We start from the raw sequence: 57,036 nt of genomic DNA, 5'->3' as shown, positions 1-57,036 counted from the left end.
AATGCCTACTTGGCGCTGTCGGGAGCCTACGACGCGGACATCGAGCGCGACGTGCCCTGCGCGCGCCTGACAGGTCTGCGGGTGGGCGGTCCGGCCTCCCTTGTGGCGACCGCGCACTCGTACCACGCGCTCGCGCGGGTCTTCGAGATCCTCAAACAGGAGGGCGTGCCCTGGGTCGTCCTTGGCCGAGGGACGGCCGTGCTTGCTTCCGACGATGGCTTTCCCGGGTGCGTCGTGCGGCTCGGCCGCGAGTTCGCCCGGATCTCGGTGGGCGAGGGGGACGGTCTGCTCAGCGCCGGCGCGGGCGCGTTGCTCTCAAAGGTGGCGAACGCCGCGTACCAGAACGGGCTCTCCGGTCTCGAGCCGCTGACCGGAATCCCGGGAACGCTCGGCGGCGCGGTCTCGATGAACGCGGGTAGCCGGCGCCAGTGGCTCGGCGAGCGCGTCCAGAGCCTTGTGTGCTTCCGCCCCGGAGAGGGGATGGTGCGCCGCCAGGGATCGGACATCGAGTGGGGGTACCGGCGCACCTCGCTGCCGTCCGACGAGCTCGTGCTCGAGGCCACGTTCTCGCTGGACCCGGTGGGGAAGCCGGAGGTGGGCGACCGCTCCGAGCGCGAGCTCACCAAACGTCGGCGGTCGCAGCCCGGTACCCGCGCGTGCACGTGCGAGGTGTTCCTCGACGCCGGCGACCAGGAGGCCGCACGGCTGTTGGCCACGAGCGGCGTGGCCGGCTGGGGCGTGGGAGGCGCCGTCGTTGCCCCGGGAGCTCCGAACTTCGTGGCGAACGACGGCCGGGCGACGGCTCGGGAGGTCCTCGAAGTGATCCATGGCATGCGGGACAAGGTGAAGGAGGCGCACGGTGTCCAGCTCAAACCGCAGATCAAGTTCCTCGGCTTCTCGGAGTAGCGGCCGCGCAGGCTCTCGCCCTCGTGCCACGGCACGGTCGGGCCCGTCGTCGCGCCCCGCAGGCGGTCGCGGCGCGAGCCACGCGCGGCCCCTCTCCTCGACCCGTGCGCCCCGGCCGCCGCGGACGGACTCAAACCGGCGCACGTTCGGAGGGGCGCCGGAGGCTCAGAAGGTCGGGCGCCTCTCGGTCTCCGGCCTCGGCCTCCACGACCACAAGAAAAAGCAGGGGCTGCCGTGGCTCGCCAAGGTGGCCATCGCGATCGCCGCTGTGCTCGCCCTCGGTGTGGCCGTGCTCGTCGGCGTCTCGAAGATGCCGGTGCTGACCGTCGGGACGGTCCAGGCGGACGGCACGGAGCACCTCACCTCGGACGAGATCGTGAGGCTCGCCGCCGTGCCGGACGACGCAACGCTCCTCAACGTGGACGTGGGCCAGATCCAGGAGAACCTGAGCAAGAACCCGTGGGTCAAGAACGTCACCGTGACGCGCGTGCTCCCCGACACCATCAAGTTGTCCGTGGAGGAGCGCACGGTCTTCGCCCTCGTCACGATGAAGACGGGCACTTCGGTGTGGTACCTCTCGGCCCAGGGGGTGTGGATTGAGCCGGCGAGCGTCTCCACGACCGGGGATCAGACCACGGCGGATGCCGCGTTGGCACTGGCGGCAAAGGAGGGCTGTCTCCTCATCCAAGAGGTGCCGTCGTCGGTGCAGCCCAAGGCCGGCACCAAGACGACGGACGAGGCCGTCCTCGCCGTCCTTTCCTACCAAGAGGGCTTCAGCGAGGGGTTCGCGTCCCAGGTCGTGTCCTACACGGCCCAGAGCACCGCGTCCATCTCCTGCTCCCTCAAGAACGGCATCGAGGTATCGCTCGGCTCGCCGAGCCAGATTGCCTCGAAGGAGGCCGTGGTCACGAAGCTCATGGCCGAGCACCCGAACCAGCTCACCTACATCAACGTGCGCAACCCGTCCAAGCCCTCCTACCGCAAGGTGAACAGCGACGCGGTGGGTGAGGGGACCGGCGTCGTGGCCCCGAACCCAGACGACGGCGCCGCCTCCGAATCGGGCACGGACGCCGATACCGGCACGGGCGACGGTGCGGGCTCTGGCACGGACGATGGCGCCGCATCCGACACGGGCGACGGCGGCACGGGCGCGGGAGGCTCGACCACCGAGTGAGGCTCACGTGGGGGTCGATGGAGGCATCGGGCACCCTCAAGGGCGTCCAAGAGAAACCATCAAGTGTGGGTTGAGACTTGAATGCGTTGCCTAAGAGCACCACGTACCTGCGGGTTCCATGGTCCCTTCACAGAGCCGGAAGAAGGCATGAGACGCTCCGGTGAAATGTGCGACCATAAGCCGCTTTGGAGGAAACGTTGATGTTAACTTGAGCTTGAGGGTTTTCCCGCTCACCCTCGAGCACAGGTTCCGAGGCGGAACGTAGCTCAAACACGGCAACCGGAGGATCGCACCCACGGCACGACGAGGTGCCAGGCGCCCCTTAGAGGAGGAACCAATGAAGGACACCGAGACCCCGAACAACTACCTTGCGGTGATCAAGGTCGTGGGCGTGGGCGGCGGCGGCACGAACGCCGTCAACCGCATGATCGAGGAGGGCATCCGCGGCGTCGAGTTCGTCGCCGTGAACACGGACGCGCAGGCGCTCGCCCTCTCGGACGCCGACATCAAGGTGCACATCGGCACCGACCTCACCAAGGGTCTCGGCGCCGGCGCCAACCCCGAGGTGGGCATGCAGGCCGCCGAGGACTCCCGTGACGAGATCAAGGCCGCGCTCGCCGGCGCGGACATGGTCTTCATCACGGCGGGCGAGGGCGGTGGCACCGGCACCGGCGCGGCGCCGGTCGTGGCCGACATCGCCAAGAACGACATCAAGGCCCTCACCGTGGCCGTCGTGACGCGCCCCTTCACCTTCGAGGGCCGCAAGCGCGGGCAGCAGGCCGTGAGCGGCGTGGACAACCTGGCCGAGAACGTCGACACCCTGATCGTGATCCCGAACGACCGCCTGCTCGACCTGGCCGAGAAGAAGACCACGATGCTCGAGGCCTTCCGCATGGCCGACGACGTGCTGTGCCAGGGCACCCAGGGCATCACGGACCTCATCACGGTTCCCGGCCTCATCAACCTCGACTTCGCCGACGTCTGCACCATCATGCGCGGCGCGGGCACGGCCATGATGGGCATCGGCATCGCCTCCGGCGACAACCGCGCGGCCGACGCGGCCCAGGAGGCCATCTCGAGCCGCCTGCTCGAGTCGGAGGCCGACGGCGCCACCCGCGTGCTGCTCTCCATCGCCGGCAACAAGGACCTCGGCATCCAGGAGATCAACGACGCGGCCGAGGTCGTCGCGCAGAACGTCGACCCCGAGGCCAACATCATCTTCGGCACCGTTGTGGACGAGTCGCTGGGCGACCAGGTGCGCGTGACCGTGATCGCCACCGGCTTCAACGACGGCCAGGTCCAGCCCCAGCTCTCGATGAACGGCTTTGGCACCGCCGCGGCGCCCAAGCGCACACAGCCGGCCGCGCAGCCCAAGTTGACCACCAACAACTTCGGCGACCGCGAGTTCGACATCCCGGACTTCCTGAAGCGCTCGCACTAATGACCGAGACCCGCGCGGGCGGGGGCCTTCCGGCTCCCGCCCTGTCACGCGAGGTGAGCGACGACGTGGCCCTGCTCGGCGACCCTCAGGTCCCGGGCGGGGTCACGTTCGCGTTCACCGAGAGAAGCGGGGGAGTGTCCCGTCCTCCCTATGGGTCGCTCAACTTGGGCGACCGCGTGGGTGACGACGCCTCGGCCGTCGCCGAGAACCGCCGGCGTGTGCTGAGGGCGATCGGCGCCGAGGCCTTCTCGGCCAATCTGGTGTGCCCCAACCAGGTGCACGGGGACCGCGTGGTGGCGGTCGCGAGCAGCGCGCCCGAGGCCGTTGCACGGGCGCAGGCGCAGGCCGCCGAGGGCGCTGACGCCGTGGTCTGCTCGGCGCCGGGCGTCCCGGTCCTGCTCGTGTACGCAGACTGCGTCCCCGTAGTTCTTGTGACCGACGGCGGCTTTGCCGTGGTGCACTCCGGATGGAAGGGCACCTATGCGAGAATCGCCGCGAAAGCGCTGAACCAGCTCTGTGCGATAACGGGTAATGACGTATCGGACGTCGACTGCTACCTGGGCCCGCACATCGCAGGACGGGACTACGAAGTCTCGGACGAGCTGATCGAGCGGTTCACGATGGAGTTCGGGTCGTGCGTCCAGGCCGGGGAGGGGAGGCTCTCGCTGGCCAGCGCCATTGAAGCGACCCTCGTTTCCTCGGGAGTGAGACCGTGGAGAATCCTCAACGCCGACCTGTCGACGGCCACCGACACTGGCCGCTTCTTTTCCTATCGAAAGGAGGGGCCGGTTTGCGGGCGTCACGGCGCCATCGGGTTTATGGCGCCGGCGCGCCCGTGAAGAGAGGGGCGCCGGGGGCCTCGGTCACCCGACGCGGGGCCTTCGCGTTGGCGGGCGTCGGCCTGATGGCGGCTCTTGGCCTGTCCGGCTGCTCGTCCAGCGAGGACGGCGGCGTCCTGACCGTCGCCGGCTCCACCACCGTGATGCCGATCGCCGAGATGGCCGCCGAGCAGTTCGAGGAAGAGACCGGCACCAAGGTGCTCGTCTCCGGTCTGGGCTCCTCCGCCGGCATCGAGGCGGTGCAGAACGGCACGGCGGACATCGCCACCTCGAGCCGCGGGCTCACTGAGGCCGAGGCCGCGACGGACCTCGTGACCACCGTCGTCGCGCTCGACGGGATCGCCGTGATCGTCAACGACGACAACCCGGTCTCCGGCCTCACCATGGACCAGCTCCGCTCCATCTATGCGGGCGAGACCACCAACTGGTCGGAAGTGGGGGGCGACGACCTCCAAATCCTCGTCGTGAACCGCGACGAGGCCTCGGGCACGCGCGAGGCCTTCAAGAAGATCGTGATGGACGGCACCCCCTTCGACCGCTCGGCCGCCGTGCTGCCCGGCACGGGCCAGGTGCGCGACGTCGTGAGCCGCACCGCCGGAGCCATCGGTTACATCTCCATCGGCTTCGTCGCGTCCGACTTCACCAGCTCCACCGTCAAGTCCCTCGCCATCGACGGCGTCGCGGCCACGGAGGAGAACGTCGAGAACGGCACCTATCCGGTCTCGCGCGACCTGTACTTCTTCACCAAGGGGGACCCCTCCGGGAAGGTGGAGGACTACATCGAGCTCGTGCTGTCCGACGAGATGTCCCAGACCATCCGCGACGCCGGGTACCTGCCCCTGAGCGACGCGAGCTACCAGGCCCGCGCGAAGGCCGCGGGCGCCGAGGAAGGGGGCGATGCGTCGTGAGCAAGCAGGAAGAGGCGCTGCAAAAGCCGCCGCATTTGGAAGACATCGACCCCAACGGCCCCAAGGCGCACAACCAGGGCCTGAAGCTCGTGAGCCGCTCCACCTACGTCAAAGAGAAGGCCCTCGAGGTCCTGTTCCTCGTCTGCGCGTGCGTGGCCGTGCTCGCCGTCCTGTTGATCTTCGCGTTCACCGTGTACAAGGCCGGCCCCGTGCTCACCAACATCGGTCTCGGTGACTTCTTCGGCCTTGAATGGGCGCCCTCCGACGGCGAGTACGGCATCACCGCGCTCCTCGTCGGCTCGATCATCGTGACCGCCGGCGCGCTCGTGCTGGGCGTGCCCCTCGCCATCGGCTGCGCCGTGTACCTCACCGAGATCGCCAACAAGCGCGTCTCGGGCATCGTGTCCTCCGCGGTGGACCTGCTCGCCGGCGTGCCGTCCGTGATCTACGGCTTCTTCGGCCTCGTGATCCTCCGGCCCCTCATCGCCGACCTCACCGGCGGGCTCGGTTTCGGCGCGCTCACCGCGTGGCTCGTGCTCGCCATCATGATCGTGCCCACCATCACGACGCTCACGATGGACGCCCTCAAGTCCATCCCCATGGGCATCCGCGAGGCCTCCTACTCTATGGGCGCCACCAAGTGGCAGACCATCTACAAGGTGGTGCTGCCGGCCGCCAAGCTCGGCATCGTCAACGCCGTGGTGCTCGGCATGGGTCGCGCCATCGGCGAGACGATGGCCGTCCTCATGGTCGTCGGCAACGCGCCGGTGATCCCGGACTCCGTCTCGAGCCCCATCTCGACGCTCACGAGCCAGATCGCCCTCGACATGGGCTACTCGAGCGGCCTGCACCGCGCCGCGCTCTTTGGCATGGGCGTCGTGCTCTTCATCATCTCCGCCGGCCTCGTGGGCGTCGTGCGACTCATCAGCCGTCCGCGCGAGGCCAAGGTGGACACCAAGGCCATCGCGGAGGACCGCGCCCGCAAGGAGGCCGAGACCAAGGCGACGCCGGTGGAGCTGGCCACGGAGGGGCCCGACCTCACCACCGCGCAGCTCGAGAGCGCCGTGGCCGAGCAGGAGACCTCGCGCAAGCGCATCAAGCGCCTGCTCGCGTCGGGCAACCAGGCGAAGGTCTCCAAGAACGCCACCAACAAGGGCATGGTGGGCGTGTTCACCGCCGCCGGCTGGGTCACCGCCGTCGTGCTCGTGCTCATCATCCTGTTCGTGGCCGTCAACGGCCTGCCGGTCATGAGCCTCGACTTCATCTTCGGCTGGCCGGAGGGCGTCAACGCCGAGGGCGGCATTTTCCCGACCATCGTCTCCACGCTCTACGTGACGGCGCTCGCGATGCTCATCTGCACGCCCGTCGCCGTGCTCGCTGCCGTGTACCTGGCCGAGTACGCCAAGCAGGGGCGCCTCGTGAACTTCATCCGCTACGCCACGGACACCCTGGCCTCGGTGCCGTCCATCGTCATGGGCCTCTTTGGCTTCGCGCTCTTCGTCGAGGCCTGCGGCTTCGGCCTGTCGATGCTCTCCGCCGCTCTGGCCCTCGCGCTGATGATGCTGCCGATCGTCATGCGCACCACCGAGGAGGCCATCCGCGCGGTGCCCCGTTACATCCGCTGGGGCGCCTACGGCCTCGGTGCCACCAAGTGGCAGGTCGTGAGCCGCGTCGTGCTCCCGTCCGCGTTCCCGCGCATCGCCACGGGCATCGTGCTCGCCATCGGCCGCGCCGTGGGCGAGACGGCCGTCGTGCTCTACACGATGGGCCAGGCCATCAACCTGCCCATCACCCCGCTCGACTCTGGCCGCCCGATGACCATCCACCTGTACCTGCTCGCCAACGACGGCATCAACATGCAGGCGGCCTACGGCACCGCGCTGCTCCTGATGCTCATGATCCTCGCGTTCAACCTGTTCGCCCGCTACCTGTCGCGCAAGAGCGCGGAGAAGTCCGGAGGTAAGTAAGCCATGACCGTCTACCGCGACGCGCCCAAGAACCAGGGCACTGGCATCCATGTGGACAACTTCGACTTCTGGTACGGCGACTTCCACGCGCTCACCGGCGTGTCCATGGACATCGCGCAGAACAAGATCACGGCCTTCATCGGCCCGTCCGGCTGCGGCAAGTCCACCTTCCTTCGGTGCGTGAACCGCATGAACGACCTCATCGAGGGCACGCGCACGGCCGGCACCATGGAGCTGGACGGCAACGACATCTACGGCGAGGGCGTCGACCCGGTGGACCTGCGCCGGCGCGTGGGCATGATCTTCCAGCAGCCCAACCCGTTCCCCAAGTCCATTTACGAGAACGTGGCCTTCGGGCCGCGCCTGCAGGGCGTCACCAGCAAGGACGACCTCGACGGCATCGTCGAGGAGTCCCTCAAGCGCGCGAACCTCTGGAAAGAGGTCTCCAACCAGCTCAACAAGAACGGCCTCGCGCTCTCCGGCGGCCAGCAGCAGCGCCTCTGCATCGCGCGCGTGCTCGCCGTGCAGCCGGACGTCCTGCTGATGGACGAGCCCTGCTCGGCCATCGACCCCACCTCCGTGCAGAAGGTCGAGGACCTCATGTACGAGCTCGCGCCCGAGATGACGATCATCATCGTCACGCACAACATGCAGCAGGCGGCGCGCATCTCGGACTACGTGGCGTTCTTCCTCCAGGAGCACGCCGGCGAGCCCGCGACCCTCATCGAGTACGGGGTCACGAGCGAGATCTTCAACTCTCCGAGCGACCAACGCACCGAGGACTACATCACGGGCCGCTTCGGCTGATATCTTCTTCTGTGGGCTTTGACGCGCGGCGCCCTCACTGGGCCCGCCCCCTTCTCGGTATCTGAAAGGACGTGTTCGATGAGGGAGCAGTTCGACCGACAGCTGGCCACGCTCCGCCAGGAGCTGGTCTCCATCTACGCGAGCATCGACCTGGAGCTGCACGACGCCGTGGACTCGCTCGTGGAGGGCGACAAGGCCAAGGCGCGCAGGGTCAAGAAGGCCACCCGCGAGATCGACCGGCGCTGCGCCGAGCTCGAGGATGGCGCGTACAACCTGATCGTGCTCCAGAACCCCGTGGCGAGCGACCTGCGCCTCCTGCAGTTCTTCATCTACGCCAACTTCAACCTGGCGCGCATGTCCAACCACGTGCGCAACATCGCCAAGACCACCAAGCGCTGCGCCGACCGCAACGTCCCCGGCCGGCTGCTCGACCTGCTCGACGCGCAGGCGCACCTCGTGTACCGCGTGCTCGGCGCCTCCGTCCAGTGCATCGTCGACAACGACCTCGCCGAGGCGGCGGAGCTGCCGGAGCTGGACAGGCCGGTGGACGAGCTTTACAAGAGCTTCTACCGCACGTTCAGCCGCCTCGACGCCGACGACGACATCGACGCCGCGAGCCGCGTGATCATGGCCGCCCGTATGCTCGAGCGCATCTCCGACAACGCCGTCGAGGTGGGCGAGCGGGTCGCGTTCCTGCTCACCGGAAGCCGCGAGGCGCTCTCGGTGCTCGCCGACATGGACGAGGAGGAGCTCGAGGACCTCTACGCGAGCCAGGCGCCCTCGTTCACCATCGACGCCGACGCGGTGGCCCGCGTGGCGAACCGCATCCCCGAGCTCGAGCTGGGCGACGGGGAGCTGGACGAGCAGGTGGGCGAGCACCTGCGGCAGGCGCTCGCCTTGGCCGCGAAGGTGCGCGCGCAGTACAAGGCCGAGAAGGCCGCGAAGAAGGGCTCCGCGAAGTCGGGCGACGACGTGGTGGAAGAGCCGGACGCGGAGACAGAAGGGGAGTGACCCGCTGTGGCGCAGGCCCCACAGGATCAACCGTGTCGCGATGACGCCTATGCGAGCTTTCTGACCACCCGCCGGAAGGCGATTCTCGCGCGCGTGCGCGCGGCTTGTGAGCGCGTCGGCCGTGACGAGAGCGACGTGAGCATCGTGGCGGTCTCGAAGACGGTGGACGTGGCCGCCGTGCGCGCCGCTATGGACGCGGGTTACCGGCGCTTCGGCGAGAACCGCCCCCAGGAGCTGGCTCGCAAGCTCGAGGCCCTCGCCGCCGACGGCGGCGAGGTGCCGCCGTTCGACCTGATCGGCAACCTCCAGCGCAACAAGGTGAACCTCGTGCTCGGGAAGGCGCAGCTGATTCAGTCCGTCTCGTCTCTGGCGCTTGCCGAGGCGGTCTCGAGCCGCGCCGAAGCGCGGGGGATCGTGCAGCCCGTGCTCTTCGAGGTCAACGTCTCCGGGGAGGCCACCAAGGGCGGCTTCGCCCCGCTGGAGCTGGAGCAGGCCGCCGAGCGGCTGGTCGAGCTGCCGGGCATCGAGCCGCGCGGGCTCATGACGATGGCCCCGGCCCATGCGCCCGACCTGGCCCGTCAAACCTTTAAGGGACTTCGGGAGCTTCGTGCTACCCTGATAGACCAGTGCGGTCTTCAAGTCCCCGAGCTGTCCTGCGGGATGAGCGACGACTTCACGATCGCCATCGAGGAGGGCTCCACCATCGTGCGGCTCGGGCGCGTGGTCTTTGACCAGGGCTACGAGCTTGCGGGGGACTGAGTCCCAGGTTATCGGAGAAGGGGCGCGCAGCGTCCCGGCGAGGGGTGCCAGATGGGCTTTTTGGACAACCTGCGCGACCGCCTGCGCGGCGACGAGCCGGTCGACGACTACTACGACGATTACGACGAGCGCTTCGACGACGGCTACGGGGCCTACGACGAGCCTCGGGCCACGAGCGGCGTGCTCGGCAACACGAGCCGTCCGGAGGCCGAGTCCGTGTCCGTGTACACGCGCTCGGGGCGGCCGGTGGAGGAGGGCGTGCGTTCGCCGTCGGCCGGCGGCTTCTCCACCTCGCAGCGCTTCGGCGACGAGAGCTGGGGGACCCAGGAGACGCACCGTCGCGCCGGCGAGGGGGCGCCGAGCGCCACGTCCGTGCTCGGCAACTCCAGGACCCCGACCCCGGGCGACATCGGGCTGACCCCGATGCCGCGCATGAGCTCCGGCAAGCTGCCGCCCTACGTGCTCAAGCCCACGAGCTACGACGATGTCCAGATGGTGATCCGCCGCGTGCGCACGCAGCAGCCGGTGGTGATCAGCTTCAAGAACACCCAGATCGAGACCGCCAAGCGCATCCTCGACTTCTGCTTCGGGCTCACCTGCGGCATCGACGGTGCCGTGGAGGAGGTCGCCGACCGGGTCTTCGTGGTGCTCCCCAAGGGCATCGAGCTCTCCGAGGCGGACATCGAGAAGCTCAAGCGGGAAGGTGTAATCGGTGGCTGACGCGCGCGTGTTCGACGGCACGGTTCTCATCGTGGGCGGCGGGGCCATGGGCGGCTCCATCGCCCGCGGGCTCGTCTCGTCCGGTGCCCTGGCCCCCAGCCAGGTGTTGGTGGCCGACCCGTCCCCGTCCGTTCGCGAGGACCTCGTGGCCGACGCCGGCGTCACCACGTTCCCCGACGCCTCGGAAGCGCTGGCGCTCGACCCCCAGGTGGTCCTGTTCGCGGTCAAACCGCAGGTGCTGGACTCCGTTGTGACGCCCGTGGCCGACCAGGTGGCCGATCGTCTCGTGGTCTCCATCGCCGCTGGCGTCCCGCTGGCGCACCTCCAGGAGGTTGTGGGCGCAAAGGCGCGGGTGATCCGGGTGATGCCCAACCTGCCGGTGGCGGTGCGCAAGGGCGCCTGCGCCATCGCGCCCGGCGAGAACGCCACCACGCAGGACGCGTCGCTCGTTCGGACCCTCCTCTCGAGCCTGGGGTCCGCCGCGGTCATGCGCGAGGACCAGCTGGACGTGGAGGGCGCCGTCGTCGGATGCGGCCCGGCGTTCTTCGCCCTCATGGTGGACGCGCTCACGCGCGCGGGCGTCGAGGCCGGGCTGCCCGCCGCCACCTGCCGCGACCTCGTGCGGGAGACCATGGGAGGGGTCGCGGAGATGCTCGCGGACGGCACGCACCCGCGCGCCTTCATGGAGCGCGTCACGAGCCCCGGCGGCACCACGGCGGCCGCGCTCCGCGCCATGGAGCCGTTGCTGCAGGAGGCCTGCTACGAGGCGGTGGACGCGGCGATGGCCAAGACCTATGAGCTTGCTGAGGGGTGCCGCTGAGCCCAAGCCGAGGTCGGGGCACCGTTGCTACACTGGTTTGCCATCAGACTGAATCCGTGATTGTCCGGCGGCGCCTCGGCGCCGCTTCTCTTGGAAAGGCCCTTCTATGTTCGCAGTGGCCCGCGCCGTGTCCACGCTGTTCGAGATCTACGAGTTCCTGATCATCGCGTGGTGCATCCTGTCCTGGATTCCCCGCAGGCCGGGCGGCTTCGTGGACGACCTCGCCACCGTGGTCAACGACCTCGTCGCCCCGTACATGAACCTGTTCCGGCGCTTCATCCCGCCGTTGGGCGGCATCGACTTCTCGCCGATTGTCGCGATCCTCGTGCTCGGCGTGCTGCAGAACGTCGTGGTCCAGCTGCTCTTCCGGCTGTGACGGGGGAGCGACCCGGCCGCCGTTGCCGGTGGCCACGCGTCCTTCGTGCCCGCACATTTCCCGCCTTTTGTCTCGCGCCGGCGCATCTGCGGTAGACTTCTGCCTACGAGCGTCTGAGCAACGCACCCCAACCGCACCCCATTCCGAGGAAGGGACGCACCTATGGCTATCACCCCGGCAGACATCGAGCAGCTCACCTTCACCCCCTCCAAGCACGGCTACGACACCGAGGAAGTCGACAACTTCCTCGAGGAGCTGGCCGGCGAGGTGGACGCGATGCTGCAGAAGATCGCCGACCTCAAGAGCCGCCTGACCGCCTCCGACCAGGCCCTGGACGCCGCTCGCGCCCAGATCGCCCAGCTCCAGGCGCAGCTGCAGAACGCCGGCTCGCAGGCGGAGATCGTGCCGAGCAACTCGAGCGCCGTGGTGGCCACCGAGCGCCAGATCAGCCAGGCCCTGATCGTCGCGCAGCAGAGCGCCGACCGCATCGTGGCCGAGGCCCGCGACAACGCCGACAAGATCCGCACCGAGGCGGATCAGAAGGCCCGCGAGGTCATTCGCCAGGCGCTGGCCGAGAAGCAGAACGAGCTGGACGAGATCGACCGCCTCAAGGCCTCCCGCGAGGAGTTCCGTACCGAGTACAAGAACCTCCTCCAGCACTTCATGGACGACGCCGAGGCCGTGTTCCCGGCCCAGATGCTCACGAGCACGACGGGCTCACAGCCCCGCTACGAGGTTCCGAAGGCCCAGGACGTCGTGGACGTGAACGCCACCGTGTACGTGCCCGCGACCGACATGGGCGTGGCCGGCATCGGCGTGGACGATCTGGACTAGCGCTGTCGCTGACCACAGTCCCTTCAAACGGCCGGGCGCGTCCCGGCCGTTTTTGTGCCGCTCGCCGGCAAATCAGGGGCCTTCAGCACAATTCAACGGATGTGCATAAACCCTTAACCAACAGACGCCCAGACTGAAGGCCACCGACGGGCGCCTCTCGAGGGCGCCCTCCCTGCGAGCAAAGGGGTTCCTATGGCCTGGGTTGCCATCAACAAGGACTACGCCGCCAATGACGAGACCACCTCCATCGTCACTCGGACGACGCCGTACACCGGCATGGAGGAGGACCTCTACATCAAGGGCGACGACCCCCTGACCGAGCTCACCAACCAGGGGCGCGCGTACCACACGCTCGACGAGCGCGTCAACGACCTGCGCCATGGCGGCTGCACGCGCGTCACGTTGCCCTACGGGGTGGGCTACGAGGACGCCATCGACATGATTCGGTTCTACGGAAGGATTTAGCGCTCGGCCGCGCCTCTCGCCACGAACGCCCCCCTGATGGAGCGCCCCTCGCGGGCGCTCCTTTCTTGTCGGCGGTTTTCAGCGCTGCGGTGTGGTTGGGATTTCAGAAAGGTTAGCGGTCGCGTATCGTCGCTGAGCGGTGCGGGGTCGGTATAATCAGCAGGACATATGCATCTTCAGTCCTGCCCCGAAGGGCAGGAGAGGGAGGTTGAGAGCGTGAAGGGCATCGTCCTCGCCGGCGGACATGGCAAGCGCATGTACCCCATCACCCGTGCCACGTCGAAGCAGCTGCTCCCGGTCTATGACAAGCCGCTGATCTACTACTCGATGTCCGTGCTCCTCGAGGCCGGCATCCGCGATATCCTCGTGATCGCGAAGCCGGAGCACCTGGACGGGTTCCGGGCGCTCCTCGGTGACGGCAGCCAGCTCGGCATCTCCATCGAGTACCGCCCGCAGCCGGTTCGCGGCGGCATCGCCGAGGCCTTCCTCATCGGCGACGACTTCATCGACGGCGAGCCCTGCGCGCTCGTGCTCGGCGACAACATCTTCTATGGGTCCGGGTTCACGGAGGAGCTCGCCCACGCCAAGGAGAACGCCGAGAAGGGCCAGGCCACGCTGTTCGGCTACCGCGTGGAGCATCCGGAGAACTTCGGCGTCGTGGAGTTCGACGACGAGGGCAACGCGATCTCGCTCGAGGAGAAGCCCGTCGAGCCGCGCAGCAACTACTGCGTGACCGGCCTCTACTTCTATGACAAGCGCGTCTGCGAGTTCGCGAAGCAGCTGCAGCCCTCCACGCGGGGCGAGCTGGAGATCACGGACCTCAACCGCATGTACCTGGACGAGGGCTCACTCAAGGTGGAGCGTCTCGGTCGCGACTTCGCCTGGTTCGACACGGGCACCGTCGACTCCCTCTTCAACGTGAGCGAGTTCATCCGCGTCGTGCAGAAGAACACGGGCGTCAAGGTGGCCTCCCTCGAGGAGATCGCCTACGACGCCGGCTGGATCCGCCGCGCGCAGCTCCTCAAGCTCGCGGACTCCCTCAAGAAGACCGAGTACGGTCGCTACCTGGAGAAGATCGCGCTCTCCACGCGCCGCTGACCCTCCCCAGGTGCCACGCACCCCAGGAGGTTTCCTCCCCAGGTGCCACGCACCACGGGAGGTTTCGAGCGCCCCGGCTGGGATTCCAGTCGGGGCGCTCGCGTTACCGGCGCGTTGCAGGGGTGCAGGGGATCCTGATTTCAGAGTGATTGCACATACTATGAGACGGCTTCAGTCCGTCGCCATCAACGAAGGAGGAGACGATGACGTGTCCCACTTGCGGCGCCCCGACGCGTGACGGTGCCAAGTTCTGCTCCAGCTGCGGCAGCCCGCTGCCACAGGAGTCAGCTCCCGAGGACGTTCAGGAGACCGTCGTGGCCGAGCAGGTCACGGAGACGGTGCAAGAGCCTGCGCCGGAGCGCCCCTGCGCCCCAGATGCCCCAACGGCTCCGTCTCCCGAGCCGCCCCAGCCGCAGTTTCGGCCTCAGCCGCCGGTGCAGCCGGCTCGAGAGGGCGTCCTCGGCGCGGCCTGGCGCGATATCACCAGCTCCCCGGGCTGGGTCGGTCGCACGGCGCTCCTCGCCCTGATGGGCGTCTTCCCGGTGGTCGGCTTCTATGTGAACGGCTATCTGCTCCGCTGGTCGGCCGAGCTGGTCAACGGGGCGCGCACGGCGCTCCCCAAGGGCGTCTTCGACCGCAAGGCGTTCCTCACCGGCTTCCTCTACTGGGTCGTCACGTTCCTGTGCGGCCTCGCCGCCTCTGTGCTCGTGGTGCTCAACGTGATTCCCGTCTTTGGCGCGATCCTGGCATGGCTCGGTTTCCTCTGTGTCAATTGCTACGCCGCAGTTGCCGGCATCCGCATGGCCCTCTCCGGCCGATTCGGCGCTGCCTTCGACCTGTCGCAGATCGTCGAGGTCCTCAAGCGCAACCCCGGGAGCGCGTTTGTGGCCGTCTTTGTGCCGAGCCTCGTGACCGGCCTCGTCGGCGTGCTGGTCTCGCTCATGGTCGTCGCGGTGTTCGGTGCGGCCTCGTGCAGCGCGCTGGCCAAGAGCGTCGGATACGCGAGCTACGGCTACGGCTATGGCCTGTCCTCAGGGATTGACGGGGCGTTGGGCGCCCTCGGTGTGATCTTCGGCATTCTGGGGCCCCTGGTGGGCATCGTCGTTGTGGTGCTGATGTTCTGCTCGGTTTTCGGCACCATCTGGTCCCTCCGTGCGTTCGGTCATTTCGTGGCCGAGAACGCTCCGGAGTGGGCGGTCGACGCCGATGCTGCCGACTCCGCCGAGAAGGCCTGGTAAGGTCCTGTGACCAGCACGACGCTCCAGGCCTTGGTGCTTGCGGCCGGCCTCTGCGTGTGCTTGGGCGCCTGCGCCTTGTCCGCCCCGGCGGCGCCCGCCGATGCGCCTGCCGAGGCCCCGGCCGCCATCGCGGACGAGGCTGCGGCAGAGCGCGAGGCGCCTGCCGAGGTCGAGGCGGAGCCCGCTGCGGAGGGGGAGGCGGACTCTGAGAGCGCCGTCGTCCGCGAGCCCGTCGGCGCGCTTGGGGGAGACGGCCTCGGGATCTCCTACGACTTCCGCGACTCGTTCGCGCATGGCGACAAGCCCTCCTCCTGTCAGAAGTACATCGTGCTCCATGACACGGAGGGCGACTCCTCCGCCTCCTCGGTCGTCGACTGGTGGGACTCCAACGGCGCGGGCGTCGCTGCGCACTTCGTGGTCGACAAGGACGGCTCCGTCGTGCAGTGCGTGCCGGTGGACAAGATCGCGCACCACGCGGGGTTCGGGGACACCGGCCACAACGCCTTCTACGGCGTGGAGGACGAGAGCCGCGACGACAAGGTGGGCACGGCCCCTATCGGCGATTGGGCCCGCGACTACGGCATGAACTCGTGGTCCATCGGCATCGAGCTGGTCCACGTGGGCGGTTCGGGAGATTATCCTGAACCCCAGCTTGCGGCTCTGGACGCGCTGATCGCGGCGCTGGACGGCGCCTACGGCTTCGAGGCCCCGATCATCGATCACAAGGCCTGGCGCACCGGGAACTCGGACACCTCGGCCGAGTTTGCGGGCCACTTGTCCAACTACCAGACGACCCGGCACCATTGACCGCCGGCGAGAAGGAGCGTGTGAGATGTTCTGTGAAGAGTGCGGCGCGCCGCTGCCCGACGGCGCGGCCTTCTGCGACCGGTGCGGCCGCCCGCTGCAGGAGCAGGACGGCCTCGACGTGCCGGTCCCGGGTCCCATCGAGCGGTGCGAGCCGGAGGCCGACCTGACGGCGCCACGGCCTCCGGTCGTCCCTGGCGTCACACCTCCCGACCCGGCTGCGCCTCGGTCGGCACGGACCCCCAAACAGGGTCGCGGCGCGGTCGTCGCCGTCTGTGTTGCGGCCGTCGTCCTGGTGGGCGTGGGCGTATGGCTCTTCGGGTTCGGGGGCCTCGGGCTCCTCTCGAAGGGGACGGCCCCGGCAGATGCCGGGGTGGCGGACGTGACGCCCGCCGAGGAGGAGTGGGTCGTGACCTATGGTGCGGCGAGCGTGCCGGTCGTGGCGGCCGACACGCGCATCGTCTTTTGCGACCCGGAGGGCGAGCCGCTGGAGTCCTTCAGCATCGCGGTGGGCACGAGCGGGGACAGCTCGCCGACGTCCTATCGCGTGACCGGCTCGTTCGGGATCCAGCTGGACCAGTTCGACGTCTCGGATCCCGGAGCCTATGACCTCACGGCCTCCACGAAGGCCGAGGGCACCTATCCCACGGTGACGGTTCGCCTGGCTGACGTCGCCGAGCAGGACGGCACGTTGTACGTGCGTCCCGGCGCGGGCGGCGTCACGTTCTCGGCCGAGGAGCCCGCAGCAGAGACAGAGCCAGCCAACGAGGAGGCTCCTGCTCCCGAGAAGCTCTCCGCCGCGTCCGGCGACTATGTGCTCGCGGACAGCGCCTCGCGGGCCTACAGCGAGTCCGAGCTGTCCTCGCTGACGGACTACCAGCTCTTCCTCGCCCGCAACGAGATCTATGCCCGCCACGGCCGCAGGTTCAAGAACGCCGAGCTCCAGCGCTACTTCTCCTCCAAGCCCTGGTACACGCCCCTCTACGAGCCGGACGCGTTCAGCGACGACCTCCTCTCCTCGGTGGAGAAGCAGAACGCCGAGGCGATGCTCGCCATCGAGAGGTCCCGCGGCTCCGCCTATCTGGGCTGAGAACTTTTTCTCGATGAGGCTTGCATCGGCGACGAACGTTCTGTATAGTTCTTGTCTTGTGACGCGGACATGGCTCAGTTGGTAGAGCACCACCTTGCCAAGGTGGGGGTCGCGGGTTCGAATCCCGTTGTCCGCTCCAGTGATCATGATGCAGCCGCCTCCGGGCGGCTGTTTTCGTATGGGCCGTCCTCCGGTATGATTCGCCTCGTCCTCCGGGCTGCTCCCGTTGTGCGAGTGCCCCGGTCGTCTCTGAGAAAGGCACCCTGTGGCCAACACGCTGCTCGTCGTTCAGCTCGCCGTCTTCCTCGTGCTCATCACCGGCTGGGCCATGCGCTCGATGAGCTACCGGATCGCACGCGGGCGCAGCTATCGGGCGTTGGCGGGCGACGAGCGGTTCGGTGACGACATCCAGAGCACGCTCAGCGCCATCGAGCGCGAGCGGCTCGGGGCGGCCGTGCGCGTGTCCGACGACGCCTACGAGGGCCTCAAGGTCAAACGGCGCCCGCACCTGTCGCGGGAGCAGCGGCGCAGCATCTTTCAGGCGGAGATGAAGACCCGCGACGAGTACCTGCAGACCGCGAGCCTCGGCATCTTCCACTACATCATCATCTTCATCGCGTTCAGCGTCATCGGCCTCGTCGCGGAGGAGATCTGGATGTGGGTGTCCCTCGGGAGCACCGAGAGCCGCGTGGGCGTGGTGTGGGGCCCGTTCTCGCCGTTGTACGGGTTCGGCGCCCTGATGTTCACGATCGTGCTGTGGAACTTCCGCACGTGCCGATGGTACGAGGTGCTCCCGGTCTCCATGGGGCTCGGCGCCGCGCTCGAGCAGACCACCGGCATGGCGATGGAGTACTTCTGGCACGCGCAGAGCTGGACGTACATCGGGTTGCCGGACGCCATCACGCAATGGGTGTCGTGGACCACGGTGTGCCTCTGGGGCGTCATCGGCCTCGTGTACTCCAAGCTCGTCATGCCCGAGCTGGTGTGGCGCATCGGGGAGCCGTCGAGCCGCATGCAGACGGTGCTGGTGGGCGTGCTCGTCGCGTTCATGACGCTGGACCTCTTGATGACGGCGTACTCCTTCTACCGTCTGGAGCAACGCTCGCTCGGCATCCCGGCGCAGAACCCGATCGACGCCTACGTGGACTACCACTTCAACGACCAGTTCATCGAGGACCGCTTCCAAAACCTCGTGGTGGGGCAGCAGCTGGACCCGAACGACCGGTCCCAGTGGAGGATCTAGGGCGCCGGGGCGAGGTTTTGGGGGCGGCCCCGCGCCCGGCGCGCCCCTCGCGCCGGCTCCCCCGCGCTTCCAAAACCTCGTGGTGGGGCAGCAGCTTGACCCGAACGACCGGTCCCAGTGGAGGATCTAGGCCGCTTCTCATCGGAGCCTGTCGTGCCTTCGGCTTCGCGCTAGTATAAGAACACACGTTCTTAACAGCGAGGAGGGCACCATGGCCTTGGTGCGTCGAGGGCAGGTGGCCGGCGGCGACCGGTGCTACGTCGGCGTGGGGGAGCGCACCGACGTTCACGGGCGGGTGCACCCGCTGTGGGTCGACTGGGAGGACGGTCGTCGCTTTCTCGTGGACAAGGTGGCGAGCGCGCGGCCATGGCGTGCTCCCGGATCCGGGTCGGGCGGCACCCGGTTCGTCGTTCAGGTGGGCGATCGCCAGACCCAGTTGTTCTACGAGGACCCTCGCTGGTTCGTCGAGCAACGGACCCAGCTGTGACCAATGCGACGGCGCCTATGACCGCTTGCCGTTCCTCTATGGCCATTCGTCTGTGGAGTATTGCATATTAAAGGAGAACCGAACCAGTGCCGCACACATGGCACCGCCCTAAGGCCTTCAGGTGAGGGGGCGACGATGGGCCCTTACTGCGTGGTGGAGGTGAATCAACGGCTCAAGCGCGGGGACCGGCTCCCAGGGAGCTTTGCGACGCGCGACGAGGCGGCGGAGCACGCTGTGCGCGAGGCATGGTTCATGAGCGTCGGCGCGCAGGTGCTCGAAACGGCTGGGCGCCCCTTCTTGAACCCCCAGGACTACGAGTACATCGTGTGCGAGGACAAGCGGCACGAGGGGTTGAACATGCCGTGGGGAACGGTGCTGCAGCTTCGTTCCTAACCACGTGAGCCGCTGGCCGGAAGGACAGGGCAGGTGCCGGAACCCGCCCGGGAGTCGGTGCTTTTTTCCATGTCGAGCAGCGGGCCGTCAGGGGCGCCCCGATAGGCGGCGGGCACGAACGACCACGCGGTGTCCGTGCGGGGGTCCAACTCCGGCAGGCCGGCCCAGAGCCGCTGCGGCATGAAGGAGCCCCGGAGGTCGTACCCGCGCTGGTCCGCCCGGCGCCCGGGCAGCTCGAGCGCATCGTAGAACCGCTTCCACAGCGCCCTCACATAGGGCTCGTCGACGGCAAGGGTCACGGAGTCGGCCAGCCGCTCCGCGTCCTTCTGGGGCACGCGAACCAGCGTGAGGCGCCCCTCGGCATGGAGCGCCACGCGTCCGTGCTGAGGGTCGACGAGCGCGAATCGCTCGGTTCCCATGCGCCGCTTGAAATGGCCGGCCACCAAGGGGACCACGTCGGCGTTGGGGCGGTGGACCGCGACGAACGACCCGTCCGCCGCGTGGGAGAACCGCACGAACTGGCGCGCCCGCTCGCATTCCTGCGAGACGGCCGTGGCAAGCTCCTCGGCTCGGCCGACGTCAGGGTCGCTGTTGTGGCAGAAGACCGCGTGGTGCTCCGCGAAGGCGCGCCGGAGGAACCGATGGCCGCACTCGGGCACGTCCTTCGCGTCGCTCGCGGCCAGATACGCGAAGAAGCGCGTGCACCTCCGGCGGCAGGAGGGGCACCGGCTCTCCGACAGCGCCCGGTCACACCCCTGGCGAAGCGCGCGCTCGAGGCCTCGGTGAACGCGCACCGCGAACGCCGTGTCCGTCTCGACGGCGACCACGTGCTCGTCCAAGCGCGGTTGGAGGGCGTCCGCGCGCACCAAGCGCATCGCGTCCGCTGGCACGCGGGCCAGGTACGCGGCGCCCACGGCCGTGAGCACCCCCTCCGCCGTGGGCTCGACGGCAACGCAGGCGACCGTCGATTCCGCGGCGCAACGCGCCAGCTCCCGAGAGAGCACGACGGTCGCCTCGCTGGCGTCGCGGAACGGGTTGGAGGGGTCAAAAGAGGGAGAGCTGGCCCTCGGCAACGCGACGGGTCTTGTTGTACGTGGACTGGGAGGCATCGGCGATCACCCGCTCTCGGATGAGCTCGGGGTTCGCGGGGCTGCGTGGGTCGCGCTGGCCGTTGCAGGTGACGAAGTGCCGTGCGCGCCTCATGGTCAGCTTGAGCCGATCCAGGTCGTCGAACGTGAGCCGGTGCCCCCGACGGGCGCGGAGGATCTTTCGCGCGCCCGTGACACCGATGCCCGGGACGCGGAGCAGCTCCGCCTGCGGCGCGGTGTTGACCTCCACGGGGAACCGCTCCATGTGGGTCAGTGCCCAGGCCAGCTTGGGGTCTACGTCGAGGTCCAGGAACGGCGCCTCTGGCGAGACGAGCTCGTCTGCGGTGAACGCGTAGAAACGCATGAGCCAGTCGGCCTGGTACAGGCGGTGCTCCCGACGCAGCGGCACCGGCGTCTCGGGATGGGGGAGCCGGGAGTCGTCCACCACCGGCATATAGGCCGAGAAGAACACGCGCTTGAGCCCAAACCTCTGGTACAGGGAGCTTGAGAGCTTGAGGATCTGGTTGTCGCTCTCGGGGCTCGCCCCGATGATGAGCTGGGTGGACTGTCCGGCGGGACAGAAGCGCTGGAGGGCACCGGCCTTGGGTGACGCCGTCTGCGCCCCCGTGCTCATGGGCAGCAACGGCCGGACGGGCGCCTCGGGAAGCTCCGGTTTCACGGTGGAGAACCGTGAGCCGGCGCCCTTGTTGCCGCGGCCGCCGGCACCGAGCAGGCGCTCGCCCTCGATGGTTCGGGAAATCTGGGCCATGGGATGGAGGATCGACGACGCGTCCTTGTCGGGACAGAGGGCGCCCAACGAGGCGCGGCTCGGCAGCTCGATGTTCACCGAGAGCCGGTCCGCATAGCGTCCGAGCCGGTCGAGGAGCACCGGGTCTGCGCCCGGGATGGCCTTGGCGTGGATGTAGCCGTTGAACCGCTCCTCCTCGCGCAGGATGCGGAGGCACTCGATCATGCGCTCCGCCGTGCGGTTCGGGTCGCCGAGCACCCCCGAGCTCAGGAAGAGCCCCTCGATGTAGTTGCGCTTGTAGAAGTCCATCGTGAGGCTCGCGAGCTCGCGGGGCTCGAACGTGGCGCGGGGGCGCGGGTTCGAGCGCCGGTTGACGCAATAGGCGCAGTCGTAGGAGCAGGCGTTGGAGAGGAGCACTTTGAGCAGCGTCACGCAGCGGCCGTCTGCCGTGAACGAGTGGCAGCAGCCGCAGGAGTTGGCGTTGCCGAGGGCCCCCTTCTTGGGCGCGCGGTCCACGCCCGACGAGGTGCAGGCGGCGTCGTACTTGGCCGCGTCGGCGAGAATTCCGAGCTTGGTCAGCGTGTCCATACGGCTGTGCTCCCTTGGACGGAACTTGCGTTCCTATTGTGTTCCATCCTAGCACAAAAAGAATGGACGTTCGAGCACGAACGTTCTGGTGAGCGATGGCCGACCGTGTGCCCTGGCTCAGAACTCCGCGAACCGCGGCTCTCGGACACGCACGAGGTCCTCGCCCGAGGCCAGCTCACGCACCGCGTCCACGAAGGGGCGCTCGTCACCGGCCTTGAAGTCCACGGTGAGCGTCACGTCCTCTCGAAAGAGCTGGTCGCGCACCTTGCCGCCCGCGTCCGCCGCGAGGCGTGAGACGCGGTCGTACCAGGCGTAAGGCACCGACACCGCGCACGGGGTGACGAAGGTCATCACCACGACGCCGCCTGTCTGCTCAGCGACATCGATGGCTCCGGACGCGGCCCCCGAGTAAGCGCGGACGAGGCCGCCGGGGCCGAGGAGCGTGCCACCGAAGTACCTGGTCACCACACAGCACACGTCCATGAGCCCCGCGCCCCGCAGAACGTCGAGCACGGGGTGCCCGGCCGTGCCCTGGGGCTCGCCGTCGTCGCTTGCGCGCTCGGTGCCGTCGGCCAGGATCCACACCGGCACGTTGTGGCGCGCGTCGTGATGGGTGGCGCGCACCTCGGCGACGAACGCGTCCGCATCGGCCGCGGTCGCGACGTGCGCCAGTTGGGCGATGAAGCGGCTCTTGCGGTCGACCAGCTCGAAGGTGGGGCGGGCGCCCCGGGCGACGGTGCGGTAGCTGTCCATAGGTCCTTCTCGTGGGATTGCGCGGGGTTTGTAGACGCATCCACTCTAGCTGCTACAATGCTGCCTCGCGAAGCGGGCCAGACGGCCGCGCCGGTGCCCTCGTGGCGCCGGTGAGGAAAGTCCGGGCTCCACAGGGCAGGATGCCAGCTAACGGCTGGGCGGAGCGATCCGACGGAAAGCGCCGCAGAAAAGAAGACTCCCGCTGCCCGGGCCTCGGCTCGGGTGAGAGAAAAGCTGAAACGGTGGTGTAAGAGACCACCAGCGCCTTGGCAACAGGGCGGCTTGGCAAGCCCCATCCGGAGCAAGCACGAATAGGAGCGCGATGGGTTGGCCCGACCCGCGCTCGGGTTGTGCGCGAGAGAAGGCGCCGGCGACGGCGTCTCGAGATAAATGGTCGTCCACGACAGAACCCGGCTTACCGGCCCGCTTCGCCCCTTTCAGATGAGAGAAGGCCCCTCTTGGGAGGGGCCTTCTGCGTTCGAACGGGGGCCGGGAGACTAGTCCCGCCGGAACAGGTCGCGCGTGTACACCTTGTCCGCCACGTCGGCCAGCTCGTCGCTCCAGCGGTTCGCCACGATCACGTCGCACTCCTTGAGGCGGTCGAGGTCGTGCGTCACCTCGGAGCCGAAGAACTCCGGGTCGTCGAGGGTCGGCTCGTAGACCACGACCGGGACGCCCCTGGCCTTGACGCGCTTCATGATGCCCTGCACGGAGCTGGCCCGGAAGTTGTCCGAGCCGCTCTTCATCGTGAGCCGGTACACGCCCACCACCGGGTGCGGCACCCCCTGGTACACGAGGCCCATCACGCGCTGGAGCACCTGCTCGGCCACGTAGTCCTTGCGGGTGCGGTTGGCCTCGACGATGGCCCCGATGAGGCTCTGGGGCACGTCCTCGTAGTTCGCGAGCAGCTGCTTGGTGTCCTTGGGCAGGCAGTAGCCGCCGTAGCCGAAGCTGGGGTTGTTGTAGTGGGGCCCGATGCGCGGGTCGAGGCCGACGCCCTCGATGATGGACGCGGCGTCGAGGCCGCGCTCGCTCGCGTAGGTGTCCAGCTCGTTGAAGTAGGCGACGCGCAGCGCCAGGTACGTGTTGGCGAAGAGCTTGACGGCCTCGGCGTCCGTGGAGCCCATCACGAGGGTGGGGGCGTCCGGCCCCGCCGCGCCCTCCTGCAGCAGGCGCGCGAAGCCCTCGGCGTCCCCGCGGGTGGCGGCGCCGCCCCGGGGCACGCCCACGATGATGCGGCTGGGCTCGAGGTTGTCCTGGAGGGCGTGGCCCTCGCGGAGGAACTCAGGGCTGAAGAGCAGGCGCATGGCCGGCCGGAGCCGCTGCTGGGACTCGGTGTAGCCCACCGGCACGGTGGACTTGACGACCACGAGGGCGCCCGGGTTGACCTCGGCGACCAGGTCGAGAACGGCCTCGACGGCCGAGGTGTCGAAGTGGTTCTGTGCCGGGTCGTAGTTGGTGGGGGTCGCGACCACGACGAGGTCGGCGTCCGCGTAGGCCGCGGCGCCGTCGGTGGTGGCCGTCAGGGCCAGCGGGCGCTCGCCGGACGCGTCCGCGGCCAGGAAGGCCTCGACCTCCGCGTCGCGGATGGGGGACTCGCGGCGGTTGAGCGCCTCGACCTTCTGCGGCACCACGTCCACGGCGGTGACGTCGTTGTGCTGGGCGAGCAGGACGGCGAGGGACAGGCCCACGTAGCCGAGGCCGGCGACGGCGATTCTCATATAGGCACCCTTCGTTGCTGCATGGCAGGGGACGCACCAAGGGTAGGTCCTTTGCCGCGCGGGCGCCGCACGCGTCGGGAAAACTGCGCGATCGTCAGGGGCGATGAGGTTGCAGCGGCACAAAAGGCGCCGCCCCCGTCGGAACGAGAAATGAACCCACCTCTCACAGGTGGGTGGCCATGCCGTCGGTTCCAGCTTCCCCAACAACGGGGGATACCTGTACTGGGACAAGCAGGGGGCCTCCCGTTGAATGCTTGTCGGTTCACCCAGTTAGTGCCGCGGGGGCGGCAGAACGATTATTGCCCCTCTTCGCAGGCTCTTAAAGCCTTGACCCCGCGGACGGTCTGTGCCTGTGGGGTGTGTGCGGAGGAGCGCGCACCCATGCAGTAGACTGGCACACTGGTGACAGGTGGCGGCGTTTGTGCCGGTCAGGACGAGGAAAGGGGGGGGCATGGACTGGTTCGCGTTCGCCTGTGCCTTCCTGACCGCGTTCCTTGTGACGCTTCTGTGCACGCCTGTGGCCCGCCGCATTGCGATCGCGCTCGGTGCCGTGGACCGCCCGGCCAAGCGCCGGGTCAACCGGGTCCCGATCCCTCGCATGGGCGGCATCGCCGTGGCCCTCGGCATGGCCTGCGCGTTTGGGCTCCTGGCGTGGGGCGCCAAGGCCGGGGTGTGGTCGTCGGTCTTCTTTTCGGAGGGGCGCCAGCTCGTGAACTACCCGGTCCTCGGGCTCTCGCTTGTGGTCATCTTCTTGACCGGTGCGGTGGACGACGTGCGAGGGCTCCGACCGCTTCCCAAGCTCTGCCTGCAGGTGGCCGCCGCTGTCGTGGCCGCTGCGAGCGGCCTCGTGATAGGCAACGTGGTGAACCCGTTCGCCCCGGGCGAGGTGAACCTCGGCTGGATGGGCTACGTGCTCACGGTGGTCTATCTCGTCGCGTTCGCCAACATCATCAACCTGATCGACGGGCTGGACGGCCTTGCTTCCGGCGTGTCCTGCATCTCGTCGCTGACGCTCTTCGTGCTCGCGTTCAACGCCGGCCGGTACGACGCCGCCGGTCTGGCGATCGTCCTCTGCGGCGCCACGCTTGGATTCCTGAGGTACAACTTCAACCCCGCCGGTATCTTCCTCGGCGATTCCGGGTCGCTTTTGCTCGGGTTCTCGCTCGGGTGCATCTCCTTGCTCTCGGTCACGCGCGTCGCCGGCCTCACGATGATCCTCCTGCCGCTCGTGCTGGCCTGGGTCCCCATCATGGACACGTTCTCCGCCATCGTGCGTCGGCGCCGCGCCCACGTGTCCGTGGGTCAGGCTGACAAGGGGCACATCCATCACCGTTTGATCCAAGAGGGGTTCAACCAGCGCCAGGCGGTGCTCCTGATCTACCTGTGGACGTTCCTGTTGTGCGCGGGCGCCATCGTGATGACCCAGGTGGGCCTCTGGCCTCGGATCGCGATCTTCCTGTTCCTGATGGCCTTCTCGGCGTTGTTCGCCGTGAAGCTCCGGCTCTTCCAGCCGGTGCTGTTGCACCACTACGACTCGGAGGGCCACGACGAGCTGATCAGCCCGGACGACCCCTCCTTCGCCGAGGAGGCTCACCGCCAGCACATGGAGCGCTAGCTGGCCGGGGCGGCTTGCACGAACGCGCGTTCTGACACATACTGGGGACATTGGAACATTTGACGCAAGGAGCACCGATGGACCTGTTGTCCCTGTTGGCCTTTTTGGCGGCCGCGGCCGCCCTGGTGGTGGGGCTCCTGGTTCTTCGGGAGCTGCGCTCTGGCGCGCCGGCCCCTGTCGACCAGGCGCTTGCGAGCACCGACGCGCATCTGCGGGAGCTGGCCGCCCGGCAGGCGCAGGACGCGGGGCGGCTGTCGGCGTCCGTGGACGGCACGGCCCAGGCGGTCGCGCGAGTCGACGCCCGCATGGACCAGCTGAGGCAGGACGTCTCGGGGCAGCTCTCCGTTGCGGCGTCTTCGATGGCGGCGGGCCAGAACGCGCTCCGTCAGGAGATGGCCGGCCAGATGAGCGCGCTGCGCCTCGACACGAGCCACCAACTCGAGACCGTCCGCGCCACCGTGGACGAACGGCTCGCGAAGACCTTGAACGACCGCTTGGCCGTGTCGTTCCAATCCATCAACGAGCAGCTGGAGGCCGTGAACCAAGGCCTCGGGGCGGTGCAGGGGCTCGCGTCGAACGTGGGCGACCTGCGGCGCGTGCTCACCAACGTGAAGACCCGGGGCATCCTGGGCGAGGTCCAGCTGGGCGCGATCCTCCAGGAAGTGCTCGCGCCCGAACAGTACGAGACCAACGTGGCCGTCAAGCCCGGCTCGCGGGACGTGGTGGAGTTCGCCGTCCGCATCCCGGTGGAGGGCGGCGGGGCGGTCCTCTTGCCCATCGACGCCAAGTTCCCGGGGGACACCTACGCTGCGCTCGAGGAGGCCCGCGAGGCGGGGACGAAGGCGGACGTGGAGGCTGCGAGGAAGGCGCTCGTGGCCGTCGTGAAGCGCGAGGCGAAGGACATCTCGAGCAAGTACATCTCGGTGCCCGAGACCACCAACTTCGCGCTCATGTTCCTGCCCGTGGAGGGCCTGTATGCGGAGGTGGTCTCCGTTCCCGGGCTCATCGTCGAGCTGCAGCGCGACTACTCGGTGAACGTGGCCGGCCCCTCGACGATGGCGGCCCTCCTCAACAGCCTGCAGCTCAGTTACCAGACGCTCGCGATCCAGAGGCAGACGGACACGGTGCTCCAGGTGCTCCAGGGCGTGAAGGCCGAGTTCCCCCGGTACCAGAAGGCTCTGGAGCAGGCCAAGGCGCAGATCGAGCGCGCGGGCCACACGGTGGACAGGATCATCACGACGAGGGCCCGCGCGATGGAGCGCAAGCTCCGGGACATCGAGCTGCCAGGGGAGCCCCACAGCCCGGTGCTCGAAGACGACGCCTTGGACGGCGCTGACGACTGAAGGAGGCGGCCATGGAGCGTTCCTATGGGCGTGTGGCCGGAACGGTCAACGTGATGGCTCCGGACCTGCCGGTCGGTCTCGACGGCGCGGCCCAGGATCGTGTCGCTCGGATCTGTGCGGGGCCGAGAGGAGCCCTCGGGACACCGGACCAGGCCGCCCTGCGTCGGACGCTCGAGGCGCGCGACGAGCCGACGCCGCTCCGGCCGGCGTTCCTTCGTGACACGGAGAAGATCCTCCACACGCCGGCGTACAACCGCCTCACCGGAAAGACCCAGGTATTCAGCTTCCGTGCGGACGACGACCTCACCAGGCGGGGGCTGCACGCCCAGCTCGTGAACCGGGTGGCGCAGGACATCGGTCGCGCTCTCGGGCTCAACACGGACCTCATCGAGGCCATCGCGATCGGCCACGACATCGGCCACACGCCGTTCGGCCATGCCGGCGAGCGCTTCCTCAACGACGTGTACCACGAGCGCACCGGCCGCTGGTTCTTCCACAACGTGCACAGCGTGCGGGTCCTCGACGTCCTCTACCCACGGAACCTCACGCTCCAGACCCTCGACGGCGTCCTCTGCCACAACGGCGAGTGCGAGCAGCGGGTGTTCGAGACCAGCGGCCTGGCGACCTTTGACGAGTTCGACGAGGTGGTTGAGCGCTGTCGCAGGGAGGGCCCCGCGGCTGTTGCCCAGCTGCGCCCGATGACGCTCGAGGGCTGTGTGGTCCGCATCTCCGACATCATCGCCTATGTGGGCAAGGACCGTCAGGACGCGATACGTGCGGGGCACGTGCCGGCTGCGGCGTTCGACGACGGCCTCGGGGGCGCGTACAACAGCTGGGCCCTCGACGCGTTCATCGCGGACGTGGTCGAGAACAGCCTGGGCGGCTCGCGCATCGAGATGAGCCAGGAGGGCTTTCGCGAGCTCAAGCGCGCCAAGCGCGAGAACGGTGAGAAGATCTACGAGAAGCACGAGGTGCACGGCCCGATGGAGGGCCACGTGGAGGGACTCTTCGCGCAGATGTACGGCGCATGCCTCGAGGACCTGGCGTCCGGGAACCCCGCGTCGCCGATTCTCGCGCACCACGTGAGGCCGCTTTTGGCTGAGGCGGCGCACTATGGCCGCACCTATGACTGGCGCTCGGACCCGGACCAGACCGTGGTGGACTTCATCGCGTCGATGACGGACGACTACTTCATGGCCTATGCAGAACGCTTGAACCCGGGCAGGCCCGACCTCTTCCCGCAGCGCGACTACTTCGCGGACCTCGACGGGGGCCTGCGCCGGGACGGCGACTGGGGATGAGCTAGCCGGTGGTGGCCGCAGAGCCCGACGCGCCCGCGGATCCGGTGGCGCTGTCTGTCGTGGAACCGGATCCGGCCGCGCCGGCGCTCCCACTCGGATTAGCGCCCGAGCCGGATGTCGAGCCGGTCGAGGAGCTCGAGCCGGCCCCGGAGCCGGTCGTCGTGCCACTGCCGGGGTTCCCCGAGCTGTTGCCGGTTCCCGCCGAGCCGTTCGGCGTGGTGCCGGAGCTGCTCGTCGAGCCAGCGGAGCCGCCCCCTGTGGTCGAGGAGCTGGCATTTGAGGACACGTCCTGGCTGGTCGTGGTCGAGCTTGACGTCCCCTTCGTGTCGCTGGACGTGGCCGCCGACCCGTCCTTGGAGCTGCCGTTGGTGCCGGCCGCATCCTCGGGTTCAGAGTCCGTGGTCGTCTGTCGGCTCGTGGACACGATGGGGGCCTTGGTGCCGATGCCGTTGCCATGGGTCGCCACGCTCACCACGGCCGCATAGACGGCCACGGCAGCGAGCGCGGAGGCGACGGCGACCCCGATCGCCTCCAAAGTGACCTTGGCCGCGGTGCGATGGCTCCGTCTCCGGGCTCGGTCGCGGAGCTCTTGGGGCGCGATCCGGGCGCCGCTCGCGTCCATCGATCCCGAGGGCGCGAGGTACGGGTTGTCGGACGCGGCGGACGTCCCGTGGGTCGCGCCTGGTCGCACGGTCGTCTGGCCCGGCTCGCGTTCGACGACCATCTCCTTGAGGCGGTCGGCCGACCGGGCGACGGCCCGCTTGTACACCGAGCTCGACACGGCGGAGACCACCGAGCCCACCGCGACGCCGATCACCGAGCCGGCGATGCCGATCTGGTTCGTGAGGAGCATCGAGGTCACGGCCGCGAGCGCGCCGGCCAGAATCTGCGGCACGGACAGGTCGCTGAACCAACCGCCTCGCTTCTCGGGCTCGGTCGATGCCGGGGGCGCCGGCGTCGGCGCGCGCCGTACGGTCATGGTCGGCTGGGGCGTGTGCACGTCCCTGTGGTCCTGGCGTCCCTCGCTCGTCACGGATGGCTCCTCTCTGCTCGTCACCAGCCTACCCACGACCCTTGAAGGACCGATGGACACATGGCGGCTACACTTCTCCGGAGGCAGGTCGACGAGCGGAGGAGGACGTCTGCGATGGAGAAGATCGCGAGCTTCACGGTGGACCACGAGGCGTTGGAGCCGGGGCTCTACGTGTCCCGACGTGACCGGTGCGGCGACGTCTGCGTCACGACGTTCGACCTTCGCATGACAGCCCCCAACCGAGAGCCCGCCATGGACACGGCTGCCGTCCATGCGCTCGAGCATCTGGGGGCGACGTTCCTCCGGAATCACCCCGAGTGGGGCGAGCGGGTCGTGTACTTTGGGCCGATGGGGTGCCGAACCGGCTTCTACCTGGCCGTCTTCGGCGAGTGGGATGCCTCTGACCTCGTGCCTGTGGTGACCGACCTCTTCTCATGGGCCGCTGGCTATGAAGGGGACGTGCCGGGGGCGAACGCCCACGACTGTGGCAACTACCTTGACATCAACCTGCCCATGGCGCGCTGGGAGGCCCAACGGTACCTGGACCGCGCGCTCGTCGGCATCGACGAGGCGCACCTTGCCTACCCCAAGACCTCGGCGTTGAACGGCCTCTGAGGCGTGCGCCCCGGCACCCGCTCGCGTCGGGGCGCACGCTCTGTACCGTTGGGGGTCTGCTCAGCCGGTCTTCTCGGCCTTGCCCCGCTTGAAGACGCGCTTGAGCACCCCCGCGTTCTGCTCGGCGTCGAGCGCCGCGTGGAACTCGTCGCGTTCGGCGCAGGCGTTGTCGAGGCGTCGCTCGAGGTCGGCCACCCGGTCCCTAAGGGAACGGTTCTCGGCCTCTAGCCGCTCGTTGGCGTCGAGGGCCTCGGTCGCCGACGTCTGGAGCGCCTGCGCCCGCGAGTCTTGCTCGCGCACTGTCGCGACGAGCCGGGAGGCGAGGGTCCGGGAGTCCGTGTCGGCGCGGGTGGTGGTTCCGAGGGCCATCTGGCTCACCAGCCCGCGCAGGCTCCCACTGCGGGCGCCGAGGAGGTTCCAGAGCTCCCCTTCGACGCCGTTGGCGGGGATGACGTTGGTCGCGAGCGCCACCTGCGCGGCCACGTCGCAGTACTCGGCCGGTGACGTGTGCTCGCCGGCGGCGAGGAGGGCGACCGGCATTCGGAGGGCCCGGGCCACGAGCTCGTCGTACGCTCCCTCGCGCGGCCCCTCCCACAGGATGAGGCCGTCCACGCCGGCCTTCTCCAGCTCGTGGGCTAGCGAGCGGCCACGCGCGAGCACGGCCTGGTGGGCCGGCAGCGTCGCTATGCGGGTGAGCGTCTCAGGGAGCGGCACGTCCTGCTCGGTGATGAACACGCAGGAGGTGCGGCGCCCGGCCACCGCGTCGTAGACCTTCAGGACGTCGGCGAGGTCGTTTCCCTGGCGCACGAGGATACCGAGACGCTCCGGGCGGCTGCCCTTCGGGGCCAGGCCCGGGGCGGCTCCGAGCCCGATGGCCAGCTGGGCGAGGTCACGGTCGCCGAGGTCGGCCGCAGCCGCCGCAAGGTACGGCGCTCCCCAGGCCTCCACCATCGCATCGGCTGCTCGCGGCAGGTCCTCGGGCGCCAGGCCGTCCGGGAAGCGCGACACCGCCTCCTCGCAGAGCATGAGCGCGAGGCCCTCCCAGTCCGCGAAGAACCGTTCCCACTGCTCGGTGCGGTTGAGGTGGTCGACCACCACCTCCGCAGTGGCTCGGTTCGCGCAGATGGCCTCGAAGTCCTCGAGCGGCATGGGCCCCTCGTGGCGCGCCTCGGCGATGTCGAGCGAGCGGATGTCGGGGCGCACGGCCATGCGCTCGGTCATCGTGGCAAGGATGAAGGAGCCGGCCGCGTCGTCGTGGTCGGCGAGGCGGTTGCGCTCGACCTCCGCCAGCGCGCGCCGGGCAAGCTCGGTGTCGAAGAGACGTCCCTTGAGGGTCGCGGGCACGGTCCGGTCGCGGAAGAGGGCGTGCGCCACATCCTCGCCCTCGATGGTCTGGAGCAGCGGGGAGACCACCCGGGCCTGGTGGCCGGTCTCGTCGTTGGAGGAGGGCTCGGGGGAATCGGAGACATAGGCGACCGAGGCGACGAGCGCGTTGGCCTGCGCCTCGTCGGCCGCGGCGACCATCCTGGCCAACGCACCGGGCGCGATCCGGTCCTCGGCGTCCATCAGCAGGACGCGGGGGCCATGGCTGGCCCTGAGGCCCGAGCGGTAGCTCTCGAGCCGACCCTGCGGCTCGAGATGTGATACCACGCGCACCCGCTCGGGGTCCTCGAGCGAGAGCTCGGCCGCCACGCGGGCCGTCCCGTCCTGGGAGCAATCGTCCACGAGCGCGACCTCGACCGCGACGCCCTCTTGGGACAGGGCGCTCCGGGCTGCCTCCACCAGCAGGTCTTCCGAGTCCTGGGCACGGATGACGACGGACACATCAAAGTCCATGGTTCCACCTCGCAGAGTGTGTTTGAGCGGCGTTTTGAGGGGTGTGAGCCATGGTACCCCACGAGGCCGTCGCCTCGCAGGAGGGGAGGGGCGGACCGGCGGGAGCGGCGGTCAGTCCCAGTCCTCGCTCGGGCGGTCCGGGGCGAACGGTGCTCCGGCCGGGAGCATGCCTGCTTCCACGAGCTGTCGGCGAAGACTGCGGGCCTCGTTGTGCGCGGCGGCCAGACGGGCCTCGAGGAGCGCGGCCTGTTCCTCAAGCTCGCGGATGCGCTCGGCGGCCGCGGCCGGAGAGGTCGGCTCGGAGGGGCGGAAGGCGCGCGCGACCGCAGCTGCCTCGGTGGAGAAGACCGACGCGCGCGGCGGCAGGAAGTCGAGGTCGGGCGACTCCTCCAGCGCGTCGAAGAGCCGGCTCCAGTACTCCTGTGCTCCTTCTCCCGGCTCGACCGGCACCACCGCCGCCTCAGGGGCGGCATAGGACCAGAACCGGGCGTTCCTCGGGGTCGGGCACCCGATCACTTCGGCCGCTTGGGCAACGCGGAGCAGCTCGGGCGCCGTGGGCCCCTCCGGGCAGCTGGGGGTCCCGAGCAGGGACGCGGCGCCCTGGGGCGCGAGCAGCACCGTCGGGACTCCTGCGAGGCGGGCGCACAACAGGTCGAGGGCCAGGGTCGGAGAACCCGTCAACGGCGCGGCGAGAGCGTCGACGCCGTGCTCTCGCACGGCACGGACGAGCGCCCGGGCGCGTGGAAGGTACGAGTCGCCGACCTTCCAGGCCGGGAGCGCGGCCGCCGGTGCGTCAGGGACGGGCAGCCCGGCGTCGGCGAGGACGGAGGCCTCGACGCCGAGCAGCGCGCAACTCTCCACCTGGCGCTCCAGCTCGAAGGACGCCGGGTCGCAGCCAGAAGGGGAGAGCAGGGCGACGGAGGACACCCGGCCGCTCTCGGGGCCGCTCGTCAGACGGGCCTTTGACGCCGCCTCAAGGAGCGCCGTGAGACCGTCGTCGGCCCCGGCGCCCAGTTTCCAATGGGCCACGGCGGCTGCAAGCTCCGGCGCCGGCCACGCCTCCGCGAGCGCCTCGAACGCCGCGCCCCGGCTCTCAGGGGGGACGTTGCCCGGGAAGGGCGCGACCAGCGGTTCCAGAAGCCGCAGCACGAGGGCCTGGTAGTCGCTCCGGTGGCAGTCCCAGTCGTTCTTTCGGCTAATGACGCGCCCCACCGCGCCTGCGGCCTGCGAGGCCAGGCACCCGGAACGGAACTGTTCAAGGGGGAAGCGCGACCGAGACGGCGCTGCGACCGGGGCAACGACGGGGTCCGAGCAGAGCGAGAGGCCGGGCGCCTCGTAGCAGAGCGCGAAGAGCGCGACGATGCCCGACTCCCGGGGAACCGAGGCGCACGGCAGGTCATCGAAGGCGCGGGCCGCGAGGTCGCGACGGGCGACGGCCCCGGAGAGCGAGAGCGGCGCCGCTCCTTCCGAGAACACGGCGTGCACCACTGAGCCGTCGGGCACGAGGCGGTCGTCCCCGGACGACGGCATCGCGAGCTTCGCCCCATGGCTCTCTGCGCACCGCACGGCGCAGGCGAGCCCGTCGTGCGTCAGCTCGTGCCCCGGATCCAGGAACGTGACCCATCGGCCCCGGGCGGCCTCGAGCCCCCGTCGGCGTGCCTCGAGCGGCCCTGTGGGCACGTCGCTCGTCAACAAGAGGGTGCGCGGGTCCGAGCAGAGGGCGCGCGCGGCACTCCCGGTCTTCGGCGCGAGCGACCCCGCCACGACGATCACCTCCACGCTCACGCCAGAGGAGCTGAGCGCGGAGACGATGGTGTCGGGGAGCGCTGAGGCGTCCTCAGGCACCGGGACGATGACGGACACGTCGGGCTCGGTCATGGTCCTCCTTGGGTCCTGTGCGACCTGCTGGCCGCGACGGCCCTGCGCGTCCCGCAGGGGGTCGAGAGGGCTTCAAACGGACTTCAGGATATCAGCGAAGTCGCTGGAAGAACAGTCCGTTGAACATAAGTTGTTGTCTGAAAATAACGGACACGACCGGGCTAGCGCCCCCTACCAGGGAACCTCCGGCCCCCGCACGCCCTCGGCGTCGAACGCTGGCACGAAGCTCTCGTCCACGGTGCCGCCCTGCTGCCACCAGAGGCGCTCGAAGCCGAGGTCGTCCGCGTGGTCGAGGACGGCCTCGTACTCCTCGGGCGAGACGCTGCGCGCCAGCTCGCCCCCGCGCGCACGGCAGGCCGCGTTGGGCGTGTACTGGTTCATGACGGAGAGGTCCGCCTCGTTGCCGCAGAGGGACCAGACGCGGTCGAGCACCGCGCAGGAGTCGTCCGCGTGCCCGGGCAGGACGAGGTGCCGCACGACGATTCCGCGCTGAAGCGCGCCCTCCTCGGTCTCAAGGCGGCCACCGGCGTCGCGGAGGTTCTCGAGCATCGCGGAGAGGGCACGGTCGGCCACCTCCGGGTAGTCGGGCGCGGCGGAGAGGCGCCGGGCCAGCTCGTTGCTCGCGTACTTGAAGTCGGTGAGCCAGATGTCCACGGTGTCGGCGAGTGCTCGGATCAGCTCGGGCAGCTCGTAGCCGCTCGTGTTGGCGACGACGGGCACCGTGAGGCCGAGGTCCCGGGCGCGCGCGACGGCCGCCGCGACGGTCGGGGCGAAGTGCAGCCCGGTGACGAGGTTGATGTTGAGCGCCCCCTGGCTCTGGAGCTCGAGCATCATGGCGGCCAGCCGCGCCGGCGTCACCTCGAGGCCCGCGAGGCCGCATGAGATCTCGTGGTTCTGGCAGTAGACGCACCCGAGCGGGCATCCCGAGAAGAAGACGGCCCCCGAGCCCGCCTCGCCCGAGATGGGGGGCTCTTCCCAGTAGTGGAGCGCAGAGCGAGCCGCGTGGACCGTCGCGCCCTCACGGCAGCGGCCGCCCTGGCCCGTCGTGCGGTCGACGCCGCACCGGCGCGGGCAGAGGCGGCACGAGCGGTAGGCATCGAACGACAGGTCCACGGGCGGCTCCTCTCGGCGGCGCACAAAAAAGGGACCCCGTGGGGTCCCTGATCAATCCTGGTGGAGACGAAGGGAATCGAACCCTCGGCCTCTGCCATGCGACGGCAGCGCTCTCCCAGCTGAGCTACGTCCCCAGGCGCAAACGCAGGAATGCAGTATCGGGCAACGGCGTGCGCCTGTCAACCGTCAACCCTGCTGGCTTTGTCGGGTTTGTCGGCGGCCCTTTTGCAAGGGAGCCTTCGGGATGGGGTCATGAGGGAGGGGTATAGGGACTCCAGCGACAACAAGGTTTGTGACGACCCAGGGAGGCAGTCATGTTCGATTATTTCGACCGTCAGGAAGAGACGACCGAGTCCAAGCACCTCACCCGGCCCAAGGAGCTGACCGAGGCCGAGCAGGCCGCGTTGGACGACCGCCACAAGGCCGACGGGGTGGAGAAGGAGACCCTCAAGGCCGCCAAGCGCGACATGGTCGACAACGAGGAGGAGGCCTACCTGCGCCAGACCGTGTACGACTCGGTCTATCAGGCCGACCGCGACGAGACCGAGATGCGGTAGCTAACAACCCCTGAGGTGGGGTACCAGCCCCTGAGAGCTCAACGGGCGCTGCGCCCACCGACACTGAACGAGGAGAGACACACCATGGCACGTATCTACGACGAGCCCCTCAACAACCGCAGCGGCATCGGCGGCAAGGAGGAGATGCAGCGGGAGCACTCCGTGCGCACCATGCACGACCAGGAGGAGAAGCACGAGTGTGAGCGCTTCGAGGGCGTCGAGGAGCAGCGGCTCGAGGACGTTCGCGAGGCCGATGAGGCCAAGCGCGAGCTGGCCGAGGAGGCCGGCACCGACGCGCTGTAGGCGTGCGACGGGGCGTCTCTTCATATGAGGACCCGTGAAACGGGCGCCGCTGGGATGCCGGCGGCGCCCGTTTTGGTTTAGGCTCATACACTGCGCCCCTCCAAAGGGGCGCCTTCGACCTAAGGAGTGCCATGGCCAGCCCTGACAATGGCTTGAGCGACCAGGAGCGCGCCGAGCTGGAACAGCTCCGCGCCGAGAAGGAGCAGCGCGAGGCTGCGGCCGCCGCGGCTCGCGAGCGCGCCGAGCTGGAGCAGCTCCGCGCCGAGAAGGCCGCGCACGAGGACGACGCGGCCCATGCGGCCCGCGTGGAGGCGGCCCGTCAGAAGATGGAGCCGGGCGACGACATGAGGATGCCCGCGGCCCAGAAGATCCTGTTGGTCATCTGCGCCGTGCTCTTCATCGCCGCCATTTGGTACGTGGTCACGGCCCCCAAGTAGACAACGCCCGATGAGACAGAACAAAGAGTCAGCTTTGTCTCATGTTGTGCGTACGCGAACCAGCCCCTTTCGACCGGGAGGCACCATGTCACTCACCGACGGCACCGTTCCCACCGACGTCGCCCTCAACACCGACCTCTACGAGCTCACGATGGCCCAAGGGTTCTGGGAGGAGGGCATGGCCTCCAATCGCGCCTGCTTCACGGTGTTCTTCCGCGAGAACCCGTTCCACGGTGGGTACGCCGTGGCCTGCGGCACGGGGCAGATCGGCGAGATGGTCGAGAACTTCCGTTTCACGGAGGACTCCATCGCCTACCTGCGCACCCTCCAGGCGCCCGGCGGGGGCCCGATGTTCAAAGAGGGGTTCCTCGACTACTTGGCCGGCTTTGAGCCGGACCTCGACATCTGGGCCGTCCGCGAGGGCGACCTCGTGTTCCCGCGCGAGCCGTTGGTGCGCGTCGAGGGCCCGATCATTGCGTGCCAGCTCATCGAGACCGCGCTGCTCAACCTCGTGAACTTCCAGACGCTCATCGCCACCAAGGCCGCGCGCGTGGTGCAGGCGGCCGAGGGCCACGTGGTGAGCGACTTCGGCCTGCGCCGCGCGCAGGGGCCTGACGGCGGCCTCACCGTGGCGCGCGCCAGCTACATCGGTGGCTGCGCCTCCACGTCCAACGTGCTGGCCGGCAAGGTGTACGGCATCCCGGTCTTCGGGACGCACGCCCACAGCTGGGTCATGGCCTTCCCGACGCAGCTGGAGGCCTTCCGCGCGTTCGCGAAGTCGAGCCCCAAGAACTGCGTGCTGCTCCTCGACACCTATGACGTGGCGCAGGGCGTCGAGGACGCCATCGTCGTCGCCAAGGAGATGGAGGCGGCGGGGGAGCGCCTGAGCGCCGTGCGCATCGACTCGGGCGACTTGGCCAAGCTTTCCAAGATGGCGCGCAGGCGCTTCGACGAGGAGGGGCTCGGCTACGTCAAGATCAGCGCCTCGAACGACCTCGACGAGTACACGATCCAGAGCCTCTTCGCGCAGGGGGCGCCCATCGACTCGTTCGGCGTGGGCACGAAGCTCGCAACGGCGGACCCGCAGCCGTCGCTCGGCGGCGTGTACAAGCTCTCGGCCTACCGGGCGGAGGACGACGAGGCTTGGACGCCCACGATGAAGGTCTCGGAGATGGCCTACAAGCGCACCATCCCCGGCGTGCAGCGCCTCGTGCGCTATCGCGACGTCGAAGGCGTGCCCGTGGGCGACGTGATCCTCGACGACGCGCACGTCATGCCTGAGAAGGCCGGCCATGCCGTGGACGTGCTCGATCCGGTGACCGAGTACGACTTCTCCCGCGCCGTGCCCGAGGACGTGCTCGTGTCCATGGTGCGCAACGGCCGCGACACGGGCGAGGGCGGCACGATCGCCGAGGCGCGCGACCGCTGCCGCACGGCGCTCCGGTACCTGGACCCCGCCACGAGGCGGTTCCTGAACCCGCAGTTCTATCCCGTGGGGCTCGAGCCCGGGCTGGCGGACCTGCGCCAGCGGCTCGCCCGCGAGGAGCGCGAGCGCGGCGGCAACCCGGCCGCGTGAGCGGCGAGGGTCCAAGGGGCGTGCGCGACACCGCGCTCGACGGGCAACGGGCGGCCTTTCCTGCGAGGGAGGGGCCGCTTTTCGCGTGGTACACTCCTGAAGCATCTTTGTGTCGCGCAACAGAAAGGACGTTTCCATGCCCGAGACCATCGAAGGCCTTGTGCTGCAGGCCATTGCCGCAGCCCAGGCTGCCGGAGCGCTGCCGGAGTTCCAGGTGAAGGACGCCGGCGTCGAGCGACCGGCCGACACGTCCCACGGCGAGTGGACGTCCACCGTCGCGCTGCGCTCCGCCCGTCTCGCGCACATGGCGCCGCCCAAGATCGCCGCGGCCATCGTCGAGCACATGCCGGAGTCCACGGAGGTCGAGAAGGTCGAGATTGCCGGCCCCGGATTCATCAACTTCTATCTCAACACCGCTGCCCACAACGAGATCATCGCCGAGGCGCGCCAGAAGGGCCAGGACTTCGGCCGCTCCGACTACGGCCACGGCGAGAAGGTCCAGGTGGAGTTCATCTCCGCCAACCCCACCGGCCCGCTCCACATCGGCCACGGCCGCTGGGCCGCCATCGGCGACTCGCTCTGCAACGTGCTCGACTTCGCCGGCTACGACGTCCAGCGCGAGTACTACGTGAACGACCACGGCTCCCAGATGGACGTCTTCGGCAACTCCATCTCCGAGCGCTACCTGCAGCTGGTGGAGGTCATGCGCGAGCAGGGCAAGACGGCCGACGAGGCCGTGGAGCTGCTCCTGGCCGACCGCGAGGCCTACGTGGACGACGAGGACGACGCGCACCCCGAGCTGCACCCCTACATGGACGCGTTCAACGAGAAGCTCGGCGGCAACTCCTACGGCGGCGACTACATCATCACGCTCGCCAAGGAGTTCTACGACGTCGACGGCGACAAGTGGGCGGACGTCGAGGAGGAGGTGCGCGCGCCGGAGTTCCGTGAGCGCGGTTACCAGATGCAGCTCGGCCGCATCAAGGAGACCTGCCACAACGCCCGTTGCGACTTCGACAACTGGAAGTCCGAGCGCCTCTTCTACGTGAAGGACGAGACGGGCACGTCGCCCATCGAGCGCACCTTCAAGATGCTCGAGGACCAGAACCTCCTCTACCGCACCGACGACAACGCGCTCTGGGTCAAGACCACGGAGTTCGGCGACGACAAGGACCGCGTGGTCCAGAAGTCCAACGGCGAGTACACCTACTTCGCCTCCGACGTGGCCTACACCTGGGACAAGATGACCGAATACGACTACGAGATCAACATCCTCGGCGCCGACCATCACGGCTACATCAAGCGCGTGCAGGCCGCAGCGGCGGCGATGGGCTACCCCGGCAAGTACGAGGTGCTGCTCGGCCAGTTCGTGAACCTGCTCCGCAACGGCGAGCCGGTGCGCATGTCCAAGCGCCGCGGCACGATGATCGCCTTCGACGAGCTGCTCGACGAGGCCGGCCCCGACGCGACCCGCTACACCCTCATCAGCCGCTCCTCCAACCAGACCATCGACTTCGACATCGAGGCCGTCAAGAAACAGGACTCCACCAACCCGGTGTACTACGTGCAGTACGCGCACGCGCGTATCTGCTCGATCCTGCGCCGCGCGGCCGGCGTGACGGTGGAGGAGGCCGAGGAGATGGGCATGGAGGCCGTCGCCGACAAGGCGATCGGGCCCGACCCGGACCTGTCGTTGCTCCTGGAGCCCACGGAGGCCGCGATCGCGCGCACGATGTCCAAGTTCCAGGACCTCATCATCAGCTGCGCCCGCGATCGCGCACCGTTCCGTCTGACCCACTACGTGCAGGAGCTGGCGAGCGAGTTCCACCGCTTCTATGGCGAGTGCCAGATCCTTCCGCGGGAGGGGAAGCCGATGGACGAGGCCCTCTCCAAGGCGCGCCTCGCCCTGGTCGACGCCGTGCGCATCAACCTCGAGGTGGCGCTCACGCTAATCGGCGTCTCCGCTCCCGACGCCATGTATCGCGAGGAGACCGTCGAGGTCGTCGAGTAGCGCCCAGGCTGGCACGTTTCCCAACGGCGCCGTCCCGCGTGCAGCGGGGCGGCGCTTCCTCTTGGCGCGGGCTCAAAAGTGCAGCGGTTGCACGGTTCGTCCATGTTTCCGCCGACCTTAAGGCCATATGTCTATGTACATGCAGCCTATTTGAGCCAAGATTCCCTTATGGTTCGGTTCTGTATGCTAATCGTAAGAACAGGGCAACTGTTGTCGCGATTATCCATGGAACCAAAACCATGAGGTTTGTTGAGGTGGCGGCCAGCGAACACGACGCTATGCGCCCTGCAGGGCTCTCGGGGCTGTGGCGTTTTCCGGGGGCGCCGCTTTATCGGGTTGATATGCTGTGTTTGGGTAAAGTGGGAATCGTCATTTATCTGATTCCTGGGAAGATGGCACCTTACTTGGGGAGGGGCTTACATGGAACTGCGCGAGTTCATGAGCGTTCGATGCGCGTGCAACATCGTCCGGCAGGAGACGCCCGCGTCGGAGCGGCTGACCTTTGAGGAGCTGGCTATCCTCTGCCACCTTTACGAGGCGGGCGAGGAGCTCAAGACGTCCGAGATCGCGGACTACCAGGGCGTGCTGCGCCCGACGATGACGCACCGCACCAACCACTTGGCGCGTCTCGGCCTCATCACGCGCCACGAGGGCACGCAGGACCGCCGCAACGTCTGCTGCGCGATCTCCGAGAAGGGCATCGAGGTCAAGGACCGCTTGACCCGCGAGGTCTGCGACCACATCCAGAACGGTGCGCCGCTGCACCGCTCGAGCCCCGAGCGCATCTGCAAGTTCATCGACGCGATGGGCACCGTCTTCTGCATGTCCGGCGACCTCGTGCTGCTGGCGCTCCAGATGAGCGGCGAGGACTCGCTGTCCGTGTCGCAGATCGTGCGCACGTTGGGCCTTTTGCAGCCCACGGTCTCGATGTCGGTCTCGAGCCTGGTGGACAACGGCCTGGTCGAGCGCAACCGCGCGACGCCCGACGCCACCCGCACGCTGCAGGTGAGCCTGCTGCCGGCCGGCAAGGAGCGCGCGCTCGAGCTTGCGGACCGCGTGAACCAGATCGTGGTGCGCCGCACGCGCCGCAGCTCGAAAGAGGGCTAGCGCAGAGGCCTCGCAACGCTGCGCGCCAGAACGTCCCCGGCGGCCGCCCCTCTTGGGAGGGGCGGCCGCCGTCCGTTGCGCCGCTTTTTTGACCGCGCGGAGCTGCAGGATTGAAAAGTCGGGGAACGGGCATCCTACGCTGTGGTACCATCCCCCCGACGGGCGACGTGAGGTTGCATCCTTGTTCGCCCCTTCCTTCCCTGAGCATAGCGGCGCCCTCCTTGTTCTTTGGGGGGCCTGAACCGTCGTGCGTGACGCCGACCCCCTGCTTGCTTGCGTGCTTTTGTGTCCCGGCCGCAGTCCGCGGCAGAGAGGAATCCCCCGATGGCAGACGACAATCCCACCCTTCCTTTGGACGAGGCATCGGGCGCTCCGGCCCCCGAGAACGTGGCCCCGACTCCTGTCGGGGGGTCTGCGCCCGAGAAGCCCAAGCGCACGCGAAAGCCTCGGGTGAAGAAGGCCGAGACCCCTTCCGAGGGGGAGGCGCCGGTGGAGCATGCGGGTTCGGAGGCTCCGGCGGAGGCAGCCCCTGAGAAGCCGAAGCGCGCGCGAAAGCCTCGCGCGAAGAAGGCGGAGGACGGGGCCCAGGAGGGCGAGGCCGCGACACCCGAGGCCGAAGCGCCGGTCGAGCCGGCCCCCGAGAAGCCCAAACGCGCTCGGCGCACCCGCAAGAAGAGCGGCCCCGACGAGGAGAAGCCCCAGAGCGAGACGGGTGTCGAGGCGTCCGCGGCGCCGTCGGAGAGCAACGGGGAAGACCAGAAGCCCGAGAAGCCGCAGGGCGACGGCTCCAAGGCCGACGAGCGGCCCCGTGACGAAAAGCCCCGTGACGAGAGGCCCAAGAACGAGGAGCGCCCCGACCCTCAGCGCCGCGACCGCAAGCAGGGCGGTGGGCAAAACGGCGGGGGCCAGAACGCGAGCGGCCAGGGTGGTCGCAACAACCGCAACAAGAACAACCGCAACGACCGTGGCAGCCGGCACAAGAAGCAGCCGGCCGCGCCGTCCCTCACGCGCGAGGAACTCGAGGGCATGAAGGTGGCCGAGCTGCGCGCCAAGGCGGCCGAGGTGGGCGTCGCGCCCCAGGGGCTGCGCAAGGCCGAGCTCGTCGACGCCGTGTACGACGCCGCCGCGCGGGCCGAGGGATTCCGCCCCGTGGCCGGCATTCTCGAGATAGCCAACGACAACTTCGGCTTCATCCGCACGGACGCCTACATGCAGGGCGAGGACGACGCCTTCGTGCAGCAGAACATGATCCGCCAGTGGGGCCTGCGCCCCGGCGACTATGTCGAGGGCACCGTGCGACCTGCGGCGCCCGGCAACAAGTTCCCGCCGCTCGCGCACATCACCGCGGTCAATGGCAAGGCGCCGGAAGAGGCCAAGGGTCGGCCGCGCTTCCGCGACCTCACGCCCATCTATCCCAACGAGCGGCTCAAGATGGAGAACGGCCAGACCTCGATCACCGGTCGTGTGATCGACCTCGTCGCGCCCATCGGCAAGGGGCAGCGCGGCCTCATCGTGAGCCCGCCCAAGGCGGGCAAGACCACGGTGCTCAAGCACATATGCCAGTCCATCGCGCACAACAACCCGGAGGTGCACCTCATCTGCCTTCTGGTGGACGAGCGTCCCGAAGAGGTCACGGACATGCAGCGCTCCATCAAGGGCGACGTCGTGGCCTCGACCTTCGACATGCCCGCGGACAACCACACCAAGGTGGCCGAGCTGGTGATCGAGCGCGCGAAGCGCCTGGTGGAGCAAGGGGAGGACGTCGTGGTGGTCCTCGACTCCATCACACGTCTGGCTCGTGCCTACAACCTTGCCGCGCCCGCCTCCGGCCGCATCCTGTCCGGCGGCGTCGACTCCGCCGCCCTCTACCCGCCCAAACGCTTCCTGGGCGCGGCGCGCAACATCGAGAACGGCGGCTCGCTCACGATCATCGCCTCCGCGCTCGTGGACACCGGATCCAAGATGGACGAGGTGATCTTCGAGGAGTTCAAGGGCACCGGCAACATGGAGCTCAAGCTGGACCGCGAGCTGGCCGACAAGCGCATCTTCCCGGCCGTGGACCCGGTGGCGTCGGGCACCCGCAACGAGGACCTGCTCATGTCGCCGCAGATGGCCCCGTTTGTGTGGGGGCTGCGCCGCGTGCTCGCGAACATGAACAACGCGGAGCGGGCCGAGGCGTCGCTCGTGAAGGGGCTCAAACAGACGGCGACGAACGAGGAGTTCCTGATCCGGAGCGCGAAGAAGGCCGCCAAGACGGACTACATGGACTAGGGCGCCCGACGCTCGGACGCGGTCATATGGGAAACGCCCTGCGGTGCTCGGCATCGCAGGGCGTTTCTTCTTGGCTACGCCGCCTTCGCGTACCAGTTGCCGATGGCGCGCTCGATGGCCATGACCAGGTCCACCGGCAGCAGCTTGCAGGCGATGTTCATCAGGGCCACGTCGGGGCTCGTGAAGATGCAGTCCTTGCCCCGTATCGCCTTGCGGAGCGCGGTGGCCGCGCAGGCGTCGGCGTCCTCGAAGCCGATCCAGGTGAAGTGGCGCACCTCGGCCTGGTTGCCCGGGTCGTCGAGGAAGCGCGTGTGCATGAACTTGGGGCACACGGCGCTCACGTGGATGCCGGTGCCGTCCAGCTCGAAGTTGAGGGCGCGGGACAGGTCGAGCACGAAGCGCTTGGTGGCGCCGTAGGTGGAGAGGCCCGGCTGCGGCACGAGGGCGGCGGCGCTCGCGATGTTCACGATGCGCGACCCGGCGTGCATGAAGGGCAGGCTCACGTAGCTCATCTCCAGCACCGCGAGACAGTTGAGCCTCACCATGTTGGCGTTCTGCTCCCGGCCGATGGACTCGAAGTCGCCGAACTTCCCGAAGCCGGCGCAGTTGAAGAGCCACTGCACATTGGGGTCGTCCTCGGCCTTGAGCGCGTCCTCGACCGCCGTGAAGCTCGCTGGGTCCGTGAGGTCGAGCGGCATCACGCGCGATGGCGTGGACAGCTTGGCCGCGACGGCGTCGAGCTGCTCCTTCTTGCGGGCGATGAGCCAGATCTCGTCGAGCGGCCCTCCCGAGCCGGCGTCCAGCAACTTGACGAAGTCCTCTCCCAGGCCGGACGACGCTCCGGTGACGATGGCGATGTTTCGCACGGTTTCCTCCTGACTGCGAACGGGCGCTCGGGGCGCCGTTGACGAGGCGCCGCTGTTCGACAGGTACCCAGCGTCCGGGTTCGGCGCCCCCGGTTTGCTTAGGTTTCAGAGAATGAACGGATCGCCGCGCGCTGTCTCGGGCGCCACGACCGGCGGTCAATGGGTACAGAGCGAGTGCCCGGAAGAAGGCAGGCCGGCCGTGCGTGCGGGCAACCTGCGCTATAGTGCTGGACAACGCAAAAGAATCATGCGCGACGGTAACCGCAGCTAAAACCCACCCAGCCGTTGCTTCTTCTCGTCCCCGGGCACCGAGGGGACGCCTAACGACCGGAACCGGTTTTTCCCTGCGTCGCCCCGCGAGCGCTCGAGAGGGAAGGCCCATGGTCGCCGATTTCAAATCAAGAGCCATCTTCGCCGGCTTGGCGGGCGCCGCCCTGTGGTCGGTGCCTGTCGTGGCCGTGGCCCAGCCCGCGGGCTCGTCGGTAATCGCGCCGGCCGTGTCCGGAGCAGTGGGCGCCGTCGCGGGCGCTCTTGTCGCCGGTGGCTGCTCGCTTCTGTACCTGCGCCAGGAACGGCGCGAGACCGCCGCCCGTATGGCCGAGCTCGAGGCGCGGCTCGCCGAGACCCTTGCGGACTCGCTTCCCGAGACGGTGGGCCGTCACGCGGCATCCGGTTCCGGCGCGAGGCCGACGCTCGAGGCCGTCGCCGCCTGGCGCGCCCACGAGGAGGTCACGAACACGTCGTCGCTGTCCCTCGACCCGGAGGACAGCGGCCTCATTCCGAGCGTTGCCACGGCGACGGAGGACGTCGCTGCGGCCGCCGAGTCGGAGACGTTCGAGCGCTCCGGGCTTGAGGCGCTCGTGGAGCCGAAGCTCCGGGATGACGCCCCGTTCGCCGATGTTCGGGAGTGGGAGTCCCGCGTGCCCACGCTCGACTGGGACGAGCCGGCCGAGTCGATGGCTTCGTCCCAGCAGCCCGTGGCCGATCCGCTCTCCGAGAAACGGGCGACGGCCGCCCAGACGGGGATCCATACTGCGGTGGATCTGGACTACGAGGACGTCGCGAGCGAGTACGTGGAGCGCGAGACGTTCCGTCAGCGGATGCTCACGCTGTCCAAGGGCGTTGCGAAGGTGCTGCAGGAGCGCCTCTCCTTCGACATGATGGAAGACCTGCCGATGATCCAGCGGGCCGATGGCTCGGTGGGCGACGTCGGCACCTCCTGGTGGGAGAACGCGGTGGAGGAGGACGGGCTCGAGATCAGCCGCGACCTCGGCAAGGCCATCCCGGACGTCGAGCAGACGGCCAGTGAGTACCGGAAGTCCGGCCTGGACTCGAGCGCGGCCTTCGACCTGCCATTCGTGTATCCGGAACGTTCGACCCCGCGCGCATCTGCGACCGCTGGCAACACCGGTGAGTCGCGTTCGTACGCCAAGGGCCAGGAGCCGATGGGGCGGCCGAACGTGCGTCGCGCGGCCGACATCGCCAAGCGCATCCCGACGATGGAGCCGGAAGCGTTCCCCGAGGAGCCGCCGCGCGAGTACGACCGCGACGCCTGGGACATCGCGCTCGAGGCGCTCGACGAGCACTTCGACGACAACCTCGTGACGGGAACCAGGGTGGACTTCGCCGACCTTGTGGGCGGGGGCGACACGCTCGACGAGCCGGACGGCCTGGAACGCAGCACCCGCCACTTGGGGTTCCGCGCGCCCGCCGGGCATCCCGAGGTGACCGACACGAGCAGCTATGTGGACTTCTTGGTCTCGAGCGAGTTCGCCGCTGTGAGCCCCAAGGTCGGGGCACGAGCGCTGAAGGTACTGGCGGCGTCTCGGTAGGTCATGGTTTCTCGAAGCAACGGACACACAACGCGCACGAGGCCGGGCTCCCGGTGGTGGGCAGCGGCCCTTGTGCTGTGGGTGCTCTTCGTGTGGTCGCGTTCGCTGTACGGCGGCGACGAGTCGTCCGGCCAGAGCCTGTGGGTGGTCGAGCGCGTTCGGTGGCTGTTCGAGGCCCTGGGCGTGACCGATGCCGACACAATGACGTTCATCGTGCGCAAGACGGCGCACTTCTTGGAGTATCTCGTGCTCGGGGTGCTGGCGTCGCTCGCGTTCGGGCCGTGGCGGACGCACGGGCGTGAACGGGTTCGGCGCGCGGTCGCCGCTGCCGTCGTGTACGCCTGCGTTCCCGTCGCCGACGAGACGATTCAGCTCTTCGTGCCCGGCCGGGCCGGCATGGTCGCGGACATGCTGCTCGACATGAGCGGCTGCGCCACCGGCCTCTTGCTCGCGTGGCTGGCCACGGCGCTGCGTCGCAAACACGTGCAATTGGGGACGTAGCAATTTGTCACGTGGTTTCGCGCCTGATATCAATCAGGAAATGACGTGAAGAACCGCTCCGTCCCCTTTTACACCTTTTACACATCGCAGGGTGCGATAGACGTCCCGGCGGTCTGCGCGCGGAGGACGCGGACGGGGAGCCCGTCCGGAACGGCTGCCAGCACGTTCGCGGCAGAGGCGTCGCCAAGGCACGCCGCCACCATCGAGGACCCAGAGCCGCTGATCCAGAACGCGCAGGCGCCGGCGTCGAGGCAGGCCTCACGGCAGGCATCGTAGTCACGGATCAGTGGCCTCCGGTAGGGCTCGTGGAGCCGGTCGTGTGAGGCACGGCCGAGCAGGGCGCCGTCCCCGCGCTCCAAGGCGCGCACCACCCCGAAGCACCGACCCAGCTGGCGCGCGGCGTCGGCGTGCGCGACGGTCGCCGGCAACGCGCGCCGAGCGTCCTCCGTGCGCACCTCGTACGGGGGAGAGATCACGACGAACCGCCATTCGGGAGCCACGTCGCTCTGTAGGCACGTGACCTCGCCCTCCGTCACGAAGGACGCGGTGAGGCCGCCGCACACGGCCGGCGCCACGTTGTCCGGGTGTCCCTCGATGGCGCACGCGCGGCGCAGCGTCTCCTCCCGGTCCCATGGGAGCCCCGCGCTCGCGAGACCGGCCGCCACTCCGGCCACGATGCAGGTGGACGACGACCCCAGGCCGCCGGACAGCGGCACGCCCACGGTCTGCGACAGTGCGACCGTTTGCGGGGGCAGTCCGAGTGACGCGCGCGTCTCGTTGAACGTGCGCCAGGCCAGGTTGTGCGTGTCGGCAAAGCGCGGCGGGCACCCCGAGAAGTCCGTCTCGGGCGCCGGCGCGAAGGTGAAGGTGTTCTCGAGCGTCAGCGCGAGGCCGAGGCAATCGAACCCGGGCCCCAGGTTCGCGCTCGTGGCCGGCACCGCGACGGTCAGCGGCCTTTCCAGCACGGCGCTCACTCACAGACCTCCGAGGACGCGGCCACCTCGCGTGCGGTCCCGAAGACGCGGGCGCAGGCCTGCTCGACGTACGCCGGCACCTCCTCGGGCGCGATGACGTCCGTGAAGCGCACCTCGCGCTCTCGCAGGTCCGAGAGCTGCGCGGGCGGCGTGAGCCCCGTCCGCTCGGCCAGCACGTCCATGCACTGGAAGTCGCTCAGGCTCGAGTCATCCTCGCCGATGGCCTGCAGCACGGAGCGCGAGAACTTGAACGGGCTCGCCGTGGCCAGCGCCACCCGCACATGGCCGCTTGGCTCTGTCTCGTCCATTACGGCCTTGGCCACGCCCGTGTGGGGGTCGAGCAGCACGCCCTCCTCCCGCCAGGTGCGGCCGATCGTGGCGCGGGTCCTCTCGTCGTCGGCGCGTCCGCAGGAGAAGCTCGCACGGACCTGCTCCATCAGGCGCTCGGGAACGGTGTACACGCCCTTCTCGGCGAGGTCCCGCATCAAGGACGAGACCAGCTCCACGTCGCCGTCGCTCGCGAGGTACAGGAGGCGCTCCAGGTTGCTCGACACGAGGATGTCCATCGAGGGCGAGATGGTCCTGTGGAAGTCGCGGCGCCTGTCGTAGACGCCCGTGCGGAGGAAGTCGTAGAGCACGTCGTTGGCGTTGGAGCACACCACGAGGCGGCCGACCGGCAGTCCCATGCGCTTGGCGTAGTAGCCGGCCAGCACGTCGCCGAAGTTGCCCGTGGGCACGAAGAAGTCCAGCTCGTCGCCCAGTTCGAGCGCGCCCGTCCGCACCAGCTGCAGATAGGCGTCGAGGTAGTAGGTCACCTGTGGGGCCAGGCGCCCCACGTTGATGGAGTTGGCGCTCGAGAGCACCTGGCCCTTCTCGGCCAGCCGCTCGGCGAGCGCGCGGTCGCCGAAGGCGCGCTTGACCTGCGTCTGCGCGTCGTCAAAGGTGCCGGACACCGCGCACACCGCCACGTTGTCGCCGGCCTGGGTGACCATCTGCAGGCGTTGGACGTCGCTCACGCCGCCGTCGGGATAGAAGACGCACACGCCGGTGCCGGGCTTGTCGGTAAAGCCCGCGAGCGCCGCCTTGCCCGTGTCGCCCGAGGTCGCCGTCACCACCATGACCTCGCGGCCGTCGCCCTGGCGCGCGACGCCCATGAGCTGCGGGAGCATCTGGAGCGCGACGTCCTTGAACGCGCTCGTGGGCCCGTGGAAGAGCTCCAGGAGCCAGTCGTCGCCGACGGCCGTCACCGGTGTGACGGCGGGCGAGTCGAAGGTCCCGGTGTACGCCCGGCGCACGCACCCGGCCACCTCTTGTTCCGAGAAGTCCGGCAGCTGCTTGCCGAGCACGAGGCGCGCGTTGGCGTCGTAGTCGTTCGCGAGCAGCTGGGCGGGGTCGAGGCACGGCGTCAGCACGCCGTCGGAGACGAACAGGCCGCCGTCGGGCGCGATGCCCTCCAGTATTGCTTGCTTGCTTGTTACGGGTTCCGAGAAGCCGCGGGTGCTGTGGTAGAAAAGGCTCATTGGCCGGCCCCTTTGATTTCGGTCGGTTAGCTCGTTGCATCGTACGCGCTGGGCGCATCGGCCCCGCTGTTCCCTCCCTTTCGAGAGATTGGATTTAACCATGAGGTTCGCGTTGCTCGGCTGCGGCGTCGTCGGTGGCGGCGTGGCCAAGATCGTGGACGAGAAGGTCCCCTCGCTGGAGCTGGTGCGCATCCTGACCCTCCCGGGCGAGATTGACGACCCTCGCCAGACCTCGGACATCGGCGACATCGTGAACGACGACACCGTCGAGGCCGTGGTTGAGGCCATGGGCGGCCTGGAGCCGGCCCACACCTTCATTCTGCAGTGCCTCAACGCCGGGAAGTCCGTGGTCACCTCCAACAAGGCCGTGGTGGCGGCGTTCCTGCCCGAGTTCGCCGCGGCCGCCGAGGCCAGCGGCGCGGGGCTCTTCATCGAGGCCACCTCTGGCGGCGGCGTGCCCTGGATCGCCTCCATTGTGAAGGCGCGCCGCATCGACGCGCTCTCCGAGGTCTACGGCATCCTCAACGGCACCTCCAACTATCTGATCCACTCGATGGAGACGCTCGGCACGGAGTTCGACACGGCGCTCGCGGAGGCGCAGTCCCTCGGCTATGCCGAGCGCGACCCCTCCGCCGACATCGACGGCATCGACACCGCGAACAAGTGCGTGATCAGCGCCACGGTGGCCTTTGGCAGCCTGTGCCGCCGCGACATCCCGGTGCACGGCATCCGCAACCTCACGGCGGCGGACATCGCGTTCTTCCGAAGCTCGTTGGGGCGCGCCCCGCGGCTCATGGCCCGGGCGATTCAGCGGGACGGCGCGTATGCGGCCTGCGTCGAGCCGGTGCTGCTGCCGGTGGGCTCCGTCGAGGCCAACGTCCCTGCGAACTACAACCTCGCCACCTTGGTGGGCGACACCGTGGGCACGCTCAAGTTCTACGGCCAAGGGGCCGGCTCGCTGCCCACCGGCAACGCCATCGTGCAGGACCTTCTCGACTGCGCAGGGGGCGAGCGCCCAGCCTACGCCACCGAGACCACGCTTCAGTGGGACCCCGCGCTCCTAGCCGGCGACTACGTGTTCCGCTCCTCCGTCGAGGTCCCGGGCGCGCAGCCCATGGGCGAGGGCCCGGACGGTCAGACGTACTGGCTTTTGCACGACGCGGACTGCGAGGCGGCCGGTGCTGCGGCCGACGCTCTGCTGGCGGCCGATCCCGCCGCCCTTATGGCCGCGCTTGGCACGACGGCGTAGCCGGCCGAGGCGTGCCCGTCCCTCTCGTCCCACCCCGAGCCCCGCAAAGGAGCTTCCCTTGATCAAGATCACCAAGTTCGGCGGCAGCTCCGTCGCCTCCGCCGACCAGTTCGCGAAGGTCAAATCCATCATCGAGGGGGACCCGAGCCGCCGGTTCGTCGTCGTGTCGGCGGCGGGCAAGCGCTTCTCGGGCGACAACAAGGTCACCGACCTGCTGTACCTCGTGAACGCCCACAAGGACTATCACGTGGACTATTCGGGTCTGATGGACGACATCGAGGGACGCTTCCTCGACATCCAGCGGCAGCTCGGCCTCACGTTCCCGGTGGAGGAGAAGTTCGACGAGCTGCGCGGCCACCTCAAGACCGACTCGCCGGAGTACGTCATCTCCCGCGGCGAGTGGTTCACCGCGCACCTCATGGCCGAGTACCTCGGGCTGCCCTTTGTGGACGCGGCGGACGCCATCATCTTCCACCACGACGGCTCGCTCGACCTGGAGAGGACCGCCGCGCGGGTCCGGGACGTCGTGGTGCGCGTGGGCAGTTTCGTGATGCCCGGCTTCTACGGGGCCACCGTGGACGGCGACATCAAACTCTTGGACCGAGGCGGTGGCGACATCACGGGCTCCATCCTCGCGAACGCCCTCTCGGCGGACCTCTACGAGAACTGGACGGACGTGTGCGGCTTCCTCACCGCGGACCCGCGCATCGTCGACGACCCGCTCACCATCGAGCGCATCACCTTCGACGAGATGCGCGAGCTCTCCTACATGGGCGCCAACGTGCTCCACGAGGAGGCCATCTTCCCGGTGCGCGAGGCCAACATCCCGATCGCGATCCTCAACACCAACCAGCCGGACGCCACGGGGACCATCATCCGCGAGCGCGTCGAGCCCCACGCCAACGACCCGATCATCACGGGCATCGCCGGCAAGAAGGACTTCATGTCCATCTATGTGGGCAAGACGCACATGTCCAACGCGGTGGGCTTCCTGCGCCAGGTGCTGTCCATCTTCGAGCGCTACCACGTCTCGGTGGAACACGTTCCCACAGGCGTGGACTCGTTCTCGATCGTGGTCAACGGCGCGGACGTGAAGGACTCCATCTACTCCATCGTCGCGGACATCCAGCGCGAGGTGCACCCGGACGAGGTCAAGGTGATCGACCGTCTCGCGCTCGTCTCGGTGGTGGGCCGCAACATGAGCCGCCGTCCCGGAACCGCAGGTAAGCTGCTGGGGACGCTGGGTAACGCCGGTATTAACGTGCGCATGATCTCTCAGAGCTCCCAGGAGATCACCATCATCATCGGGGTCGACAACGACGACTTCGAGCGCACCGTGGGGGCCATCTACGACGCGTTCGTGATCGAGGAAGGGGAGTGACCGTGGGGCTGGCAGACCGCGGGCCCCAGGGCCCGAACGTTGCGATTCTCGGCGCGACCGGCGCGGTGGGGCGCCAGATGATGCAGTGCCTGCAGGAGCGGCATTTCCCGCTCGGGGAGCTGCGCCTGTTGGCGTCCGCGCGCTCCGCCGGACAGCAGATGTGCTGGAACGGCCGCATGATCACGATCCAGGAGGCGACGCCCGAGAGCTTCGAGGGCATCGACCTGGTGCTCGGTGCGGCCGAGAACGACGTCGCCGAGCGCTTGCTGCCGCACGCCGTCAAAGCCGGCGCCGTGGTGGTCGACAACTCGAGCGCGTACCGTCTCGACCCCGAGGTGCCACTCGTGGTGCCCGAGGTGAACCCTGAGGACGTAGCGTGGAACACGGGCATCATCGCGAACCCCAACTGCTCCACCATCATCGCGCTCGTGTGCCTCGCGCCGCTCGACCGCGCCGCCGGCCTCAATCGCGTGGTGTGCTCCACCTATCAGGCCGCGAGCGGCGCTGGCATGCCTGGCATCGAGCAGCTCGAGACCGAGAACGCTGCCATCGTCGAGGGCCGCAAAGTGCCCGCGCCGCGCGTGTTCCCGTACCAGCTCGCATACAACCTGATCCCGCAGATCGGCGGGTTCGACGCGGCGGGCTACACCTCCGAAGAGATGAAGATGCAGAACGAGGGCCGCAAGATCCTCCACAACGACGGCCTTGCCGTGAACTGCACGTGCGTCCGCGTGCCGGTGGCGCGTTCCCACAGCGAGTCCATCACGGTGGAGCTCGACAGCCCGTTGACGCCGGACGAGGCCCGTGTTGTCTTGGCCGCCGCTCCGGGCGTTCGCGTGGTGGACGACCCGAGCTGCCGAGAGTACCCGATGCCGCTCGACACCTCCGAGCAGGACCTCGTGTATGTGGGGCGCATCCGTGAGGACATCTCCGCACCCGAGGGGACGAATGGCCTCACGTTCTGGTGCTGCGGCGACCAGATTCGCAAGGGCGCCGCCACGAACGCGGTCCAGATCGCGGAGCTGCTGCTGTAGCAGGCGAGGGTGCGGCAGGAGTGCATGGGCGGTCGCATGGTGCGGCCGCCTTTTTGTTGGCGGGTCGGCGCCGGACCGGACTCGTGGCCGTGGGGATGCGCGGAGACGTTTGCCCGCAAACGGGGGATGTGGGGAAACGTTTGCCCGCAAAATGTGGCGGGTCTTTGCGGGGAAACGGGGCGAGAAGTGGCCTCCCAGCCATGCCGACCTGGCGTTTGTCGTTGCGGGGAACCGGTTCTCCGCAATGGTTTGCGCGGAAACGTTTCTCCGCAAATGTCGCAGCGGGGCGATGTGCCGGGCGTGGCTGAGCCGTGCGTACGAAGAAGGCCAAGTGGCACCTCCGCCACCTGGCCTCTCGTATCTGTGGTGCGCCTGGCGCGATTCGAACGCGCGACCAGCGGTTTAGAAGACCGGTGCTCTGTCCCCTGAGCTACAGGCGCTTGTGCAGCAACGAGTGTAGACCAAGCGGGGAGGGCCGGCGCACGGTGGCATCGTATGGCTCCCGGTGGTGCGTGCTGACAGACGAGAGGGTCGCTTCCGGGCTAGGCGGGCACCTGAAAGGCAGCTTCTTGAAAAAGTCGGAATTCGTGCTTGCAAACCCCGAGGGCGTTGTCGCACAATATCCCTCGCACCGCATCGGTGGGAGATGGTGGGCGTAGCTCAGTTGGCAGAGCGACGGACTGTGGCTCCGTAGGTCGAGGGTTCGAGCCCCTTCGCCCACCCCATTCTGCTTGTGCGCACATAGCACGGACCGTTAGCTCAGCTGGTAGAGCAGGGGACTCTTAATCCCAAGGTCCAGGGTTCGAACCCCTGACGGTCCACCATTTGACTCTCATGCGAACCCCTCCGATGGAGGGGTTTTGTTTTGGCTTTCGGCATCGTTATCGCACCCCTGGACGCTTGGGAGAGAGCCGTTTGTCCGCACCTGGACGCTTCGGAGAGAGCCGTTTGTCCACGCTCCGATCGGCTGGAGCGTGGACAAATCGCTTTGACCGAAGCGTCCAACCGTGGACATTTCGTTCTCTCCGAAGCGTCCAACGGTTAGGTTGTGCGCGAACTGGGTTACACCCGAACGATTCACGACTCGTCCCTTGGTTTAGGGGTAGGATGGGTGCTGATCAAAAAAGTTCGGATAGAACCAAGTTCGAGGAGCGATGCACATGGATGACGACGCGCGCTGCCATCACAGGATTCGCGAGGACGTCCCGGAGCTGTACTACTCACTGGCGGACCGGCTCGCCTCGGTCATGAGCCGCCTGGCCGTGGGCGGTGCCCCGCGACCCGTCCCGGACGAGGTGCCCTTGTTGCCCGTCGATGACCGACCGGGCCTGAGCTCGCGCGAGCGCCGCCAACTGCAGGACAACCTGCGCGGGTCCATGGCCGTCCTGAGCCACCTCGTCGCAAGCGGCGGTGAGGCAACTGCCACCGAGCTTCGCGAAGCCACCGGCCTGTCCGGCGCGCGCGTATCAAACATCTGCACGGCCCTCGAAGAGAAGGGCGTCATCGAGCGCAGCCACCGCCACAAGGACCGCCGCAAAGTGACCATCGCCCTCACCGCCACCGGACGCGAGTTCGCCGAGGACAAGATGGACTTCGTCCGTGGCGTCGTTGCGGACTTCCTGTGGGACCTGGGCGAAGAGGACTCCCGGGAGCTCGTGCGCATCCTCGACCGCATGCTCGACGTGATTGAGCAGCGTCATGGCGCTTCCACTGCGGAAGCGCTTGCGTCTCAGCAATCCGAGGAGGATCATCAGTGAAGCTGCTTCGCTTTTACCAGGGGCACGTCTTTGCGTGGGTCGTCTGCGTCACGTTGTTGATCGTCCAGGCGAACCTCACGCTGTCGCTGCCCACCTACATGAGCGACATCGTCGACGTCGGTCTCCAACAGGGCGGCATCGAGAGCCCCACGCCCGAGACCGTCAGCGCCGACGCGCTGGACGACCTTTCCATGTTCATGAGCGACAATGACTGGAAGACCGTAGACGCGGCCTACTCCGCACCGGACGCTGAGGGCATCCGCACCTACACCGGCACGGACGAGGAGGCCGCGAGCGACGGCGCTGTGGGCTCTGCGCTCGGGTTGCCGGAATGCGTGGTTCTGGCCCTTGAGCAGGGCATCTCCACGGACCAGATGGACACGGACCTGCTCGGGTCCGGCGCTCAGGCTGCCCCGGCCGCAGGTGCCGCGCAGGCAGCGAACCCCCAGGCTGCCGCAGTGGCCCAAGCGGGCCCCAAGCAGCTGGCTGCCATGGAGGCCATGCAAAAGGCCCAAAAGGACGGCAAGATCACCCTCGACACCGTCCGCGCCCTCTATGACTCCGGCCTCGTGACGCGCGACCAACTCGTGGAGTCCGCCGACAACATGGCCGACGCCATGGGCTCAACCGGCGGCACGATCATCGACCAGCGCGCCGTGGACTATGTGAAGCAGGAGTACGAGGCCCAGGGCATCGACCTCGACCAGGTGCGCTCCGACTACCTCAACCACATCGCGTTCATCATGTTCCTGATCTGCGCGGGCACGCTCGTCACCACCGTCGTCGACGGCCTGGTCGCCAGCCGCGCCGCCGCGGCCATCGCGAGGGACACCCGCTCGCGGCTGTTCAAGAAGGTCATGCGGCTGTCGCCCGCCGAGGTCAACCAGTTCAGCCAGGCGTCGCTGATCACGCGGTGCACCAACGACGTCACGCAGGTGCAGCAGATCTGCGTGATGTCGATGCGCATGGTGATGCTCGCGCCGATCATGGGCATCGTCGCGTTCCTCCGCGTGACGGCCACACACACGGGCCTCGAGTGGATCATCGGTGTGGCGATCCTCGTGATCTGCGCCGTCATGGGGCTCCTGCTCGGCTTCACGCTGCCCAAGTTCCAGAGGATGCAGTCGCTCGTGGACCGTGTGAACCTCGTCGCCCGTGAGATGCTCGACGGCATCATGCCGATCCGCGCCTTCGGCCGCGAGGACTACGAGAAGGGACGCTTCAAACAGGCCAACACCGAGCTCATGGACACGCAGCTTTTCGTGAACCGCGCGATGTCCTTCGCGATGCCGGCTATCACCCTGGTGATGAACCTGATCGTCGCCTCGATCGTGTGGTTCGGCGCGAGCGGAATCGAGAACGGCAACCTGCAGGTGGGCACGATGATGGCGTTCATCACCTACACGATGCAGATCGTGATGGCCTTCATGATCCTTGCCATGGTCTCCGTGATGCTGCCGCGCGCGATGGTGTCCGCCGAGCGCATTTCCGACGTCCTCGACTGCAAGGTCTCCATCACCGACCCCGAGGACCCCAAGACGCCCGCGCCCGGCGTTCACGGCGAGCTGGCGTTCGACGACGTCACGTTCACCTACCCGGACGCGACCGACCCCGTGGTGGAGGGCGTCTCCTTCACGACCACGCCCGGCAAGCGCGTCGCCATCATCGGCTCGACCGGCTCCGGCAAGTCGACGCTCGTGCAGCTGATCCCTCGGCTCTACGACGCCACAAAGGGCGCCGTCACGCTCGACGGCGTCAACGTGAAGGACATGGCGCTCCAGGACCTCCGCAGCCGCGTGGGCTACGTGCCGCAGCAGGGGCTGCTCTTCTCGGGGACCGTCGAGGAGAACATCAAGTTCGCGAGCGCTAACATCTCGGACCAGGCCATGGAGAAGGCCGCCGGCGCCGCGCAGGCGGCGGACTTCATCGCCGAGAAGGACGGCGGCTACCAGGGCGCCATCGCGCAAAAGGGGTCCAACGTGTCCGGTGGCCAGCGCCAGCGCCTGTCCATCGCGCGCGCCCTGGCCAAGGACCCCGAGGTGCTCGTCTTCGACGACTCGTTCTCGGCGCTCGACTACAAGACGGACGCGGCCCTGCGCGCGGCCCTCAAGCACGACTACCCCGAGTGCGCGGTGGTCGTGGTGGCCCAGCGCGTTGCCACGATCATGGACGCCGACGAGATCCTCGTGCTCGACCAGGGCCACGTGGCCGGCCAGGGCACCCACGAGGAGCTGTTGCGCTCCTGCCCGACGTACCTGGAGATCGCGACGTCGCAGCTCTCGGCGCAGGAGCTGGGCCTCACGGAGGAGGACGTGGACCGTATGCTCGGCAGGCCTGCGCGGAAGCTGGACGAGGCCATTGACAGCGAGGTGGCCCTCTTGGAGGACGGCTTCGCTGCGAACGGTTCTCGCACGAAGGGAGGCGAGCGCTGATGCCGCCGATGGGACCTGGCGGCCGTCGCCGCACGACAGAAAAGGCAAAGGACTTCAAGGGCACGATGGCCGCGCTGCTTGGCTACGTCAGGCCGCACCTTGTGGGCATCTGCTTCTCGCTCGCGTTCGCCATCGTGTCCGTCGTGCTCAGCGTGCTCGGCCCGGACATCCTCGGCCAGGCCACGACGCTCCTCTTCGACGGCCTCGTGAACATGG

51 protein-coding genes, 5 tRNA genes and 1 other RNA gene (2 of these 57 running past the window's edge) are annotated in these 57,036 nt (G+C 68.4%); 44 read left to right on the top strand and 13 right to left on the bottom strand.

What is annotated here, in order from left to right:
- The 22 genes from QJ043_RS08435 to QJ043_RS08330 form a co-directional block, all read left to right on the top strand.
- Nucleotides 1–906, top strand: the 3' portion of a protein-coding gene (locus QJ043_RS08435; protein WP_283713264.1) for a UDP-N-acetylmuramate dehydrogenase. Its footprint begins 12 nt before the window's first position; 906 of the gene's 918 nt are visible here — the last part of the coding sequence; its start codon lies beyond the left edge, outside the window; it ends in the stop codon at nt 904–906.
- A gap of 247 nt (nt 907–1,153) precedes the next feature.
- A complete protein-coding gene (locus tag QJ043_RS08430; protein ID WP_283713263.1) occupies nt 1,154–2,080 on the top strand; it encodes a cell division protein FtsQ/DivIB in 927 nt (308 codons plus the stop codon).
- Nucleotides 2,081–2,417: 337 nt separating this feature from the next.
- Nucleotides 2,418–3,521, top strand: coding sequence for a cell division protein FtsZ (gene ftsZ, locus QJ043_RS08425; RefSeq protein ID WP_283713262.1), 1,104 nt, complete (start codon nt 2,418–2,420; stop codon nt 3,519–3,521).
- Nucleotides 3,521–4,360 (top strand): purine nucleoside phosphorylase YfiH/LACC1 family protein, encoded by an 840-nt coding sequence (locus tag QJ043_RS08420; protein WP_283713261.1) that lies wholly within the window; start codon nt 3,521–3,523, stop codon nt 4,358–4,360. The genes ftsZ and QJ043_RS08420 overlap by 1 nt, the downstream gene beginning before the upstream one ends.
- A gap of 65 nt (nt 4,361–4,425) precedes the next feature.
- Nucleotides 4,426–5,268 (top strand): phosphate ABC transporter substrate-binding protein, encoded by an 843-nt coding sequence (locus QJ043_RS08415; protein WP_283722797.1) that lies wholly within the window; start codon nt 4,426–4,428, stop codon nt 5,266–5,268.
- Nucleotides 5,265–7,235, top strand: coding sequence for a phosphate ABC transporter permease subunit PstC (pstC, locus tag QJ043_RS08410; RefSeq protein ID WP_283713258.1), 1,971 nt, complete (start codon nt 5,265–5,267; stop codon nt 7,233–7,235). The genes QJ043_RS08415 and pstC overlap by 4 nt, the downstream gene beginning before the upstream one ends.
- Nucleotides 7,236–7,238: 3 nt before the next feature.
- Nucleotides 7,239–8,042 carry a phosphate ABC transporter ATP-binding protein PstB gene (gene pstB, locus QJ043_RS08405; RefSeq protein WP_283713257.1) on the top strand — a complete coding sequence of 268 codons (804 nt, stop codon included), beginning with the start codon at nt 7,239–7,241 and terminating at the stop codon, nt 8,040–8,042.
- A 78-nt stretch (nt 8,043–8,120) separates the two neighbouring features.
- The gene (locus tag QJ043_RS08400; RefSeq protein WP_283713255.1) at nt 8,121–9,053 is read left to right on the top strand and encodes a phosphate signaling complex PhoU family protein; all 933 of its coding nucleotides are present in this window, start codon (nt 8,121–8,123) and stop codon (nt 9,051–9,053) included.
- A 6-nt stretch (nt 9,054–9,059) separates the two neighbouring features.
- Entirely contained in the window at nt 9,060–9,812 is a 753-nt protein-coding gene (locus QJ043_RS08395) for a YggS family pyridoxal phosphate-dependent enzyme (RefSeq protein WP_347177740.1), read from the top strand.
- A 51-nt stretch (nt 9,813–9,863) separates the two neighbouring features.
- Nucleotides 9,864–10,532 carry a cell division protein SepF gene (locus QJ043_RS08390; RefSeq protein WP_283713254.1) on the top strand — a complete coding sequence of 223 codons (669 nt, stop codon included), beginning with the start codon at nt 9,864–9,866 and terminating at the stop codon, nt 10,530–10,532.
- Nucleotides 10,525–11,352, top strand: a complete 828-nt coding sequence (proC, locus tag QJ043_RS08385; protein WP_283713253.1) for a pyrroline-5-carboxylate reductase — start codon at nt 10,525–10,527, stop codon at nt 11,350–11,352. Before QJ043_RS08390 ends, proC begins: the two co-directional genes overlap by 8 nt.
- A 106-nt stretch (nt 11,353–11,458) precedes the next feature.
- Nucleotides 11,459–11,728 carry a YggT family protein gene (locus tag QJ043_RS08380; RefSeq protein WP_283713251.1) on the top strand — a complete coding sequence of 90 codons (270 nt, stop codon included), beginning with the start codon at nt 11,459–11,461 and terminating at the stop codon, nt 11,726–11,728.
- A 162-nt stretch (nt 11,729–11,890) separates the two neighbouring features.
- Nucleotides 11,891–12,562, top strand: coding sequence for a DivIVA domain-containing protein (locus QJ043_RS08375; RefSeq protein WP_283713249.1), 672 nt, complete (start codon nt 11,891–11,893; stop codon nt 12,560–12,562).
- 192 nt (nt 12,563–12,754) lie between these two features.
- Nucleotides 12,755–13,027, top strand: coding sequence for a hypothetical protein (locus QJ043_RS08370; protein WP_283713247.1), 273 nt, complete (start codon nt 12,755–12,757; stop codon nt 13,025–13,027).
- A 216-nt stretch (nt 13,028–13,243) separates the two neighbouring features.
- The gene (gene rfbA / locus QJ043_RS08365) at nt 13,244–14,125 is read left to right on the top strand and encodes a glucose-1-phosphate thymidylyltransferase RfbA (protein ID WP_283713245.1); all 882 of its coding nucleotides are present in this window, start codon (nt 13,244–13,246) and stop codon (nt 14,123–14,125) included.
- A gap of 203 nt (nt 14,126–14,328) precedes the next feature.
- Nucleotides 14,329–15,363: a DUF4013 domain-containing protein gene (locus QJ043_RS08360; protein WP_283713243.1), complete on the top strand. Its 1,035-nt coding sequence runs from the start codon at nt 14,329–14,331 to the stop codon at nt 15,361–15,363.
- Between the two features lie 6 nt (nt 15,364–15,369).
- Entirely contained in the window at nt 15,370–16,170 is an 801-nt protein-coding gene (locus QJ043_RS08355) for an N-acetylmuramoyl-L-alanine amidase (protein ID WP_283713242.1), read from the top strand.
- 25 nt (nt 16,171–16,195) lie between these two features.
- Nucleotides 16,196–17,257 carry a YARHG domain-containing protein gene (locus QJ043_RS08350; RefSeq protein ID WP_283713241.1) on the top strand — a complete coding sequence of 354 codons (1,062 nt, stop codon included), beginning with the start codon at nt 16,196–16,198 and terminating at the stop codon, nt 17,255–17,257.
- A 63-nt stretch (nt 17,258–17,320) separates the two neighbouring features.
- A tRNA-Gly gene (locus QJ043_RS08345) sits at nt 17,321–17,396 on the top strand.
- A gap of 126 nt (nt 17,397–17,522) precedes the next feature.
- Nucleotides 17,523–18,500, top strand: a complete 978-nt coding sequence (locus tag QJ043_RS08340; protein ID WP_283713240.1) for a putative ABC transporter permease — start codon at nt 17,523–17,525, stop codon at nt 18,498–18,500.
- Nucleotides 18,501–18,711: 211 nt separating this feature from the next.
- On the top strand, nt 18,712–18,987 hold the full coding sequence (locus tag QJ043_RS08335) for a hypothetical protein (protein ID WP_283713238.1): 276 nt from the start codon (nt 18,712–18,714) through the stop codon (nt 18,985–18,987).
- 135 nt (nt 18,988–19,122) lie between these two features.
- Complete coding sequence (locus QJ043_RS08330; protein WP_283713237.1) at nt 19,123–19,380, top strand: hypothetical protein; 258 nt, start codon at nt 19,123–19,125, stop codon at nt 19,378–19,380.
- Here the strand turns inward: QJ043_RS08330 and QJ043_RS08325 are convergent.
- The 3 genes from QJ043_RS08325 to QJ043_RS08315 form a co-directional block, all read right to left on the bottom strand.
- The gene (locus QJ043_RS08325) at nt 19,377–20,384 is read right to left on the bottom strand and encodes a TIGR03915 family putative DNA repair protein (protein WP_283713236.1); all 1,008 of its coding nucleotides are present in this window, start codon (nt 20,382–20,384) and stop codon (nt 19,377–19,379) included. The genes QJ043_RS08330 and QJ043_RS08325 overlap by 4 nt on opposite strands.
- A 40-nt stretch (nt 20,385–20,424) precedes the next feature.
- Nucleotides 20,425–21,804, bottom strand: coding sequence for a putative DNA modification/repair radical SAM protein (locus QJ043_RS08320; protein ID WP_283713235.1), 1,380 nt, complete (start codon nt 21,802–21,804; stop codon nt 20,425–20,427).
- A gap of 117 nt (nt 21,805–21,921) precedes the next feature.
- On the bottom strand, nt 21,922–22,557 hold the full coding sequence (locus QJ043_RS08315; RefSeq protein WP_283713234.1) for an IMPACT family protein: 636 nt from the start codon (nt 22,555–22,557) through the stop codon (nt 21,922–21,924).
- A 69-nt stretch (nt 22,558–22,626) separates the two neighbouring features.
- Here QJ043_RS08315 and rnpB point away from each other — a divergent pair.
- Nucleotides 22,627–22,991: RNase P RNA component class A (gene rnpB / locus QJ043_RS08310), an RNA gene on the top strand.
- Nucleotides 22,992–23,054: 63 nt separating this feature from the next.
- Here rnpB and QJ043_RS08305 read toward each other — a convergent pair.
- Nucleotides 23,055–24,278 carry a nucleotide sugar dehydrogenase gene (locus QJ043_RS08305; protein WP_283713233.1) on the bottom strand — a complete coding sequence of 408 codons (1,224 nt, stop codon included), beginning with the start codon at nt 24,276–24,278 and terminating at the stop codon, nt 23,055–23,057.
- 451 nt (nt 24,279–24,729) lie between these two features.
- Between QJ043_RS08305 and QJ043_RS08300 the strand changes: the two genes are divergently transcribed.
- The 3 genes from QJ043_RS08300 (at nt 24,730) to QJ043_RS08290 (ending at nt 28,537) form a co-directional block, all read left to right on the top strand.
- The gene (locus QJ043_RS08300; RefSeq protein ID WP_283713232.1) at nt 24,730–25,893 is read left to right on the top strand and encodes a glycosyltransferase family 4 protein; all 1,164 of its coding nucleotides are present in this window, start codon (nt 24,730–24,732) and stop codon (nt 25,891–25,893) included.
- A gap of 77 nt (nt 25,894–25,970) precedes the next feature.
- Nucleotides 25,971–27,236: a DNA recombination protein RmuC gene (locus tag QJ043_RS08295; protein WP_283713230.1), complete on the top strand. Its 1,266-nt coding sequence runs from the start codon at nt 25,971–25,973 to the stop codon at nt 27,234–27,236.
- 11 nt (nt 27,237–27,247) lie between these two features.
- Nucleotides 27,248–28,537 carry a deoxyguanosinetriphosphate triphosphohydrolase family protein gene (locus QJ043_RS08290; RefSeq protein WP_283713229.1) on the top strand — a complete coding sequence of 430 codons (1,290 nt, stop codon included), beginning with the start codon at nt 27,248–27,250 and terminating at the stop codon, nt 28,535–28,537.
- Nucleotide 28,538: 1 nt separating this feature from the next.
- On the opposite strand, the gene QJ043_RS08285 is transcribed toward QJ043_RS08290, so the two are convergent.
- A complete protein-coding gene (locus QJ043_RS08285; protein ID WP_283713227.1) occupies nt 28,539–29,570 on the bottom strand; it encodes a hypothetical protein in 1,032 nt (343 codons plus the stop codon).
- A 114-nt stretch (nt 29,571–29,684) separates the two neighbouring features.
- On the opposite strand from QJ043_RS08285, the gene QJ043_RS08280 reads away from it, so the two are divergent.
- Nucleotides 29,685–30,185: an S-ribosylhomocysteine lyase gene (locus QJ043_RS08280; protein ID WP_283713226.1), complete on the top strand. Its 501-nt coding sequence runs from the start codon at nt 29,685–29,687 to the stop codon at nt 30,183–30,185.
- 60 nt (nt 30,186–30,245) lie between these two features.
- Here the strand turns inward: QJ043_RS08280 and QJ043_RS08275 are convergent, their stop codons facing one another.
- The 4 genes from QJ043_RS08275 to QJ043_RS08260 form a co-directional block, all read right to left on the bottom strand.
- Nucleotides 30,246–32,021: a glycosyltransferase family A protein gene (locus QJ043_RS08275; protein ID WP_283713224.1), complete on the bottom strand. Its 1,776-nt coding sequence runs from the start codon at nt 32,019–32,021 to the stop codon at nt 30,246–30,248.
- A 111-nt stretch (nt 32,022–32,132) separates the two neighbouring features.
- Complete coding sequence (locus tag QJ043_RS08270) at nt 32,133–33,899, bottom strand: glycosyltransferase family 2 protein (RefSeq protein ID WP_283713223.1); 1,767 nt, start codon at nt 33,897–33,899, stop codon at nt 32,133–32,135.
- 171 nt (nt 33,900–34,070) lie between these two features.
- The gene (locus QJ043_RS08265; protein WP_283713222.1) at nt 34,071–35,012 is read right to left on the bottom strand and encodes a radical SAM protein; all 942 of its coding nucleotides are present in this window, start codon (nt 35,010–35,012) and stop codon (nt 34,071–34,073) included.
- A 58-nt stretch (nt 35,013–35,070) separates the two neighbouring features.
- Nucleotides 35,071–35,146, bottom strand: a tRNA-Ala gene (locus QJ043_RS08260).
- Nucleotides 35,147–35,326: 180 nt separating this feature from the next.
- Between QJ043_RS08260 and QJ043_RS08255 the strand changes: the two genes are divergently transcribed.
- The 7 genes from QJ043_RS08255 (at nt 35,327) to rho (ending at nt 43,274) form a co-directional block, all read left to right on the top strand.
- The gene (locus QJ043_RS08255; RefSeq protein WP_283713221.1) at nt 35,327–35,569 is read left to right on the top strand and encodes a hypothetical protein; all 243 of its coding nucleotides are present in this window, start codon (nt 35,327–35,329) and stop codon (nt 35,567–35,569) included.
- A gap of 84 nt (nt 35,570–35,653) precedes the next feature.
- Complete coding sequence (locus QJ043_RS08250) at nt 35,654–35,872, top strand: hypothetical protein (protein ID WP_283713220.1); 219 nt, start codon at nt 35,654–35,656, stop codon at nt 35,870–35,872.
- Between the two features lie 131 nt (nt 35,873–36,003).
- Entirely contained in the window at nt 36,004–36,309 is a 306-nt protein-coding gene (locus QJ043_RS08245; protein WP_283713219.1) for a hypothetical protein, read from the top strand.
- An 85-nt stretch (nt 36,310–36,394) separates the two neighbouring features.
- Nucleotides 36,395–37,885, top strand: a complete 1,491-nt coding sequence (locus tag QJ043_RS08240) for a nicotinate phosphoribosyltransferase (protein ID WP_283713217.1) — start codon at nt 36,395–36,397, stop codon at nt 37,883–37,885.
- A 136-nt stretch (nt 37,886–38,021) separates the two neighbouring features.
- The gene (gene argS / locus QJ043_RS08235) at nt 38,022–39,896 is read left to right on the top strand and encodes an arginine--tRNA ligase (protein WP_283713216.1); all 1,875 of its coding nucleotides are present in this window, start codon (nt 38,022–38,024) and stop codon (nt 39,894–39,896) included.
- 420 nt (nt 39,897–40,316) lie between these two features.
- Nucleotides 40,317–41,003, top strand: coding sequence for a MarR family transcriptional regulator (locus QJ043_RS08230; RefSeq protein ID WP_283713215.1), 687 nt, complete (start codon nt 40,317–40,319; stop codon nt 41,001–41,003).
- 324 nt (nt 41,004–41,327) lie between these two features.
- The gene (gene rho / locus QJ043_RS08225; protein WP_283713214.1) at nt 41,328–43,274 is read left to right on the top strand and encodes a transcription termination factor Rho; all 1,947 of its coding nucleotides are present in this window, start codon (nt 41,328–41,330) and stop codon (nt 43,272–43,274) included.
- A gap of 74 nt (nt 43,275–43,348) precedes the next feature.
- Here the strand turns inward: rho and QJ043_RS08220 are convergent, their stop codons facing one another.
- Nucleotides 43,349–44,140 (bottom strand): SDR family NAD(P)-dependent oxidoreductase, encoded by a 792-nt coding sequence (locus tag QJ043_RS08220; protein ID WP_283713212.1) that lies wholly within the window; start codon nt 44,138–44,140, stop codon nt 43,349–43,351.
- 380 nt (nt 44,141–44,520) lie between these two features.
- Between QJ043_RS08220 and QJ043_RS08215 the strand changes: the two genes are divergently transcribed.
- Entirely contained in the window at nt 44,521–45,972 is a 1,452-nt protein-coding gene (locus tag QJ043_RS08215) for a hypothetical protein (protein WP_283713211.1), read from the top strand.
- A gap of 3 nt (nt 45,973–45,975) precedes the next feature.
- Entirely contained in the window at nt 45,976–46,473 is a 498-nt protein-coding gene (locus tag QJ043_RS08210; protein ID WP_283722796.1) for a VanZ family protein, read from the top strand.
- A 77-nt stretch (nt 46,474–46,550) separates the two neighbouring features.
- Here QJ043_RS08210 and thrB read toward each other — a convergent pair whose 3' ends face one another.
- Together thrB and thrC are read right to left on the bottom strand one after the other, a co-directional pair.
- Nucleotides 46,551–47,447, bottom strand: a complete 897-nt coding sequence (thrB, locus tag QJ043_RS08205; protein WP_283713208.1) for a homoserine kinase — start codon at nt 47,445–47,447, stop codon at nt 46,551–46,553.
- Nucleotides 47,444–48,967, bottom strand: coding sequence for a threonine synthase (gene thrC / locus QJ043_RS08200; RefSeq protein WP_283713206.1), 1,524 nt, complete (start codon nt 48,965–48,967; stop codon nt 47,444–47,446). The genes thrB and thrC overlap by 4 nt, the downstream gene beginning before the upstream one ends.
- A 100-nt stretch (nt 48,968–49,067) precedes the next feature.
- Here thrC and QJ043_RS08195 point away from each other — a divergent pair, with 100 nt between their 5' ends.
- Genes QJ043_RS08195 through QJ043_RS08185 form a run of 3 tightly spaced genes read left to right on the top strand, consistent with a single transcriptional unit; the run spans nt 49,068 to nt 52,631 of the window.
- A complete protein-coding gene (locus QJ043_RS08195) occupies nt 49,068–50,216 on the top strand; it encodes a homoserine dehydrogenase (RefSeq protein ID WP_283713205.1) in 1,149 nt (382 codons plus the stop codon).
- Between the two features lie 58 nt (nt 50,217–50,274).
- Nucleotides 50,275–51,597, top strand: coding sequence for an aspartate kinase (locus QJ043_RS08190; RefSeq protein ID WP_283713203.1), 1,323 nt, complete (start codon nt 50,275–50,277; stop codon nt 51,595–51,597).
- A gap of 2 nt (nt 51,598–51,599) precedes the next feature.
- Nucleotides 51,600–52,631: an aspartate-semialdehyde dehydrogenase gene (locus QJ043_RS08185; RefSeq protein ID WP_283713202.1), complete on the top strand. Its 1,032-nt coding sequence runs from the start codon at nt 51,600–51,602 to the stop codon at nt 52,629–52,631.
- A gap of 364 nt (nt 52,632–52,995) precedes the next feature.
- On the opposite strand, the gene QJ043_RS08180 is transcribed toward QJ043_RS08185, so the two are convergent.
- Nucleotides 52,996–53,071 (bottom strand) — tRNA-Arg (locus QJ043_RS08180).
- 209 nt (nt 53,072–53,280) lie between these two features.
- Here QJ043_RS08180 and QJ043_RS08175 point away from each other — a divergent pair.
- The 5 genes from QJ043_RS08175 to QJ043_RS08155 form a co-directional block, all read left to right on the top strand.
- Nucleotides 53,281–53,356, top strand: a tRNA-His gene (locus QJ043_RS08175).
- Nucleotides 53,357–53,379: 23 nt separating this feature from the next.
- Nucleotides 53,380–53,455, top strand: a tRNA-Lys gene (locus QJ043_RS08170).
- A gap of 336 nt (nt 53,456–53,791) precedes the next feature.
- Complete coding sequence (locus QJ043_RS08165; RefSeq protein WP_283713201.1) at nt 53,792–54,388, top strand: MarR family winged helix-turn-helix transcriptional regulator; 597 nt, start codon at nt 53,792–53,794, stop codon at nt 54,386–54,388.
- The gene (locus tag QJ043_RS08160) at nt 54,385–56,820 is read left to right on the top strand and encodes an ABC transporter ATP-binding protein (RefSeq protein ID WP_283713200.1); all 2,436 of its coding nucleotides are present in this window, start codon (nt 54,385–54,387) and stop codon (nt 56,818–56,820) included. The genes QJ043_RS08165 and QJ043_RS08160 overlap by 4 nt, the downstream gene beginning before the upstream one ends.
- 8 nt (nt 56,821–56,828) lie before the next feature.
- Nucleotides 56,829–57,036, top strand: partial view of an ABC transporter ATP-binding protein gene (locus tag QJ043_RS08155; RefSeq protein WP_283722795.1) — the start only. 1,595 nt of this gene lie beyond the right edge of the window; 208 of the gene's 1,803 nt are visible here — the first part of the coding sequence; it begins with the start codon at nt 56,829–56,831; its stop codon lies off the right edge, out of view.

The organism is Kribbibacterium absianum (assembly GCF_030067705.1).
In the GTDB taxonomy this organism is placed as follows: Bacteria; Actinomycetota; Coriobacteriia; order Coriobacteriales; family Atopobiaceae; genus Kribbibacterium; species Kribbibacterium absianum.
This window is presented reverse-complemented; position numbering and strand designations above follow the sequence as displayed.

Excerpts from the sequence above, each read along its gene's own strand:
- rho (WP_283713214.1), top strand. The coding sequence starts at position 41,328 with ATGGCAGACGACAATCCCACCCTTCCTTTGGACGAGGCATCGGGCGCT.
- QJ043_RS08210 (WP_283722796.1), top strand. The coding sequence starts at position 45,976 with ATGGTTTCTCGAAGCAACGGACACACAACGCGCACGAGGCCGGGCTCC.
- QJ043_RS08270 (WP_283713223.1), bottom strand. The coding sequence starts at position 33,899 with ATGACCGAGCCCGACGTGTCCGTCATCGTCCCGGTGCCTGAGGACGCC.
- thrC (WP_283713206.1), bottom strand. The coding sequence starts at position 48,967 with ATGAGCCTTTTCTACCACAGCACCCGCGGCTTCTCGGAACCCGTAACA.
- QJ043_RS08280 (WP_283713226.1), top strand. The coding sequence starts at position 29,685 with ATGGAGAAGATCGCGAGCTTCACGGTGGACCACGAGGCGTTGGAGCCG.
- QJ043_RS08250 (WP_283713220.1), top strand. The coding sequence starts at position 35,654 with ATGGCACGTATCTACGACGAGCCCCTCAACAACCGCAGCGGCATCGGC.
- QJ043_RS08305 (WP_283713233.1), bottom strand. The coding sequence starts at position 24,278 with ATGAGAATCGCCGTCGCCGGCCTCGGCTACGTGGGCCTGTCCCTCGCC.
- QJ043_RS08255 (WP_283713221.1), top strand. The coding sequence starts at position 35,327 with ATGTTCGATTATTTCGACCGTCAGGAAGAGACGACCGAGTCCAAGCAC.
- QJ043_RS08295 (WP_283713230.1), top strand. The coding sequence starts at position 25,971 with ATGGACCTGTTGTCCCTGTTGGCCTTTTTGGCGGCCGCGGCCGCCCTG.
- QJ043_RS08300 (WP_283713232.1), top strand. The coding sequence starts at position 24,730 with ATGGACTGGTTCGCGTTCGCCTGTGCCTTCCTGACCGCGTTCCTTGTG.
- QJ043_RS08275 (WP_283713224.1), bottom strand. The coding sequence starts at position 32,021 with ATGGACTTTGATGTGTCCGTCGTCATCCGTGCCCAGGACTCGGAAGAC.
- QJ043_RS08290 (WP_283713229.1), top strand. The coding sequence starts at position 27,248 with ATGGAGCGTTCCTATGGGCGTGTGGCCGGAACGGTCAACGTGATGGCT.
- QJ043_RS08245 (WP_283713219.1), top strand. The coding sequence starts at position 36,004 with ATGGCCAGCCCTGACAATGGCTTGAGCGACCAGGAGCGCGCCGAGCTG.
- QJ043_RS08330 (WP_283713237.1), top strand. The coding sequence starts at position 19,123 with ATGGGCCCTTACTGCGTGGTGGAGGTGAATCAACGGCTCAAGCGCGGG.
- QJ043_RS08375 (WP_283713249.1), top strand. The coding sequence starts at position 11,891 with ATGGCTATCACCCCGGCAGACATCGAGCAGCTCACCTTCACCCCCTCC.
- QJ043_RS08335 (WP_283713238.1), top strand. The coding sequence starts at position 18,712 with ATGGCCTTGGTGCGTCGAGGGCAGGTGGCCGGCGGCGACCGGTGCTAC.
- QJ043_RS08400 (WP_283713255.1), top strand. The coding sequence starts at position 8,121 with ATGAGGGAGCAGTTCGACCGACAGCTGGCCACGCTCCGCCAGGAGCTG.
- QJ043_RS08380 (WP_283713251.1), top strand. The coding sequence starts at position 11,459 with ATGTTCGCAGTGGCCCGCGCCGTGTCCACGCTGTTCGAGATCTACGAG.
- QJ043_RS08360 (WP_283713243.1), top strand. The coding sequence starts at position 14,329 with ATGACGTGTCCCACTTGCGGCGCCCCGACGCGTGACGGTGCCAAGTTC.
- QJ043_RS08230 (WP_283713215.1), top strand. The coding sequence starts at position 40,317 with ATGGAACTGCGCGAGTTCATGAGCGTTCGATGCGCGTGCAACATCGTC.
- QJ043_RS08350 (WP_283713241.1), top strand. The coding sequence starts at position 16,196 with ATGTTCTGTGAAGAGTGCGGCGCGCCGCTGCCCGACGGCGCGGCCTTC.
- QJ043_RS08370 (WP_283713247.1), top strand. The coding sequence starts at position 12,755 with ATGGCCTGGGTTGCCATCAACAAGGACTACGCCGCCAATGACGAGACC.
- argS (WP_283713216.1), top strand. The coding sequence starts at position 38,022 with ATGCCCGAGACCATCGAAGGCCTTGTGCTGCAGGCCATTGCCGCAGCC.
- pstB (WP_283713257.1), top strand. The coding sequence starts at position 7,239 with ATGACCGTCTACCGCGACGCGCCCAAGAACCAGGGCACTGGCATCCAT.
- QJ043_RS08240 (WP_283713217.1), top strand. The coding sequence starts at position 36,395 with ATGTCACTCACCGACGGCACCGTTCCCACCGACGTCGCCCTCAACACC.
- ftsZ (WP_283713262.1), top strand. The coding sequence starts at position 2,418 with ATGAAGGACACCGAGACCCCGAACAACTACCTTGCGGTGATCAAGGTC.
- QJ043_RS08315 (WP_283713234.1), bottom strand. The coding sequence starts at position 22,557 with ATGGACAGCTACCGCACCGTCGCCCGGGGCGCCCGCCCCACCTTCGAG.
- QJ043_RS08195 (WP_283713205.1), top strand. The coding sequence starts at position 49,068 with ATGAGGTTCGCGTTGCTCGGCTGCGGCGTCGTCGGTGGCGGCGTGGCC.
- QJ043_RS08415 (WP_283722797.1), top strand. The coding sequence starts at position 4,426 with ATGGCGGCTCTTGGCCTGTCCGGCTGCTCGTCCAGCGAGGACGGCGGC.
- QJ043_RS08420 (WP_283713261.1), top strand. The coding sequence starts at position 3,521 with ATGACCGAGACCCGCGCGGGCGGGGGCCTTCCGGCTCCCGCCCTGTCA.
- QJ043_RS08165 (WP_283713201.1), top strand. The coding sequence starts at position 53,792 with ATGGATGACGACGCGCGCTGCCATCACAGGATTCGCGAGGACGTCCCG.
- QJ043_RS08320 (WP_283713235.1), bottom strand. The coding sequence starts at position 21,804 with ATGGACACGCTGACCAAGCTCGGAATTCTCGCCGACGCGGCCAAGTAC.
- QJ043_RS08215 (WP_283713211.1), top strand. The coding sequence starts at position 44,521 with ATGGTCGCCGATTTCAAATCAAGAGCCATCTTCGCCGGCTTGGCGGGC.
- QJ043_RS08390 (WP_283713254.1), top strand. The coding sequence starts at position 9,864 with ATGGGCTTTTTGGACAACCTGCGCGACCGCCTGCGCGGCGACGAGCCG.